The organism is Streptomyces sp. NPDC057099, assembly GCF_042671245.1.
Lineage (GTDB): Bacteria > Actinomycetota > Actinomycetes > Streptomycetales > Streptomycetaceae > Streptomyces > Streptomyces purpurascens.
This window is the reverse complement of record NZ_JBHUTX010000017.1, coordinates 1-56,888: the sequence shown is the minus strand read 5'-3', so window position 1 is coordinate 56,888 and position 56,888 is coordinate 1. Positions and strand designations below refer to the sequence as shown.

At 72.1% G+C, this 56,888-nt stretch carries 50 protein-coding genes and 2 pseudogenes (1 of these 52 running past the window's edge); 19 read left to right on the top strand and 33 right to left on the bottom strand.

Going from position 1 to position 56,888, the window contains the following annotated elements; translation table 11 throughout:
• Both ACFT4A_RS22080 and ACFT4A_RS22075 read left to right on the top strand, forming a co-directional pair.
• Window positions 1–1,538 carry the 3' portion of an ATP-binding cassette domain-containing protein gene (locus ACFT4A_RS22080; protein ID WP_382832610.1) on the top strand. 1,144 nt of this gene lie to the left of the window's left edge, so 1,538 of the gene's 2,682 nt are visible here — the last part of the coding sequence; its start codon lies beyond the left edge, outside the window; its stop codon occupies window positions 1,536–1,538.
• Window positions 1,535–2,176 (top strand): ATP-binding cassette domain-containing protein, encoded by a 642-nt coding sequence (locus tag ACFT4A_RS22075; RefSeq protein WP_382832608.1) that lies wholly within the window; start codon window positions 1,535–1,537, stop codon window positions 2,174–2,176. The genes ACFT4A_RS22080 and ACFT4A_RS22075 overlap by 4 nt, the downstream gene beginning before the upstream one ends.
• An 81-nt stretch (window positions 2,177–2,257) precedes the next feature.
• Here the strand turns inward: ACFT4A_RS22075 and ACFT4A_RS22070 are convergent, their stop codons facing one another.
• Window positions 2,258–2,896, bottom strand: a complete 639-nt coding sequence (locus ACFT4A_RS22070) for a transglycosylase family protein (RefSeq protein WP_382832607.1) — start codon at window positions 2,894–2,896, stop codon at window positions 2,258–2,260.
• A 543-nt stretch (window positions 2,897–3,439) separates the two neighbouring features.
• Between ACFT4A_RS22070 and ACFT4A_RS22065 the strand changes: the two genes are divergently transcribed.
• The gene (locus tag ACFT4A_RS22065; RefSeq protein WP_382832605.1) at window positions 3,440–4,222 is read left to right on the top strand and encodes a hypothetical protein; all 783 of its coding nucleotides are present in this window, start codon (window positions 3,440–3,442) and stop codon (window positions 4,220–4,222) included.
• Window positions 4,223–4,308: 86 nt separating this feature from the next.
• Entirely contained in the window at window positions 4,309–4,698 is a 390-nt protein-coding gene (locus ACFT4A_RS22060; RefSeq protein ID WP_382832604.1) for a hypothetical protein, read from the top strand.
• 60 nt (window positions 4,699–4,758) lie between these two features.
• Here the strand turns inward: ACFT4A_RS22060 and der are convergent, their stop codons facing one another.
• The 5 genes from der to aroH all read right to left on the bottom strand — a co-directional run bounded on the left by der (window position 4,759) and on the right by aroH (window position 9,219).
• A complete protein-coding gene (gene der / locus ACFT4A_RS22055) occupies window positions 4,759–6,252 on the bottom strand; it encodes a ribosome biogenesis GTPase Der (RefSeq protein WP_215122382.1) in 1,494 nt (497 codons plus the stop codon).
• Between the two features lie 80 nt (window positions 6,253–6,332).
• Window positions 6,333–6,980 (bottom strand): lysophospholipid acyltransferase family protein, encoded by a 648-nt coding sequence (locus ACFT4A_RS22050; protein WP_382832601.1) that lies wholly within the window; start codon window positions 6,978–6,980, stop codon window positions 6,333–6,335.
• A complete protein-coding gene (gene cmk, locus ACFT4A_RS22045; protein ID WP_382832599.1) occupies window positions 6,977–7,639 on the bottom strand; it encodes a (d)CMP kinase in 663 nt (220 codons plus the stop codon). Before cmk ends, ACFT4A_RS22050 begins: the two co-directional genes overlap by 4 nt.
• Window positions 7,640–7,774: 135 nt before the next feature.
• Complete coding sequence (locus ACFT4A_RS22040; protein WP_382832597.1) at window positions 7,775–8,860, bottom strand: prephenate dehydrogenase; 1,086 nt, start codon at window positions 8,858–8,860, stop codon at window positions 7,775–7,777.
• A complete protein-coding gene (aroH, locus tag ACFT4A_RS22035) occupies window positions 8,857–9,219 on the bottom strand; it encodes a chorismate mutase (RefSeq protein ID WP_382832595.1) in 363 nt (120 codons plus the stop codon). Before aroH ends, ACFT4A_RS22040 begins: the two co-directional genes overlap by 4 nt.
• 180 nt (window positions 9,220–9,399) lie before the next feature.
• On the opposite strand from aroH, the gene ACFT4A_RS22030 reads away from it, so the two are divergent.
• Entirely contained in the window at window positions 9,400–9,840 is a 441-nt protein-coding gene (locus ACFT4A_RS22030; protein ID WP_382832594.1) for a Rieske (2Fe-2S) protein, read from the top strand.
• A 22-nt stretch (window positions 9,841–9,862) separates the two neighbouring features.
• Window positions 9,863–10,561 (top strand): DNA polymerase beta superfamily protein, encoded by a 699-nt coding sequence (locus ACFT4A_RS22025; RefSeq protein ID WP_382832593.1) that lies wholly within the window; start codon window positions 9,863–9,865, stop codon window positions 10,559–10,561.
• A gap of 3 nt (window positions 10,562–10,564) precedes the next feature.
• On the opposite strand, the gene ACFT4A_RS22020 is transcribed toward ACFT4A_RS22025, so the two are convergent.
• The 10 genes from ACFT4A_RS22020 to ACFT4A_RS21975 form a co-directional block, all read right to left on the bottom strand.
• Window positions 10,565–11,584, bottom strand: coding sequence for an ADP-ribosylglycohydrolase family protein (locus ACFT4A_RS22020; RefSeq protein WP_382832591.1), 1,020 nt, complete (start codon window positions 11,582–11,584; stop codon window positions 10,565–10,567).
• Between the two features lie 74 nt (window positions 11,585–11,658).
• On the bottom strand, window positions 11,659–12,723 hold the full coding sequence (locus tag ACFT4A_RS22015) for a pseudouridine synthase (protein WP_382832589.1): 1,065 nt from the start codon (window positions 12,721–12,723) through the stop codon (window positions 11,659–11,661).
• Window positions 12,723–13,409 (bottom strand): SMC-Scp complex subunit ScpB, encoded by a 687-nt coding sequence (scpB, locus tag ACFT4A_RS22010; RefSeq protein ID WP_382832587.1) that lies wholly within the window; start codon window positions 13,407–13,409, stop codon window positions 12,723–12,725. The genes ACFT4A_RS22015 and scpB overlap by 1 nt, the downstream gene beginning before the upstream one ends.
• Window positions 13,406–14,542, bottom strand: coding sequence for a segregation/condensation protein A (locus ACFT4A_RS22005; protein ID WP_382832585.1), 1,137 nt, complete (start codon window positions 14,540–14,542; stop codon window positions 13,406–13,408). Before ACFT4A_RS22005 ends, scpB begins: the two co-directional genes overlap by 4 nt.
• An 18-nt stretch (window positions 14,543–14,560) precedes the next feature.
• On the bottom strand, window positions 14,561–15,145 hold the full coding sequence (locus ACFT4A_RS22000) for a hypothetical protein (RefSeq protein WP_382832584.1): 585 nt from the start codon (window positions 15,143–15,145) through the stop codon (window positions 14,561–14,563).
• Window positions 15,130–16,257 (bottom strand): ParA family protein, encoded by a 1,128-nt coding sequence (locus tag ACFT4A_RS21995; protein ID WP_215122371.1) that lies wholly within the window; start codon window positions 16,255–16,257, stop codon window positions 15,130–15,132. Before ACFT4A_RS21995 ends, ACFT4A_RS22000 begins: the two co-directional genes overlap by 16 nt.
• A gap of 412 nt (window positions 16,258–16,669) precedes the next feature.
• Window positions 16,670–17,794, bottom strand: coding sequence for an alanine dehydrogenase (ald, locus tag ACFT4A_RS21990; RefSeq protein ID WP_382832581.1), 1,125 nt, complete (start codon window positions 17,792–17,794; stop codon window positions 16,670–16,672).
• A gap of 136 nt (window positions 17,795–17,930) precedes the next feature.
• Complete coding sequence (locus ACFT4A_RS21985) at window positions 17,931–19,970, bottom strand: tetratricopeptide repeat protein (RefSeq protein WP_382832580.1); 2,040 nt, start codon at window positions 19,968–19,970, stop codon at window positions 17,931–17,933.
• Window positions 19,971–20,222: 252 nt separating this feature from the next.
• Complete coding sequence (locus tag ACFT4A_RS21980) at window positions 20,223–20,849, bottom strand: NUDIX domain-containing protein (RefSeq protein ID WP_382832579.1); 627 nt, start codon at window positions 20,847–20,849, stop codon at window positions 20,223–20,225.
• Window positions 20,850–20,945: 96 nt separating this feature from the next.
• Entirely contained in the window at window positions 20,946–22,604 is a 1,659-nt protein-coding gene (locus tag ACFT4A_RS21975) for a CTP synthase (RefSeq protein WP_382832741.1), read from the bottom strand.
• A gap of 521 nt (window positions 22,605–23,125) precedes the next feature.
• Here ACFT4A_RS21975 and ACFT4A_RS21970 point away from each other — a divergent pair.
• Complete coding sequence (locus ACFT4A_RS21970; protein WP_382832577.1) at window positions 23,126–24,928, top strand: glycoside hydrolase family 15 protein; 1,803 nt, start codon at window positions 23,126–23,128, stop codon at window positions 24,926–24,928.
• Between the two features lie 91 nt (window positions 24,929–25,019).
• On the opposite strand, the pseudogene ACFT4A_RS21965 reads toward ACFT4A_RS21970, so the two are convergent.
• Window positions 25,020–25,618: pseudogene (locus ACFT4A_RS21965) on the bottom strand (NAD(P)-dependent oxidoreductase); the annotation flags it as partial.
• Between the two features lie 166 nt (window positions 25,619–25,784).
• On the opposite strand from ACFT4A_RS21965, the gene ACFT4A_RS21960 reads away from it, so the two are divergent.
• On the top strand, window positions 25,785–27,515 hold the full coding sequence (locus tag ACFT4A_RS21960; protein ID WP_382832576.1) for a GAF domain-containing protein: 1,731 nt from the start codon (window positions 25,785–25,787) through the stop codon (window positions 27,513–27,515).
• Window positions 27,516–27,538: 23 nt separating this feature from the next.
• Here ACFT4A_RS21960 and ACFT4A_RS21955 read toward each other — a convergent pair whose 3' ends face one another.
• A complete protein-coding gene (locus tag ACFT4A_RS21955; protein WP_382832574.1) occupies window positions 27,539–28,240 on the bottom strand; it encodes a response regulator in 702 nt (233 codons plus the stop codon).
• Window positions 28,241–28,552: 312 nt separating this feature from the next.
• Between ACFT4A_RS21955 and ACFT4A_RS21950 the strand changes: the two genes are divergently transcribed.
• The 6 genes from ACFT4A_RS21950 (at window position 28,553) to ACFT4A_RS21925 (ending at window position 36,059) form a co-directional block, all read left to right on the top strand.
• Window positions 28,553–29,461: a universal stress protein gene (locus ACFT4A_RS21950; protein ID WP_382832572.1), complete on the top strand. Its 909-nt coding sequence runs from the start codon at window positions 28,553–28,555 to the stop codon at window positions 29,459–29,461.
• 75 nt (window positions 29,462–29,536) lie between these two features.
• Window positions 29,537–30,418, top strand: a complete 882-nt coding sequence (locus tag ACFT4A_RS21945; RefSeq protein WP_382832570.1) for a universal stress protein — start codon at window positions 29,537–29,539, stop codon at window positions 30,416–30,418.
• A 202-nt stretch (window positions 30,419–30,620) separates the two neighbouring features.
• Window positions 30,621–33,314 carry a GNAT family N-acetyltransferase gene (locus tag ACFT4A_RS21940; RefSeq protein WP_382832568.1) on the top strand — a complete coding sequence of 898 codons (2,694 nt, stop codon included), beginning with the start codon at window positions 30,621–30,623 and terminating at the stop codon, window positions 33,312–33,314.
• Window positions 33,315–33,554: 240 nt separating this feature from the next.
• Entirely contained in the window at window positions 33,555–34,049 is a 495-nt protein-coding gene (locus tag ACFT4A_RS21935) for a flavodoxin domain-containing protein (RefSeq protein WP_382832566.1), read from the top strand.
• A gap of 239 nt (window positions 34,050–34,288) precedes the next feature.
• A complete protein-coding gene (locus tag ACFT4A_RS21930) occupies window positions 34,289–35,362 on the top strand; it encodes a zinc-dependent alcohol dehydrogenase family protein (protein WP_382832564.1) in 1,074 nt (357 codons plus the stop codon).
• Window positions 35,363–35,384: 22 nt separating this feature from the next.
• Window positions 35,385–36,059 (top strand): helix-turn-helix domain-containing protein, encoded by a 675-nt coding sequence (locus ACFT4A_RS21925; protein WP_382832563.1) that lies wholly within the window; start codon window positions 35,385–35,387, stop codon window positions 36,057–36,059.
• Window positions 36,060–36,094: 35 nt separating this feature from the next.
• Here ACFT4A_RS21925 and ACFT4A_RS21920 read toward each other — a convergent pair whose 3' ends face one another.
• The 3 genes and pseudogenes from ACFT4A_RS21920 to ACFT4A_RS21910 all read right to left on the bottom strand — a co-directional run bounded on the left by ACFT4A_RS21920 (window position 36,095) and on the right by ACFT4A_RS21910 (window position 37,274).
• Window positions 36,095–36,271 carry a hypothetical protein gene (locus ACFT4A_RS21920; RefSeq protein ID WP_382832751.1) on the bottom strand — a complete coding sequence of 59 codons (177 nt, stop codon included), beginning with the start codon at window positions 36,269–36,271 and terminating at the stop codon, window positions 36,095–36,097.
• 215 nt (window positions 36,272–36,486) lie between these two features.
• Window positions 36,487–36,762: pseudogene (locus tag ACFT4A_RS21915) on the bottom strand (CBS domain-containing protein); the annotation flags it as partial.
• Window positions 36,763–36,815: 53 nt separating this feature from the next.
• Window positions 36,816–37,274, bottom strand: a complete 459-nt coding sequence (locus tag ACFT4A_RS21910) for a cyclic nucleotide-binding domain-containing protein (RefSeq protein ID WP_382832561.1) — start codon at window positions 37,272–37,274, stop codon at window positions 36,816–36,818.
• A gap of 348 nt (window positions 37,275–37,622) precedes the next feature.
• On the opposite strand from ACFT4A_RS21910, the gene ACFT4A_RS21905 reads away from it, so the two are divergent.
• Together ACFT4A_RS21905 and ACFT4A_RS21900 are read left to right on the top strand one after the other, a co-directional pair.
• On the top strand, window positions 37,623–38,498 hold the full coding sequence (locus ACFT4A_RS21905) for a universal stress protein (protein ID WP_382832740.1): 876 nt from the start codon (window positions 37,623–37,625) through the stop codon (window positions 38,496–38,498).
• A gap of 90 nt (window positions 38,499–38,588) precedes the next feature.
• Window positions 38,589–40,976 carry a glycoside hydrolase family 65 protein gene (locus ACFT4A_RS21900; protein WP_382832559.1) on the top strand — a complete coding sequence of 796 codons (2,388 nt, stop codon included), beginning with the start codon at window positions 38,589–38,591 and terminating at the stop codon, window positions 40,974–40,976.
• Window positions 40,977–41,047: 71 nt separating this feature from the next.
• Here the strand turns inward: ACFT4A_RS21900 and ACFT4A_RS21895 are convergent, their stop codons facing one another.
• Complete coding sequence (locus ACFT4A_RS21895; RefSeq protein ID WP_382832557.1) at window positions 41,048–42,004, bottom strand: LLM class F420-dependent oxidoreductase; 957 nt, start codon at window positions 42,002–42,004, stop codon at window positions 41,048–41,050.
• Between the two features lie 104 nt (window positions 42,005–42,108).
• Here ACFT4A_RS21895 and ACFT4A_RS21890 point away from each other — a divergent pair, with 104 nt between their 5' ends.
• On the top strand, window positions 42,109–43,755 hold the full coding sequence (locus ACFT4A_RS21890; RefSeq protein WP_382832555.1) for a PucR family transcriptional regulator: 1,647 nt from the start codon (window positions 42,109–42,111) through the stop codon (window positions 43,753–43,755).
• 21 nt (window positions 43,756–43,776) lie between these two features.
• Here ACFT4A_RS21890 and ACFT4A_RS21885 read toward each other — a convergent pair whose 3' ends face one another.
• The 5 genes from ACFT4A_RS21885 to ACFT4A_RS21865 form a co-directional block, all read right to left on the bottom strand.
• Window positions 43,777–44,922: a glycosyltransferase family 4 protein gene (locus ACFT4A_RS21885; RefSeq protein WP_382832553.1), complete on the bottom strand. Its 1,146-nt coding sequence runs from the start codon at window positions 44,920–44,922 to the stop codon at window positions 43,777–43,779.
• Between the two features lie 261 nt (window positions 44,923–45,183).
• Window positions 45,184–46,902 (bottom strand): DNA repair protein RecN, encoded by a 1,719-nt coding sequence (gene recN / locus ACFT4A_RS21880; protein ID WP_382832551.1) that lies wholly within the window; start codon window positions 46,900–46,902, stop codon window positions 45,184–45,186.
• Window positions 46,903–46,995: 93 nt separating this feature from the next.
• The gene (locus ACFT4A_RS21875) at window positions 46,996–47,901 is read right to left on the bottom strand and encodes an NAD kinase (RefSeq protein WP_215122364.1); all 906 of its coding nucleotides are present in this window, start codon (window positions 47,899–47,901) and stop codon (window positions 46,996–46,998) included.
• Window positions 47,898–48,713, bottom strand: coding sequence for a TlyA family RNA methyltransferase (locus ACFT4A_RS21870; protein WP_382832550.1), 816 nt, complete (start codon window positions 48,711–48,713; stop codon window positions 47,898–47,900). The genes ACFT4A_RS21875 and ACFT4A_RS21870 overlap by 4 nt, the downstream gene beginning before the upstream one ends.
• Window positions 48,714–48,720: 7 nt before the next feature.
• Window positions 48,721–49,005 (bottom strand): hypothetical protein, encoded by a 285-nt coding sequence (locus ACFT4A_RS21865; RefSeq protein WP_382832549.1) that lies wholly within the window; start codon window positions 49,003–49,005, stop codon window positions 48,721–48,723.
• Window positions 49,006–49,047: 42 nt separating this feature from the next.
• Here ACFT4A_RS21865 and ACFT4A_RS21860 point away from each other — a divergent pair, with 42 nt between their 5' ends.
• Window positions 49,048–49,395, top strand: a complete 348-nt coding sequence (locus ACFT4A_RS21860) for a sterol-binding protein (RefSeq protein WP_382832547.1) — start codon at window positions 49,048–49,050, stop codon at window positions 49,393–49,395.
• On the opposite strand, the gene ACFT4A_RS21855 is transcribed toward ACFT4A_RS21860, so the two are convergent.
• From ACFT4A_RS21855 to ACFT4A_RS21840, 4 genes are all read right to left on the bottom strand, one after another.
• Entirely contained in the window at window positions 49,379–50,239 is an 861-nt protein-coding gene (locus ACFT4A_RS21855; protein ID WP_382832545.1) for an ABC transporter ATP-binding protein, read from the bottom strand. The two genes, ACFT4A_RS21860 and ACFT4A_RS21855, sit on opposite strands and share 17 nt — an antisense overlap.
• Window positions 50,236–51,276: a FecCD family ABC transporter permease gene (locus tag ACFT4A_RS21850; RefSeq protein ID WP_382832543.1), complete on the bottom strand. Its 1,041-nt coding sequence runs from the start codon at window positions 51,274–51,276 to the stop codon at window positions 50,236–50,238. Before ACFT4A_RS21850 ends, ACFT4A_RS21855 begins: the two co-directional genes overlap by 4 nt.
• Window positions 51,273–52,316: a FecCD family ABC transporter permease gene (locus ACFT4A_RS21845; RefSeq protein WP_382832541.1), complete on the bottom strand. Its 1,044-nt coding sequence runs from the start codon at window positions 52,314–52,316 to the stop codon at window positions 51,273–51,275. The genes ACFT4A_RS21850 and ACFT4A_RS21845 overlap by 4 nt, the downstream gene beginning before the upstream one ends.
• Before the next feature lie 113 nt (window positions 52,317–52,429).
• Window positions 52,430–53,461, bottom strand: coding sequence for an HAD hydrolase-like protein (locus ACFT4A_RS21840; protein WP_382832540.1), 1,032 nt, complete (start codon window positions 53,459–53,461; stop codon window positions 52,430–52,432).
• Between the two features lie 73 nt (window positions 53,462–53,534).
• Between ACFT4A_RS21840 and ACFT4A_RS21835 the strand changes: the two genes are divergently transcribed.
• Window positions 53,535–54,827: a DUF1015 family protein gene (locus tag ACFT4A_RS21835; protein WP_382832538.1), complete on the top strand. Its 1,293-nt coding sequence runs from the start codon at window positions 53,535–53,537 to the stop codon at window positions 54,825–54,827.
• Between the two features lie 52 nt (window positions 54,828–54,879).
• Here the strand turns inward: ACFT4A_RS21835 and ACFT4A_RS21830 are convergent, their stop codons facing one another.
• Together ACFT4A_RS21830 and ACFT4A_RS21825 are read right to left on the bottom strand one after the other, a co-directional pair.
• Complete coding sequence (locus ACFT4A_RS21830; RefSeq protein ID WP_382832738.1) at window positions 54,880–55,626, bottom strand: hypothetical protein; 747 nt, start codon at window positions 55,624–55,626, stop codon at window positions 54,880–54,882.
• Entirely contained in the window at window positions 55,518–56,726 is a 1,209-nt protein-coding gene (locus ACFT4A_RS21825; protein ID WP_382832749.1) for a hypothetical protein, read from the bottom strand. Before ACFT4A_RS21825 ends, ACFT4A_RS21830 begins: the two co-directional genes overlap by 109 nt.
• Window positions 56,727–56,888 lie beyond the last annotated feature (162 nt).

Sequence of the window (56,888 nt, the reverse complement as noted above, 5' to 3'; positions counted from 1 at the left end):
TCGCGGTGGCGGTGGTCCTGGTGGCGCCGCTCGGCCTGCTGACCGGCTGGCCGGCGATCGGCCGCCGGGGCCTGGCGCTGGCGCTCGCGACCTTCGCGGTCGGGGTGGGGGTGAGCCGCTTCGTCTTCGCCCAGCCGTACGCCACGTCGGGCCTGTCGCTGGGCCGCCCGGCGGGCTTCGACGGGGACCGTGCCTACTACGTCCTGGAGCTGCTCCTGCTGGCGGTCGCGCTGCTGGCGACGCACGCCCTGCGCCGGGGGCGGACGGGCCGGGCCCTCGCGGCCATGCGGGACCACGAGCGGGGCGCGCAGGCGGCGGGCGTCCGGGTGCCGTCCCTCAAACTGCTGGCCTTCGTCGCGGGCGCCGCGCTCGCCGCGCTGGGCGGCGGCATGCTCGGCATGGGCCTGCGCGCCTTCGACGCCGCCGCGTACGACCCGGTGCGCGGTCTGCTGTGGTTCGCGGCGGTCGTGGTGCTGGGCGCCGACAGCACCCTCGGCGCCCTCGCCGCCGCCGCCCTGCTGGTCGGCCTGGACGCGGGCACCCGGGGCGGTGTCGCCGCGGCGCTGATCGGCGTCCTCGCGATCCTCGTGGGCCGCTTCCCCGGCGGCCCCTACGAGGCCCTGCGCACGGCGGCGGAACGCCTGCGGTTGCGGCGGACCCCGGCCCTGACACCGCTGGGTGCCCGGGCCCGCGCGCTGCTGCGCCCGGCGGAACCACGGGCGGCCCGGCCGGCGCCGGTGCCCACGGGGGCGACGGCGACGGGTGCGGCCGGTACGGCACCCCACGACAGCGGCAGCCGGCCATCGGTGCCCCCGGACACCCCCACATCCCCCACCCCCGCCGCTCCCCTCCTCACCGCCCGCCGTCTCCACGCCCGCTACGGCGGCTTCACCGCGCTCGACGGAGTCGACCTGGACCTCTCCCCCGGCCGGATCACCGCCGTCGTGGGCCCCAACGGGGCCGGGAAGAGCACCCTGTTCCACTGTCTGGCCGGGACGCTGCGCCCCGCGCACGGAACCGTGGAGCTCGGCGGGCGGGACATCACCGCGCTGCCCGCCCACGCCCGGACCCGGCTCGGTGTCGCACGGACGTTCCAGCAACTGGCCGTCTTCCCGTCGCTGACCGTGGCCGAGAACGTCCGGGTGGGCGCCGAGCAGGGCCGGGTGACCGACCCGGGCGCGGTCGAGCGGACACTCAGGCTGCTCGGGCTGGACGGGCCGGTGCGTGCCCTGCCCGCCGCCGGGCTGCCCACCGGGACACTGCGCCGCGTGGAGCTGGCCCGGGTCCTCGCGGGCGGCCCCCGCGTCCTGCTGCTCGACGAGCCCGCCGCCGGCCTCGACAGCGCCGAAGTGGCCGCCCTGGCCCGGGTCCTGACGGCCCTGGCCGCCGACGGCACGGCCCTGCTCGTCGTCGAGCACGACCTGGACCTGGTCGCGGGACTCGCCGATGTCGTGCACGTGATGAACGCGGGCCGGATCGTCGCCTCCGGTCCGCCCGAGCGCGTCCTGGACGCCCTGGGAACGGCGGCCGGCCGATGACGACGATCTCCCTGCGCCACGCGCGCGTGCGCTACGGCCCCCTGGAGGCCCTGCACGGCGTCACCCTCGCGGCGCCCGGCCCCGGCCTCACCGTCCTGCTGGGCCGCAACGGCTCCGGCCGCACCACCGCCCTGCGCGCGCTGGCCGGCACCGTGCCCCTGTCGGGCGGGGCGGTGGTGTGGGACGGCGCCGACGTGACCCGCGTACCGGCCTACGAGCGGGCCCGGCGCGGGCTGTGCCTGGTGCCGGAGCGGCAGGCCGTGTTCGGCTCGCTCAGCGTGCGCGAGAACCTCGGACTCGCCGCCCCGGACCACGCCCCGGCCCTCGACGCCTATCCGCAGCTGCGTCCCCTGCTGGAGCGGCGCGCCGGCACCCTCTCCGGCGGGGAGCAGCGCATGCTCGCCCTGTCCCGGGCCCTGCTGGCACGCGCGCGCGTGGTGCTCGTCGACGAGCCCGCCCAGGGCATGTCGCCCGCGGTCGCGGCCCGGACGTACGAGCTGCTGAGCGCGCTCGACGCGTGCGTGGTGCTCGCCGAGCAGCGGCTGCCGCCCGATCTGCGGGACCGGCCGGCCATCGTCTACGAACTGCGCCGCGGGTCGGTCGTGTTCGCCGGGGAGGCGGGCGAGCTCAGGCGATGACCTGAGGCCTCGAACGCCCGGGGTCCCGCCCGGTCGAGCGACCGGACGGGACCCCGTGTCCCGGCGAGCGGGAGCAGCGGCTCAGATGTCGAGGCGCAGGCCGGGCACGATCATGTGCGGATCACCGCCGATGGCTGACTTGTTGGCGGCGTAGAGGCGCTGCCAGGTGGTCCCGTGCCGGGCGGCGACGCCGCTCAGCGTGTCGCCCTCGCGGACGGTGTAGTCGCCGCGGGACGTGCTGCGGTTCGGGTGCGGTGCGGAACGCTCCGGCGCCTTCCACTGCTTCTCCGGAGCGGGCTGGGAGGTGACCGGGTCGGCGGCGGAAGCCGCGGGTGCGCTTCCGCTCGCCCCGGCGCGAGCCGAGCAGGTCGGCCAGGCGCCCCAGCCCTGGGCGCGCTGGACCTTGGTGGCGACGGCGATCTGCTGGGACTTGCTCGCCTGGTCGGCGGTGGCCGCGTAGGCCGTGCCGCCGTAGGCGCTCCAGGTCGAGGGGGCGAACTGGAGTCCGCCGTGGTAGCCGTTGCCGGTGTTGATGTGCCAGTTGCCGCCGCTCTCGCACTGGGCGATGCGGTCCCACACTCCGCTGTCAGCCGCCGCGGCGTTGCCGGTCGCGGCCAGCAGTCCGAGGGGGGCGAGCAACGCCGCCCCGGCGAGGACCGCCGTCGTACGAACCGGGCTCTTCCGAGCGCTGTCGCGGGTGATATCGGCACATTCGGACATGTAGTTCCCTCTCGAAACACCCGGGGTCCCCCAAGGCGGAACGCCACTCCCCGCGCCATGGGGCACGTGGGTCGCGCTCGCCCCGCCCGCCGGTGGTGGTGCTGCGCGGTTCCGGAGAACCGTGCGGCCGGCGGACGTACCCGAGCGGTGCTCGCTGCACACGGCGGAGGAATCTAAGGAGTTGACGGCCTGTCATCAACCAGCGGCCCGTCACTCCAGGCCAGTTCACCGATACCTCGGGTAACGGCAATTTCCGGACACCCACTTCATTCCTGGATTTCATGATTTGTCGACCAACCGGCTTGGTGACGTGTGACCCACTTCACCACTTCAACGCCCTTTACAAACAAGGGACTTGACCGTGAGTGCGCGATTCCGTGCCGAACGTGACCCTGCGCGGCGGTTGGTTCGATTCCGTTCCCCCTGGGGCGTGACTCCCGCCACAGATCGCCCGTTGTCTTCTTCATGAGCCGGGGCCTACCCGGACCACGGGCCGGGAGCCACCCGGCTTTGCCACGCACCGCATCCCCGAGGGAGCCCCCCGTGCCGCGCATGCTCGACGTCAGCGACGAGGTACGCGCCGAGATCGGCGACGAAGAAGCAGACCGACTGCTCGCCGGAGAGACCGCCCCGGGCAGTTACGACTGCACGTCCTGCCGCACTCCGGGCGACTCCGAGCAGGAGCGCACCAGCACCGTCCTCTTCATCGGGGACGAGACCGCCGTCCTCGCCTTCGCCCACTCCGGCTGCCTGCCCTCACAGGTCGTCCAGGTGACCGAGGAGCAGCTCCGGGGCGCCGTGAAGTCCATCGCCGGCGACACCGGCGGCATGGTGTCCGACCAGACGGCTCCCGAGCCGGCGGTGCTCGGCGTGACCAGCGGGCTCGTCCTGATCGCCGGGGAACTGCACCCGGCCCTGGTGGTGGAGCCGACCGCGCCCGTCGCCCGGCCCGGCGCCACCGGCTCCGGCGACGACTTCCTGCCGCTGCTCACCGAGCAGGGCTTCATGCCGCTGGCCGACCTGTCCGCCGTACCGCCGGTGCTGCACGGCTGGTCGGTGCTGCTCGCCGTGGGCCAGCTGCACGCGGTGCTCCAGCCCGGCACCAACGGCGGACAGCCGGTGGCCTGGTGGCAGGCGCACCAGCCGCTCCAGGTGACCGACCCCTGGCGCGCGGCCGCCAACAAGCACCAGCAGGTGCTGATGTTCGCCGCGCCCGTCGGCTCGATCGGCCATCAGCCGCGCGAGGACCTGATGCGGGACGCCCTGGACAAGGCGGCGGCGACCGGAAAGCTGGTCGGCGCGGCCTTGCCGCTGGCCGGCATCTGAGCCCTCGGGTCACCCGCACGGCCCGCACCACCGCGAAAGCCGTACGCGGGCCGCATCCCTTGCCCCGCGGGGTCGTTTGGACATACGTGCACGCATACGACGTTTCACGCCGCCAGTCCTACTCGTCGATCCCCTCCGCGCGGTCGGCTCAGGACTCCCAGTGCGGCCCATCGGCCACGCCGATCTACGACGCGCTCTACGCCGAGTACGTCAAGTCCTTCCGCGCACTGCCCGGCGACCGCAGCGGCGAGGAAAAGCTGGGGTTCACCGCCTTCGGGACCATCCCGCACAGTACGAGCTCGTACAGCCATTCGTACGGCAGCTCGTACAGCGCGTACAGCGCGGGGGCCCAGAGCGCCCGGCATGCCGCGGGGCAGCAGCCGCACTGGCAGCGCGTCGGGACCGTCAGCGCACACGGCACGGCGATGCACTATGTGCCGGCCGCCCTGCCGCCGGTGCCACGAAGCGGCGTCTGAGCGCGCACCGAAACGGTGGAAGGGCGGCCCCCGCGGGGGCCGCCCTTCCACCGTTTCGCGCTACTTCTTCTTCGCGCCGCGCTTCTCGCGCACCCGCACCGAGATGTGGATCGGCGTGCCCTCGAAGCCGAACTCCTCGCGCAGACGGCGCTCGATGAAGCGCCGGTAGCCCGCCTCGATGAAGCCGGAGGCGAACAGCACGAACCGCGGCGGCTTGGTGCCCGCCTGTGTGCCGAACAGGATGCGCGGCTGCTTGCCGCCCCGGACCGGGTGCGGGTGGGCGGCGACCAGCTCACCGAGGAAGGCGTTCAGCCGGCCCGTCGGGACCCGGGTCTCCCAGCCCGCCAGGGCCGTCTCGATCGCCGGGACCAGCTTCTCCATGTGCCGCCCGGTGCGCGCCGAGACGTTCACCCGCGGGGCCCACGCCACCTGGCCGAGCTCGGTCTCGATCTCCCGCTCCAGGTAGTAGCGGCGCTCCTCGTCGAGGGTGTCCCACTTGTTGAAGGCGACGACGATCGCTCGGCCCGCCTCCACGGCCATGGTGACGATCCGCTGGTCCTGCACCGAGATCGACTCGGCGGCGTCGATGAGGATGACGGCCACCTCCGCCTTCTCGACGGCGGCGGCGGTGCGCAGCGAAGCGTAGTAGTCGGCGCCCTGCTGGAGGTGGACGCGCTTGCGGATGCCCGCCGTGTCGACGAACTTCCAGGTGACGCCGCCGAGTTCGATCAGCTCGTCGACCGGGTCACGGGTGGTGCCCGCCAGCTCGTTGACGACGACGCGCTCCTCGTTCGCCACCTTGTTGAGGAGCGAGGACTTGCCGACGTTCGGGCGGCCGATCAGCGCGATCCGGCGCGGGCCGCCGACGGCGGTGCCGAAGCTCTGCTCGGGCGCCTCCGGCAGGGCCTCCAGGACGGCGTCCAGCATGTCGCCGGTGCCGCGGCCGTGCAGCGAGGAGACCGGGTGCGGCTCGCCGATGCCGAGGGACCACAGCGCGGTCGCGTCGGCCTCGCCGCTCGGGCCGTCGACCTTGTTGGCGCAGAGCACCACCGGCTTGTTGGCCTTGCGGAGCAGCCGTACGACGGCCTCGTCGGTGTCGGTGACGCCGACCTTGGCGTCGACGACGAAGACGACCGCGTCGGCGGCCTCGATGGCGTACTCGGCCTGGGCGGCCACGGAGGCGTCGATGCCGAGGACGTCCTGCTCCCAGCCGCCGGTGTCGACGACCTTGAAGCGGCGGCCCGCCCACTCGGCCTCGTACGTCACGCGGTCGCGGGTGACGCCCGGCTTGTCCTCGACGACGGCCTCGCGGCGTCCGATGATGCGGTTCACCAGAGTCGACTTGCCGACATTGGGCCGGCCGACCACGGCGAGCACCGGCAACGGGCCGTGCCCGGCCTCCTCGATCGCGCCCTCGACGTCCTCGGGGTCGAAGCCCTCCTCCGCGGCGAGCTCCATGAACTCCGCGAACTCGGCGTCGCCGAGCGCCCCGTGGTCGTGCTCGTGCGCGCCCTCGGAGGCGGCCGAGCCGTCGGGCTGGATGTGGTCGTTCATGAAGTCCGTACCTCGTCGTTCATCTTGGTGGTCGGTGGAGTACCCGCTGTCTTCCGGGCTGATCCACTACTCAGTGTTGCCTAGCGCCTGGTGAGGCGCCTGGCGTTTTCCAGGTGGGCGGCGAGCTGCTTCTGGATGCGGCCGGTGGCCTCGTCCAGCGCCTTGCGCGTACGGCGCCCGCTGCCGTCGCCCGCGTCGAAGGGCTCGCCGAAGACGACGTCGACGCGCGAGCGCAGCGGAGGCAGCCCCTTTATCAACCGTCCGCGCTTGTCGGTGCTTCCCAGCACGGCGACCGGCACGATCGGGGCACCGCTGCGCACCGCGAAGTACGCCAGCCCGGCGCGCAGCGAGGCGAAGTCGCCCTCGCCCCGGGTGCCCTCGGGGAAGATGCCGAGCACGCCGCCGCTGTCCAGGATGCCGAGCGCGTGGGTGATCGCCGTGCGGTCGGTGGTGTCGCGGTCCACCTTCACCTGCCCGATGCCGAGCAGGAAGGGGTCCAGCGGCCCGATGAACGCCTCCTTCTTGATCAGAAAGTGCGTCGGCCGGGGCGCCACGCCCATGACCATCGGGCCGTCGATGTTGTGGGAGTGGTTGACCGCGAGGATCACCGGGCCGTTCGTCGGCACCCGCCAGGCGCCGAGCACGCGCGGCTTCCAGAACCCGTACATCAGGCCGACGCCGATGCGCCGCCCGACCTCGGCACCCCGTACCGAAGGCAGCTCGGTCACTTCCCTGCCCGCTTCTCCTCGACGAGGGTGACGACGCACTCGATGACCTGGGCCAGCGTGAGCTCGGTGGTGTCCACCTCGACCGCGTCGCCCGCCTTGGCGAGCGGCGAGGTCTTGCGGCTGGAGTCGGCCGCGTCCCGCTTGATCAGGGCCTCGCGGGTGGAGTGGACGTCGGAGCCCTTCACCTCGCCGCTGCGGCGGGCGGCACGCGCCTCCGGGGAGGCGGTGAGGAAGATCTTCAGGTCGGCGTCGGGCAGCACGGTCGTGCCGATGTCACGGCCCTCGACCACGATGCCGTCCTCCGCTGAGGCCGCGATCGTGCGCTGCAGCTCGGTGATCCGGGCCCGCACGTCGGACACCGCGCTGACCGCGCTGACCTTGGAGGTGACCTCCTGGGTGCGGATCGGGCCGGCCACGTCGACGCCGTCGACGGTGATGGTCGGGCCCTGCGGGTCGGTGCCCGAGACGATCTCCGGCTTGCCGGCCGCGGCGGCGATGGCGGCGGGGTCGTCGATGTCGATGCCGTTGCTCACCATCCACCAGGTGATCGCCCGGTACTGGGCGCCGGTGTCCAGGTAGCTCAGCCCGAGCTGCGCCGCCACGGCCTTCGAGGTGCTCGACTTGCCCGTGCCGGAGGGGCCGTCGATGGCGACAATCACGGGCGTGGGGCTTTCCACAGTGGAGACCTTCCTGGACCGGGCTGGCGGGGGTGAGGGCGCGACTGCCCCGCACAAGGTTACTGGGTGCGGGTCACTCGTCCGGCCGCGCGTCGGACGGCCCTGTTCCAGGATGCCCTACTGCCGGATCGCCCAGCCCCGCTCGCGCAGCGCGGCGCTCAGCACGGGGGCCGCCTTCGGTTCGACCATCAGCTGCACCAGACCGGCCTGCTGCCCGGTCGCGTGCTCGATCCGTACGTCCTCGATGTTGACGCCGGCCATGCCCGCGTCCGCGAAGATCCGGGCCAGCTGTCCGGGCTGGTCGTCGATGAGCACCGCCACGACCTCGTAGACCCGGGGGGCGGAGCCGTGCTTGCCGGGGACGCGGATCTGCCCCGCGTTGCCGCGCCGCAGGACGTCCTCGATGCCGGTGCCGCCCTCGCGGCGCTTGTGGTCGTCGGTGGACTGCAGGGCGCGCAGGGCCCGCACCGTCTCCTCCAGGTCGCCGGCGACGTCCGTGAGCAGGTCGGCGACCGGCCCGGGGTTGGCGGAGAGGATGTCGATCCACATCCGGGGGTCGGAGGCGGCGATCCGCGTCACATCCCGGATGCCCTGCCCGCACAGCCGTACGGCCGCCTCCTCGGCGTTCTCCAGACGCGCGGCGACCAGGCTGGAGACCAGGTGCGGCATGTGGGAGACCAGGGCGACGGCACGGTCGTGGGCGTCGGCGTCCATCACCACCGGCACGGCACGGCAGTGCGAGACCAGTTCCAGGGCGAGGTTCAGCACCTCGGTGTCGGTGTCCCGGGTCGGGGTCAGCACCCAGGGCCGGCCCTCGAAGAGATCCCCGGTCGCGGCCAGCGGGCCGGACTTCTCCCGGCCCGACATGGGGTGCGTGCCGATGTAGGCGCTCAGGTCGAGGCCGCGCGCCTCCAGCTCGCGGCGGGGCCCGCCCTTGACGCTGGCGACGTCCAGGTAGCCGCGCGCCGCTCCGCGGAGCATGGTGTCGGCGAGCACGTCCGCCACATGGGCGGGCGGGGCGGCGACGATCGCGAGGTCGACGGGCCCGTCGGGCGCCTCGTCGGTGCCGGCGCCGAGCGCGGCCGCCGTACGGGCCTGCTCCGGGTTCGGGTCGGCGAGGTGCACGACGACGCCCCGCTGGGACAGGGCCAGGCCGGCGGAGGTGCCGATGAGGCCGGTGCCGATGACGAGTGCGGTTCTCACTGGGCGATGTCCTTGCGCAGGGCGGCCGCGGCGCCGAGGTAGACGTGGGCGACGCCGGCCCGGGGCCGGTCGGACTCGATGTGCGCGAGAACCCGGACGACCCGGGGCATGGCGCCCTCGATGTCGAGTTCCTGGGCGCAGATCAGCGGTACGTCGACGATGCCGAGCTTGCGGGCGGCGGCCGCCGGGAAATCGCTGTGCAGGTCGGGCGTGGCCGTGAACCAGATGCTGATCAGGTCGTCGGCCACGAGTTCGTTGCGCTCGAGGATGGCCGTGAGCAGGGCTCCAACCTGCTCGTCCATGTGCCCGGCTTCGTCCCGCTCGAGTTGGACGGCCCCCCGGACCGCTCGTACCGCCACGGCGCTGCTCCTTGCTGACGTGCGTGTCGCTCTACGTCCGTCCAGCCTAGTCAGCCCGCGCGAACGGGATGCGCGGCGCCCGCCCGATGAGACACCCGAATTACTATTCCTTAGGTATTTTCAGTGCCAAGATTCAGAAAAGTCCTTTTTCTTCCGTTTTGGCACTTTCGGAGCGACGACATGACATACGACACCACGCGCCGGACGGTTCTCCTCGCGACGGGCGCGACCGGCGCGGTCGCACTGGTCGCGGCCTGCGGCGGGGGCGGCGACGGCAACGGCTCCACGTCGACGGTCTCCCCCACCGGCAAGGAGACCACGGACGCCCCCGCCGGTCAGGAGCTGGCCTCCACCGACGAGATCCCGGTCGGCGGCGGCAAGATCTTCAAGAACGAGGAGGTCGTGGTGACCCAGCCGGAGCAGGGCCGGTTCAAGGCGTTCTCGGCGATCTGCACCCACCAGCGCTGCCTGGTGACGACGGTCTCCGACGGCACGATCAACTGCCCCTGCCACGGCAGCAAGTTCCGCATCGCGGACGGCGCGGTCGCCCACGGCCCGGCGACCCGCGCCCTGCCCGCCGAGCAGATCACCGTGGAGGGAAACTCGGTCCGCCTCACGTGAGAGTCCGCGTACTCTCCCGGGCATGCGGCCCGATCACCTGATACGCGACCATACGATCTACGCCTGCGTGATGGGCTCCCGCGCCTTCGGTCTGGCGACGGACGGCAGCGACACCGACCGCCGTGGCGTGTTCCTGGCCCCCACACCTCTGTTCTGGCGCCTCGACAAGCCTCCGACACACGTCGAGGGCCCGGCCGAGGAGCAGTTCAGCTGGGAGCTGGAGCGCTTCTGCGAGCTGGCCCTGCGCGCCAATCCGAACATCCTGGAGTGCCTGCACTCCCCGCTCGTGGAGTACGCCGACGACACGGGCCGCGAGCTCCTGGCCCTGCGGGAGGCGTTCCTCTCCCGGCGGGTCCACGAGACGTTCACGCGGTACGCGGAGGGCCAGCGCCGCAAGCTGGAGGCGGATGTCCGTACCCACGGCGCCCCGCGCTGGAAGCACGCGATGCATCTGCTGCGCCTGCTCATCAGCGCCCGGGACGTGCTGCGCACGGGCACGCTCACGATCGATGTCGGCGACCGGCGTGAGCCGCTGCTCGCGGTGAAGCGCGGCGAGGTGCCCTGGTCCGGCGTCGAGTCCTGGATGACCCGCCTGGCCGCGGAGACCGCCGAGGCCGCCACGCGCAGCCCGCTCCCGGCCGAACCGGACCGGGAGCGCGTGGAGGACTTCCTCGTCCGCGCCCGCAGGACCTCGGCCCTGCGGGCGGACCCGGGCCGCTAGGACTCACGCGTCCCAGAGCGCCCCGAGGGTCAGCAGGTCGCTGCGGTACTCGATACGGTCGGCCCATTCGGCGGGCCAGACCTCGGCTCCCAGGTGCGCGCCGGCGAAGGCGCCCGCCAGGCAGGCGATCGAGTCGGAGTCGCCGGCGGTGCAGGCGGCGCGACGCAGGGCCGTCACCGGCTCGTCGGGGAAGAGCAGGAAGCACAGCATCCCGGTCGCCAGGGCCTCCTCGGCGATCCAGCCCTCGCCGGTGGCCAGGCACGGGTCGTCCTCGGGTGAGACGGTGCGCACGGCGTGCCGCAGCCGGTCGAGGATCTCCAGGCACTCGTCCCAGCCGCGCGCGATGAACTGCTCGGGCGTCGGAGCCTTGGCCCGGGTCCACAGGTCGCCGAGCCAGCGCTCGTGGTAGTGGCTGCGGTTCTCCAGCGCGTACGTGTGCAGCAGCCCGACCAGGTCGGCGGGCTCGGCGCCCTGCGCGAGCAGTCGTACGGCGTGCGCGGTGAGGTCGGACGCGGCGAGCGCGGTGGGGTGCCCGTGGGTGAGGGCGGACTGCAACTGGGCGGCGCCCGCGCGCTGTTCGTCGCTCAGGCCCCGGATCACGCCCAGGGGCGCGACGCGCATGTTGGCGCCGCAGCCCTTGGACTGGATCTGGCTGGCGTCCTGCCAGGGGCGGGCCTCGTGCTCCAGCAGACGGCAGGCCCGCAGGCAGGTGTTGCCGGGGGCGCGGTTGTTCTCGGGCGAGCGGTTCCAGGCGATGAACTCCTGCCGCACGGCCTCGGCCATCCCCTCGGGCTCCAGCACGCCCCGGTCCATCGCCGTCCGTACGCCCCTGCCGAGCGCCAGTGTCATCTGCGTGTCGTCGGTGACCAGCGCCGGCGTCGGCAGCTCCAGCTGCCGCCACGGACCGAATCTGGCGACGATCCTGTCCACCAGGCTGAACTCGGTCGGACAGCCGAGCGCGTCCCCCAGCGCGAGGCCGGTGAGCGTTCCGGTGGCGGCTTGCTTGTGGACGAGCGTGGCCATCTGCGGGAGTCCTTCCGTTCCCCGCGCCCTGCTGGGCGTGGGGAACTCACGGCGTGCGGAGTGTCCGCACCAGCCTAGAGATCGACTTCCTGCATCAGCATGCCGACCTCCGTGTTGGACAACCGCCGCAGCCAGCCCGACTTCTGGTCGCCCAGGGTGATCGGCCCGAAGGCGACCCGCACCAGCTTGTCGACCGGGAAACCGGCCTCCGCGAGCATCCGGCGCACGATGTGCTTGCGGCCCTCGTGGAGGGTGACCTCGACGAGGTAGTTCTTGCCGGTCTGCTGGACGACCCGGAAGTGGTCCGCGCGCGCGTAGCCGTCCTCCAGCTGGATGCCGTCCTTGAGCTGCTTGCCCAGGTCGCGCGGGATGGGGCCGACGATGTGCGCGAGGTAGGTCTTCTTCACGCCGTACTTCGGGTGGGTCAGCCGGTGCGCCAGCTCGCCGTGGTTGGTGAGCAGGATGACACCCTCGGTCTCGGTGTCGAGCCGGCCGACGTGGAAGAGCCGGGTCTCGCGGTTGGTGACGTAGTCACCGAGGCACTGCCGGCCCTCCGGGTCCTCCATCGTCGACACGACACCGGCGGGCTTGTTCAGCGAGAAGAACTGGAAGCGCTGGGTGGCGACGGTCAGCCCGTCGACCTTGATCTCGTCCTTCTCCGGGTCGACGCGCCGACCCTGCTCCAGGACGATCTCGCCGTTGATCTCGACCCGGGCTTCCTCGATCAGCTCCTCACAGGCGCGCCGGGAGCCGAAGCCCGCGCGCGCGAGGACCTTCTGGAGCCGCTCGCCCTCCTGCTCGGCGCCCGGGAAGGTCTTGGGGATCTTGACGTCCTTCTTCCCGGCGTACCGGTCGCGGTTGCGCTCCTCGATCTGCGCGTCGTACTCACGAGGGCGCGCCGGAGCCGTACGCCCACGCTGCTGGGGCTGCTTGGGACCGCCCTTGGCACCGCCGCGCGCCGCACCGCCGCGCCCGGACTTGGGCCCGTCCTTCGTCGCCCCGGGGCCCACGTCGTAGCGGCGCTCCTCGGGGCGGGGCTTGCTGGGGCGGCTCTGCCCCTGCTTGTCATCCCTGTTGTTGCCGGCGCCGCGGTGATTGCCGCGTCCGCCGTTTCCGCCGTTCCTGCCGCTGCTTCGCATCAAAGTTCCGTCTGGTCGTCTTCGTCGTCGGTACCCGGGTTCACCGGGCGGCCCGGCACGTCGTCATCAGGCGCGTCCGGGTCGAACGACGGTACGCCCTCCTGGGTCTCGGCCTCGATCGCCTCCGCCTCCGGGAGGAAGGGCGCGAGCTCCGGGAGCTCGTCCAGACCGCGCAGGCCCATCCGCTCCAGGAAGTAGTTCGTCGTCGTGTACAGGATCGCACCTGTTTCGGGTTCCGTGCCCGCCTCCTCGACCAGACCCCGTTGCAGGAGGGTCCGCATGACGCCGTCGCAGTTGACTCCGCGCACGGCCGAGACCCGGCTGCGGCTGACCGGCTGCCGGTACGCGACGACGGCCAGGGTCTCCAGGGCGGCCTGGGTGAGGCGGGCCTGCTGGCCGTCCAGGACGAAGCGCTCGACGGCGGGCGCGTACTCGGCACGGGTGTAGAAACGCCAGCCGTTCGCGACGAACCGCAGCTCGAAGCCGCGCCCCTGGACCGTGTACTCGTCGGCCAGCGCGCGCAGCGCGTCCGTGATCTGGCGGCGCGGCCGGTCGAGGATCTTCGCGAGATGCTCCTCGGTCGCGGGCTCGTCCACGACCATCAGGACGGCCTCCAGAGCGGGCTTGAGGTCGAGGTCGGCGACGGTACGCAGCCCGGCCGGGATCTCGCTGATTTCTTCGCTCACGCCGGTTTCTCCTCCTTCGGCGGCTCGGGCGGCCGGTCGAACTCGTCGGTGACGGTCGGTGTCTCGTCCCCGTCCCCGCCGGTCCACCGCACGAGCAGCTCGCCCAGCGCGGTCTCCTGCTCCAGCTCCACGGCCTTCTCGCGGTACAGCTCCAGCAGTGCGAGGAAGCGGGCCACGACGGTGAGGGTGTCGTCGGTGTCCTCGATGAGCGCCCGGAAGCCGACCTCGCCCAGCTCCCTGAGCCGGGCCACGACGATCCGGGCCTGCTCCTGCACGCTGACCAGAGGGGCGTGGATGTGGTCGACGTACACCTGCGGCCTGGGCTTGGGCTGCATCGCCTTCACGGCGAGCTTGGCGAACCCTTCGGCCCCGATGCTGATGACGACCTCGGGCAGCAGCTCGGCGTGCTGCGGTTCGAGCCCGACGGTACGCGGATAGCGCCGGGCCTCGTCGTCGAGCCGTCCGCTGAAGATGTCCGCGATCCGCTTGTACGCGCGGTACTGGAGCAGCCGGGCGAACAGCAGGTCCCGGGCTTCCAGCAGCGCCAGATCGCCCTCGTCCTCCACCTCGGCGGCGGGCAGCAGCCGGGCCGCCTTCAGATCGAGCAGGGTGGCCGCGACGACGAGGAACTCGGTCGTCTCGTCCAGATCCCAGTCCGGCCCCAGCGCCCGGATGTACGCCATGAACTCGTCGGTCACCTTCGACAGCGCGACCTCGGTGACGTCCAGCTTGTGCCGGGAGATCAACTGCAGCAGCAGATCGAAGGGACCTTCGAAGTTGGCGAGCCGAACCTTGAAGACTCCGTCGGCGACGTCGCCCGGGGCCTCGGCCCCCACAGCGGCCTCGACGGGCGCCACCGGCTCGACGGACGGCGTCGGCGCCACAGCCTCCGTCGGGCCAACGGGCCTCTTCGGCTCAACGGGCTCCACCCGCTCGGCCACCGGCCCCAAGGCCTCCGCCGCTGTCGGCTCAGCCGGTGCCACCGGCTCGAGCGGCGCGACCTCGGGCCACACCTCCGCAGCAGACGGCGGAGGCGACTCCTGCTCCACCCGCGGAGCACCCGGCCCCCGCCCCAACGCGCGCCGACGGCCGTTCGGGCCGTCGGCGGGTGGAGGGGAAGCGTTCGAGGTCATAGCCCCCGCAGGCTACCGTTACCGCCCGCGCAGGCGTCGTACGAGGATGCTGGCGTCTCCGCGGGTCTCCAGGTCGGCGAGGACCACGGCGACCGCCTCGCGGACGATGCGGCCGCGGTCGACCGCGAGGCCGTGCTCGCCCCGGAGCACGAGACGGGCGTGCTCCAGATCCATGAGTTCCTCGGCGGACACGTACACGGTGATCTTCTCGTCGTGCCGCTCACGGCCGCTGGGGCGGCGCGCGGCCGCCCGTCCGCGCTTGCGTGGCGCCGCGCCCGCGGCAGCGGCGGCAGAACCTTCCTGCGCCGCCTGGCGCCGCCCGGTGCCGGAGCGCTCCGCGGCCGCGGAGCGGCTGCGGGACTCCCCGGCGTCGGCCGACTCCGCGTCCGCCGCCACATGCTCGGCGCCCTCGCCGTCGCCGCCCTGCGCGGGCACCGACTGCGGCGCGTCCTCCGCGCCCGCCGCCGCGTCGCCCTCACCCGCCGGAGCGGGCACCCGGGCGTCGCCGTTGACCTGGCGCCTGGGCGAGGACGACTGCAGCCCCATCCCCCCTGTCGTACGGAAGAGTTCGTCGGCCCCCGGCAGACTCACTCGGCGTGACACCGGGCGAGCACCTCCCTGGCGAGCTGGCGATAGGCGGCGGCACCGACGGAGTTGGAGGCGTAGGTGGTGATCGGCTCACCGGCGACCGTGGTCTCCGGGAAGCGGACCGTGCGCCCGATGACCGTGTGGTAGACGTGGTCGTCGAACGCCTCGACGACACGCGCGAGCACCTCACGGCTGTGCACGGTGCGCGAGTCGTACATCGTGGCGAGGATTCCGTCGAGCTCCAGCTCCGGGTTGAGGCGTTCCTGGACCTTCTCGATGGTCTCCGTCAGCAGCGCCACACCGCGCAGCGCGAAGAACTCGCACTCCAGCGGCACTATCACCTTGTGCGCGGCCGTCAGGGCGTTGACCGTGAGCAGGCCGAGCGAGGGCTGGCAGTCGATGACGATGAAGTCGTAGTCGGGCAGCAGCGGCTTCAGGGCGCGCTGCAGTGTCGACTCGCGGGCGACCTCGGAGACCAGCTGGACCTCGGCCGCCGACAGGTCGATGTTGCTGGGCAGCAGGTCCATGTTGGGGACCGCCGTCTTCAGCAGCACCTCGTCGGCCGCCATGCCCCGCTCCATGAGCAGGTTGTAGACGGTGAGGTCGAGTTCCATCGGGTTGACGCCGAGACCGACCGACAGCGCGCCCTGCGGGTCGAAGTCCACGAGCAGGACCCGGCGTCCGTACTCCGCGAGCGCGGCACCCAGGTTGATGGTCGACGTCGTCTTGCCGACGCCGCCCTTCTGGTTGCACATCGCGATGATCTTCGCGGGACCGTGGTCGCCCAGCGGGCCCGGGATCGGGAAGTACGGCAGCGGACGCCCGGTCGGACCGATGCGCTCCCGGCGCTGTCTGGCCGCGTCGGGCGCGAGAGTGGCTGCGTACTCGGGGTCGGGCTCGTACTCCGCGTCGGGGTCGTAGAAGTGCCCCTCGGGCAGTTCGTCGTAGTCGGCGAGTTGGTTGTGGGGCGCGCCACTTCCGCCGCCGGCCATGGCGTTCACGTGATGGCCATCCATCTTCTGGTGTGCTGTGTGAGTCGCCTGCTGACTCTGGTGGGCTGCGAAGGTGCGCACAGCGACGGAGCCGACAGCCGCGAATCCCGCGGGCTCCTGGTCCCGTGCAGGCATTCCTGGTTGGCCACCCCCGGGAGTAAATGTCGACTCATTCACAAGTCGTCTTACCTCCTTGGTGACCAGGAAACTTCTAGACAGGTCAGCGTGGCACCATGCCGACGGTTGGCGACTCTATGGCGTGTCGGGCGTCCGCAGCAACACAATCCGCCGGACCCGGCCCGATGTGTCGGCAATGAAACATCCCGCTGTCAAGGGCGTACGGCCGTCGCACGGCAGGTTTCACCGGTGTGCGAATCGGTTGAAGGGTTACGTTCGAGGCGAGTTGCTCGAGAAGCGCGAAGTGACCATACACACATCCGGCCGGACCTTGTCGGGCAAGGTCCGGCCGGGTGCGCGGCGTTGACGGCCTGTGTTGACGTATCGCCTTTACGGGTTGATGACTTAGCCGATTTACCGGCCGTCGGACTCAGACCAGCAGCGAGGCCAGCTCCACGTGCTCGACGCCGTGGGCCTCGGCGACCTCGCGGTAAACGACCTTGCCGTCATGCGTGTTGAGACCCCGGGCCAGCGCCGGGTCGCGGCGCAGCGCCTGGGCCCAGCCGTGGTTCGCGAGCTCCACGATGTACGGCAGCGTGGCGTTGGTCAGCGCGTAGGTGGAGGTGTTGGGCACCGCGCCGGGCATGTTGGCGACGCAGTAGAAGACCGACTCGTGGACCGGGAAGGTCGGCTCGGCGTGGGTGGTCGGGCGGGAGTCCTCGAAGCAGCCGCCCTGGTCGATCGCGATGTCGACAAGGACACTTCCGGGCTTCATCCGCGAGACGAGCTCGTTGGTGACCAGCTTCGGGGCCTTGGCGCCGGGGATCAGCACGGCACCGATGACGAGGTCGGCCTCCAGGCAGGCCTTCTCCAGCTCGAAGGTGTTCGAGACGACGGTCTGGATCTTCGTGCCGAAGATCTTGTCCGCCTCGCGGAGCTTGTTGACGTCCTTGTCGAGCAGGGTCACGTGGAAGCCCAGGCCGATGGCGATCTGGGCGGCCTGCCAGCCCGAGACACCGCCGCCGATGACGACGGCCCGGCCGGCCAGCACGCCGGGGACGCCGCCGGGCAGCACGCCCCGGCCGCCGTTGGCGCGCATCAGGTGGTAGGCGCCGACCTGCGGGGCCAGCCGGCCCGCGACCTCGGACATCGGGGCGAGCAGCGGGAGCGCGCGGCTGGGCAGCTCGACCGTCTCGTACGCGATCGCCGTGGTGCCGGACTCCAGGAGGGCGTCCGTGCACTCCTTGGAGGCGGCCAGGTGCAGGTAGGTGAAGAGCGTCTGGTCCTTGCGGAGGCGGTGGTACTCCTCGGCGATGGGCTCCTTGACCTTCAGCAGCAGGTCGGCGGCGGCCCACACCTCGTCGGCGGTGCCCAGGATCTGGGCACCGGCGAGGACGTACTCCTCGTCCAGGATGGAGGAGCCGGCGCCGGCGCCGCGCTCGATGACGACCTGGTGGCCATGGCGCACCAGCTCGTGCACGCCGGCGGGGGTGATGGCCACCCGGAACTCGTTGTTCTTGACCTCGCGGGGGATGCCGACCTTCACGTCGATCACGGTCCTTGGCTCAGAGGGTATGGGGGCATTACTAGGCATACCCGGCCGCGCTCGGGCACACCGGGAGAGACCGCAGGAGAACGTGCGGCAGAGCCAGTCTAATGAAGGTGTTCCCGCTGTCTAGCCTTTCATTGCATCAATCTTCAGCGGATGCGGTACGGATTTCGCAGGCGTCAGCGTCATCTTCCTGGTTTACCTCTCCGAGGAGCCGCTCGGCCGCGCCCCGGTGCAGCCCGGCCGACGCGGGGTCACCGAGGTGTTCGAGGGTGTCGGCGACCCGCAGATGCAGCGCGGCCTGCAACCGTGTGTCCTCGGCCCGCCGCGCCCATTCCACGGCCTCCCGGCAGGTGCGCAGCGACTCGTCGGGGCGGCCCGCGTACTCCTGGACCCGCGCCAGTTCGCTCAGGGCCCGCGCCTGGGCGGCCACGTCACCGAGCTTGCGGTGCCCGGAGATCGCCGCGCGCCAGTTCCGCAGGGCCTCGCCGTAGCGGCCCGCGAAGGTGTGGGCGGCGGCGATCCGCCCGTACAGCCGGGCGGCGTCGGCGCGCTCGTCCCGGGCGAGCCGCTCGACCAGGGCCCGGCCGAACCAGTCGGCGGCCCGGTCGTAGTCGCCGAGCTCCAGGTGCGCGCCGCCTACGGATTCCATGGCACGTCCGGCCGCGTACGGGTCGTCGATCTCGCGTCCGGCGTCCAGCGCGGCCCGGTAGCGCACCAGCGCGTCGGCCGTACGGCCGCTCCGGGCGTCGAGATCGCCGAGGTTGAGCAGGGCGGCGGCCCGCTCGCGGGGCAGCTCGCGGCGCTCGGCCACCTCGAGGACCAGGCTGTGGATCTCGTAGAGGTCGGGAGCGGCCGCCCGGGTCCCGACATGCGCCACCATCGCCCGCACCAGCTGGGCCATCAGCCGCCGGGCCAGGGTGTCCAGCTCCCCGTCGCCGACCGCGAGCCGGGCCGAGGCCAGCAGGGCGGGCCGGGTCAGGCGCAGCCAGTCGGCGGCCGCCCTGGGAGTGGGAAAGCGCAGGGCACGCGGCAGGTCGAGGAGCTTCTGGCGTGCCTGGGGGCTGTCGGTCTCGGTGATGGCACGGCAGACCTGGAGCAGCCGTACGGTCCGCTCCAGCATCCGGGCACGGGCCACCTGGAGGTCGGCCGGGCGCTCGTGGTGCCGGGCGAGGACACGGAGCAGCGGGTGGAGGCAGCCGGGGACCTCGTACTGCGGCAGCGGCGAGTCCACCGCGTGCAGGAAGCCGAGGGCGACGCAGTCGTCCAGGGTGGTGCGGGCGCTGTCGACCGAGCAGCCGACGAGCGCGGAGGCGGCCTGCGGGTCGACCAGTCCGGCCGGGGCGAGGGCGAGCAGGCGCAGCATCCTCGCGGCGGAGGCGGGCAGGGCGTCGTAGGCGAGGCGGAAGACCCGGCTCAGGGCGGTTCCCTCGGCGGGGTCGGTCCGCAGTTGCTTCGCCAGGTCCAGGACGGCCGCCTTGGGGCGGGCCGCGAGCCAGCCGCCCGCGAGCATCAGCGCGGCGGGCTGCCCCTGGCACTCCTCGGCGAGTCCCTCGGCGGCCCGGGGGTCGACGGTGATGCGGACCGAGCCGGTGTGCCGGGACAGCAGCTCCACCCCGGACTTGGCGTCCAGGCCGCCCAGGGTGCAGGGGCGGACGTCCGAGATGCCGGTCAGCGGACCCTCGGAGACCGCGACCACCAGGCAGTCCGGGGTGTCGGGCAGCAGCGCGTCGACCTGCTCGGCGTCGGCCGCGTCGTCCAGCAGGAGCAGGGCGCGGCGGTCGGCCAGGGCGCCGCGCAGCGAGTCGGTGAGGTCGTCGCCGCAGGCCCCGGCCGGGGCTTCCCGGTCCAGGGCGGCGAGCAGGTCGCGGGCCGCGCGCTCGACGGGTACGGGGGTGCCGTCGGGGTCGGTCAGACGGGCGCGCAGCACCCCGTCCGGGTAACGGTCCGCGACCTGCTGTGCGAGTTCCTCGGCGAGTGCGGTGCGTCCCGAGCCGGGCCGGCCGGCGATGAGCAGCACCCGCGCGCGTGGGGGTTTGCGGCCGGCGAGGGTGTCCAGTCCGGCGCGCTCGATGTCGGCGCGCAGTTCCTTCAACTCCCGTGTGCGGCCCAGGAACCGACTCTCGCCGGCCGCGTGTCCGGTCAGCCGCACGTCGCTTGTCTCCACGACCTGATCCGTCACGGGCCACACTCCCGTCCCACGCACGCAAGCCCGCCGGGAATCCGGTTCGGGCGTGCCTCAGAGCCTAGTTCACGCTCTGCAACGTTCCGGGTGGAGCGCGACGGGCACGGCAGTCACATCCCCCGATCGGATCAGCCGATCTTCACACCTTGGAGGGGCTTGCGGGGGCTCGGAGGGGCAGGGCGGAGGGGGACAGAGCGGCGGAGGAGGGCGATTTCAAGCCCCTTCACGCCCCCGCCCGGCCCCTTGCGCTCACGCCTCGAACGGCCGTGCCGGCCACGGCGCCTGGGCGGGGCGCAGCGCGTCCAGGCCGCTGCCCGCGCGGGCGGCGACCAGGGACAGGACGCCCACCACGAGGCAGTTGTTGTGCAGTTCGCCGGCAAGCACGCCCCGCACGAGGTCCTCGACCGGGACCCGGTCGAGTTCCATGTCGGCCTCTTCCTCCTCGACCGCGAAGCGCTCGCCCTCGGCCTCGGACAGATCACGGGCGAGGAAGATCCGTACGGCCTCGTCGCAGCCGCCGGGGGTGGTGTAGACGTCGGTCAGCACCCGCCAGTCCTCGGCCTTGACGTGCGCCTCCTCGTACAGCTCCCGCTGCGCGGCGTGCAGCGGGTTCTCGCCGGGGACGTCGAGCAGACCGGCCGGGATCTCCCACAGCTTGTGGCGCACGGGGTGGCGGTACTGGCGCAGGACCAGGACGCGGTCGGCCTCGTCGAGGGCGAGGACGGCCACGGAGCCGGGGTGGACCTGGTAGTCACGGCCGACCACGGTGCCGTCGGGCATGACCACGTCGTCGGTGCGGACGGAGGTCTTGTTGCCGACGAAGGGGGTGTCCGTCGCCCGGACCTCCCACTCCTCCGGGGTGTCCTTGATCGTCATGCCTGTCCTTCCACGTACCCGACCCGACCTGCTGAAAAGAAACCGGGGTGCACACCCTTTGAAGGGATGCACCCCGGCCACCGTACAACTGGTGTGTTACTTCGAAGTCTTCCGCTCGACCGAGGCCTTGACGAGCCCGGCGAACAGCGGATGCGGACGCGTCGGGCGCGAGCGCAGCTCCGGGTGTGCCTGGGTGGCGACCAGGTACGGATGGACGTCGCGCGGGTACTCGACGTACTCGACGAGCTTGCCGTCCGGGGAGGTGCCGGAGAACTGGATACCCGCCTTCTTCTCCAGCTCGGCCCGGTAGGAGTTGTTCACCTCGTACCGGTGACGGTGCCGCTCCTCGACGTACTCCTTGCCGTCGTACACCTCGCGCACGATCGAGCCCTCGGCCAGCTTGGCCGGGTACATGCCCAGTCGCATGGTGCCGCCCATGTCGCCGTCACCGGCGACGATGTCGAGCTGCTCGGCCATGGTGGAGATGACGGGGTGGCCGGTGGCCGGGTCGAACTCGGTGGAGTTGGCGTCCGGGATGTCGACCAGGTTGCGCGCGGCCTCGATCACGATGCACTGCAGGCCGAGACAGAGGCCGAGCAGCGGGATCTTGTTCTCGCGGGCGTACTTGATCGCGCCGACCTTGCCGAGCACACCGCGGTCGCCGAAGCCGCCGGGGATGCAGACACCGTCGACGTCGCCGAGCTGCTGGGCCGCACCGGCCGGGGTCTTGCAGTCGTCGGAGGTGACCCACTTGATCTTCACGCGGGCACGGTTGGCGAAGCCGCCGGCCCGCAGCGCCTCGGTGACCGACAGATAGGCGTCGGGCAGGTCGATGTACTTGCCGACCAGGGCGAGGGTGATCTCGTGGTCGGGCTTGTGGACGCGGTCGAGCAGGTCGTCCCAGGTGGTCCAGTCGACGTCCCGGAACGGCAGGTCCAGCTTGCGGACGACGTAGGCGTCCAGGCCCTCGCCGTGCACGGTCTTCGGGATGTCGTAGATCGAGCGGGCGTCGGGGCAGGCGACGACGGCGGCCTCGTCGACGTCGCACATCAGCGAGATCTTCCGCTTGATCGCGGTGGGCACCTCGCGGTCGCAGCGCAGCACGATCGCGTCCGGCTGGATACCGATGTTGCGCAGGGCCGCAACCGAGTGCTGGGTGGGCTTCGTCTTCAACTCACCCGAGGGGCCGATGTAGGGCAGGAGCGAGATATGGACGACGAAGACGTTGTCACGGCCGACCTCGTGCCGGACCTGGCGGACGGTCTCCAGGAACGGCAGCGACTCGATGTCGCCGACCGTGCCGCCGACCTCGGTGATCACGACATCGACCTCGTCCGTCGCCATGCGGCGGATGCGGTGCTTGATCTCGTTGGTGATGTGCGGGATGACCTGCACGGTGTCACCCAGGTACTCGCCGCGCCGCTCCTTGGCGATCACGGTGTTGTACACCTGACCGGTGGTGACGTTGGCGGAGCCGTCGAGGTCGCGGTCGAGGAAGCGCTCGTAGTGGCCGATGTCCAGGTCGGTCTCGGCGCCGTCGTTGGTGACGAACACCTCACCGTGCTGGAAGGGGTTCATCGTGCCCGGGTCCACGTTCAGGTACGGGTCGAGCTTCTGCATCACGACGCGCAGACCGCGGGCCTTGAGCAGCATGCCGAGGCTGGAGGCCGTCAGGCCCTTGCCGAGCGAGGAGGCGACACCCCCGGTGACGAAGATGTGCTTGGTCGTCGAATTACGAAAAGCGGCGGGCGGCATGGCCAAGACGGGGCTCCCGTGGTCGCGGTCTGGGGGTGCGGTGCGGCTGCCTGCCGGAGGCTTCTCCGGGGGTGGCCGTCGCTGCGGTTCGGGGGTTTACTGGCCCACCGGTCCACGGGCTACCAGCGTATCAGCGCCTCGGGGCGATGGCTTCCGGCCACGCTCCGCGCACACGCCGACACGGAGGCGATCGCCGTTACCGGTCTCTCACCCGCTGCTCACTCGTTCGGCGTACCTGGCTTGCCCGGAGCGGCACACAGATCATCAGCGTGCGTCGTATCCTGCTCGGACACTCGCTGCCGAGCCCGCCCGGCCCAACGGCACCACCCACCGCCTGTGAGCGCCGGAACAACGTGAGCTCGTCAGTTCGTTGAGCAACAATGGGCGCTTTGCGTCACGGCTGAGTGACCTGTTTTGCTTCATCGCTCAACGACGCATTGCAAGACTTGCTGAAACCCCCCTTGACCGCACTAGCGACAGCCCCCTCGTGGGGTGACGTGGCCGTTCGACTGGAGTTGCACGTGGCCGGGCGCATCGAAGACTACGCACTCATCGGAGACATGCAGACCGCTGCCCTGGTCTGCCGGGACGGGACGGTCGACTGGCTGTGCCTGCCCCGCTTCGACTCGCACGCCATCTTCGCCGGCCTGCTGGGCACCGAGGAGCACGGCTTCTGGCGGCTCGGCCCCGCGTACGCCTCCGACCAGCAGCCACCCACCGCCGCCCGGCGCAGCTACCGCGGTGACTCGCTGGTCCTGGAGTCCGAGTGGGACACCCAGCGGGGCACGGTCCGGGTGACCGACTTCATGCCGCCGCGTGACGGCGCCCCGCAGCTCATCCGGATCGTGGAGGGCGTCTCCGGCCGTGTGCCGATGCGCTCGGAGCTCCGGATGCGGTTCTCCTACGGCCGGGTGGTGCCGTGGGTGCACAAGCACGACGGGCGCACGGTGGCCGTGGCGGGCCCCGACTCCGTGTGGTTCGACACATCCGCCGAGACCTACGGCAAGTCTCTGACGACCTACGCGGATTTCACGGTCGCCCCCGGTGACCGGATCGCGTTCACGATCTCCTGGCAGCCCTCGCACAAGGAGCCGCCGCCGCTGCCCGAGCCGGAGCAGTCGCTGGAGGCGACGGAGGACTTCTGGCGCGACTGGGTCGATCACTGTACGTACCACGGTCCCTACCGCGAGGCCGTGATCCGCTCGCTGATCACGCTGAAGGCCCTGACGTACGCCCCGACCGGCGGCATCGTCGCCGCGCCCACCACCTCCCTGCCGGAGGACATCGGCGGTGTCCGCAACTGGGACTACCGCTACACCTGGCTGCGCGACGCGGCGATCACCCTGTCCTCGCTGCTGCGCACCGGCTACCGCGAGGAGGCCCGCGCCTGGCGCGAGTGGCTGCTGCGGGCGGTGGCGGGCGACCCGGAGAACCTGCAGATCATGTACGGCATCGCGGGCGAGCGCGAGCTGGGCGAGGCGGAGCTGGACTGGCTGCCGGGCTACGAGAACTCCGGCCCGGTCCGGGTCGGCAACGGCGCCGCCCACCAGCTCCAGCTGGACGTGTACGGCGAGGTCACCGAGGCCCTGCACCTGGCCCATATGACGGGCCTCGCACGCAACGACTACGCCTCGCTGCTCCAGCTCAAGCTGATCCGCTACCTGGAAGGCCACTGGCAGGAGCCGGACGAGGGCATCTGGGAGGTGCGCGGCCCGCGCCGCCACTTCGTGCACTCCAAGGTGATGGCCTGGGTCGCGGTCGACCGCACGATCAAGCTCATCGAGTCCGGCGACGCCGACGGCCCGCTGGAGCGGTGGCGGGAACTGCGCGACGACATCCACCGGGACGTGTGCGAGAAGGGGTACGACAAGGAGCGCAACACCTTCACGCAGTCGTACGGCTCGAAGGAGCTGGACGCCTCGCTGCTGCTGATCCCGCAGATGGGCTTCCTGCCGCCGGACGACAAGCGCGTCATCGGCACCATCGAGGCGATCCAGCGGGAGCTGTCCACGCCGGACGGCTTCATCCTGCGCTACCCGACGGAGGGCGACAACGCGGGCGTCGACGGTCTGCCCGGCGACGAGGGCGCGTTCCTCGCCTGCTCGTTCTGGATGGCCGACGACCTGGCGATGATCGGCCGCGTGGACGAGGCCCGCAAGCTGTTCGAGAAGCTCCTGGCCCTGCGCAACGACCTCGGCCTGCTGGCCGAGGAGTGGGACCCGCACCTCCAGCGCCAGGTGGGCAACTTCCCGCAGGCGTTCAGCCACGTGCCGCTGATCGACACGGCGCTGCGTCTGACGGCCTCGGGCGCGTACGGCGGCTGACCGTTTGTAGGTTTCCAGATCCCGTGTCCTTTTCCCACTGGCGATGTCCACCGCGTGGCCAAGAGGACACGGCGATGGGAGTCCGCAGGTGAAGCGTCGTGAGGAAGGTCATCAGCCGGGCCAGACGTTCGTCGGTCATCACTTCCAGGGACTTGACCAGGAAGAACATTCCGGCTTCCTCCTCGTACACGTCCAGGCCCACCCCGCTGAGTCGGCCGGCGCGCAGGGTGGCCGGCAGGGCGTCCGTGTCGACCAGGCCGCCTCGGCTCGAGTCGGCGAACAGCCGCTCCTTGGGGACGTACTCCATGCCGAGGGCCACGCAGTCGGGGTTCTCGGCGAACACCGTGCCGATCTCGCCCGTGCCCACGACGCCCGCGGTGCGGCCATTCAGGTCGCGGCCCATGAGGCCGTCGAGGCGGAAATCGAACTCGCGGGTGCGGTGCGCGGCACGGACGATGCGCCGGTTGACTGTGAGAGCCAGGGCCCGTGTTCGCGGGCTGCGGCCAGGGCGATGTTGTTGTAGCCGGTGGCCCGCTGGCACGACCTCGTGGCCGACTGCTGGGGAGCGGTGTCCCGGTTGAGGAACAGCTTCAGGCAGCGCAGCTCATGGTGGCCGCCGAAGGCCTGGTCGAAAGCTTCCCGCAGGAGCGGTCTCTCGTCGGCGAGAGCTCCGTACGCGATGATCTCCACGTCGTTTCTCCTGCTCCTGCCCTGGGCTGGTCGGCCCCAGCGCAGGGGACCTTCGGGCCCGTGGCGCAGGGGAGGCGGAAGCCGTCCAACAGGGCACCACGCACTATCGTGAGGGAAGGAAGGCGCCTGATCCGGGTGCGTCCGCGTGAGCCGGTCGGAGGCGACGATGAGCGGGGAACGGCCCGGTCGATCCGAGCAGCACCTGCCCAAGCTGCGGCTGGACGAACTGCTGGACGAGCTGCAGGCGCGGATCGACGCGGCGCGGGGCACCCAGGATCGTGTGCACAGCCTGCTGGAGGCAGTGCTTTCCGTCGGCCGGGAGCTGGATCTGCCGCAGGTGCTCAGGCGTATCGTCGAGGCGGCCGTGGTGCTCGTGGACGCCGAGTACGGGGCCCTGGGAGTCATCGCCGACGACCGCACGCTCTCCGAGTTCCACACCGTCGGTATCAGCGACGAGCAGCGGGCCAGGATCGGCGACCTGCCCAGCGGGCACGGCATCCTGGGCGAGCTGATCCGGCACCCCGAGCCGCTGCGTCTGACGGAGATCTCCGAGCACCCGGCCTCGTACGGCTTCCCGTCGCACCACCCTCCGATGCACTCCTTCCTGGGCGTGCCCATCCGGGTGCGTGACCAGGTGTTCGGCAACCTCTACCTCACGGAGAAGCGCAGCGCGGAGAAATTCGACGCCGAGGACGAGTCGGTGCTCGCCACCCTCGCGGTGGCAGCCGGCGTGGCCATCGAGAACGCCCGCCTGTACGAGGAGACGCGGCTGCGCGAGCGGTGGCTGGGAGCGAGCTCCGAGGTCACGCGTGCCCTGCTGTCGGGTGCGCCGAGCACGGATGTCCTCGAACTGATCGTGGAGCAGGCGCGTCAGATCGCCGACGCCGATGCCGGGATGATCGCCGAGCGCGTGCCCGAGGAGAACGCATTGCGGCCGCTGCTCGCCGTCGGGCTGGACGCGGAGCGGCGCAGCGGCCTGGTGATCTCCGGCACGGACGGATTCGTGGCCGCCGTCCTCACCACGGCGGAGCCGGCGGTGAGCGCCGACATCCAACGGGACTCGCGGAGCAGCGGAGACGCTGCGCAGTGGGCCGGGCTCGGTCCCGTGGTCGGTGTGCCGCTGGAGGCCGGAGGCAAAGCCGGCGGTGTGTTGCTGCTGGGGCGCGCGGCGGGACGTACGCCGTTCACGGACGCCGACACGCTCCCCCTGCTCGGCTTCGCCGGGCAGGCGGCGCTGGCACTGGAACTGGCCGAGCGGCGCCGGGACGCCGAGCAGATCGCGCTACTGCGGGACCGTGACCGCATCGCCCGCGACCTGCACGATCTCGCCATCCAGCGACTGTTCGCGGCCGGGATGACGCTGCAGAGCACCCAGCGTTTCATCGACCATCCGGAGGCTGTGGAGCGGTTGTCGCGGACCGTGGACGATCTGGACGAGACCATCAAGATCATCCGGTCCACGATTTTCGGGCTGCGGCCCCACGGCGGGGCGAGGGAAGGCAGCGGCCTGCGTGGCCGGGTCTCGGACGCGGTGACGGCGGCGGCCTCGGCTCTGGGCTTCGCTCCGGCGGTGCGCATCGAGGGGCTGGTCGACACGGATGTACCGGGCGACGTCGCTGATCACACGCTCGCGGTACTCGGCGAGGCGCTGAGCAACGTGGCCCGGCACTCCGGGGCCCGCTCCGTGGACGTGCGCCTGAGATGCGCCCAGGGCGAGTTGACGCTCACGGTGACCGATGACGGCCGCGGGATACCGGAAGGTGCCGTCCGCAGCGGCCTGCGGAACATGGAGGAGCGGGCCGTCGCCCTCGGCGGCGACCTCCGGCTCGGTGAGCGCCCGGAGGGAGGCGGCACCCGGGTGGTGTGGCGGGTGCCGGTGCGGTCGGCCCGAGGATGACTGTGGCTGTCAGCGGCCCCGGCTCATTTTGACGGGTGCTCGCTCGTCCCGGGGTGCTCCAAATGCGACGCGAGGACCGCGGCCTGAACCCGTCGCTGGACGCCGAGCTTGGCCAGGAGCCGGGAGATGTGGTTCTTGACGGTCTTCTCGGACAGGTAGAGCTTCATGCCGATCTCGCGGTTGGTGAGCCCCTCCCCGATCAGGGCGAGAATCTCCCGCTCGCGCGGCGACAGGCTCGCCAGCTCGGGAGCGATGGCTGGTTCCTCGGACGGGTCGGCACGCAGCGAGCGCATCAGCCGGGCCGTGGTCTCCGGGTCGAGCATGGACCGCCCGGAGGCGACCGTGCGTACCGCCGAGATCAGGTCGGAGCCCTTGATCTGCTTGAGGACATAGCCGGAGGCCCCGGCCATGATCGCGTCGAGCAGGGCCTCCTCGTCGTCGAACGAGGTCAGCATCAGACAGGCCAGCTCGGGCATACGGCTGCGCAGTTCGCGGCAGACGGTGATGCCGTCGCCGTCCGGCAGGCGTACGTCGAGGACGGCGACGTCGGGGCGGAGGGCCGGGCCTCGGGCGAGCGCGTGCTCGACGTTCTCGGCGTCCCCGACCACCGAGATGTCGGGTTCGGCGTCCAGCAGGTCGGCCAGGCCGCGGCGCACGACCTCGTGGTCGTCGAGCAGGAAGACCCGGATCGGGTGCTCCTCGCTGAAGGTGCGCGGCTCGGTCATCTCGACCCCTCGTCGGCCGGAAGGGCGGACTGCAGACCGCCCGTGACCACGATCATTACGTGCGAGGGCCGGATGCACTAGGGCCGATCGGCCCAGTCGTGCCGGTGGGTGCCCCTGAACCGCCCGGATCGAGTCGGGTGCCTCAGGCGTGGTACGCCGAGGATCGTGAAGCGGGCAGGGCACCGCCGTGTTCGTCGTTTCAGCCGGGCGGTAGGGCCGGTCGGTCCCGGCACGGGACCTGTGGCCCCTCCACTGCGACGGCCGGAGGAGGCGATGCTCGAATCGTGAGCTTCTACTCCGGAGGTGAAGACCATGTCCCGCACGATCACCGTGGGTCTCGACGGCTCGCCCGAGAGCCGCGCCGCCGCCGAGTGGGCGGCCCGTGAGGCGGCGCTGCGCCGCCTGCCACTGAAGCTCCTGCACGTGTGGGAGCCGGCGCCGGAGCCCATGGCGCAGGCCCCACAGCTGGGTGCCGAGACCTCTCAGCAATGGAGCGAGAAGATCCCCCGTGACACCGCGGAAGGGGTCCGGCTGCGTCACCCCGACGTCGAAGTGACGGCCGAGCACCTGGCCGGCCGTCCCAGCGAGGTGCTGGGCGAGGCCACCGAGGCCGCCGAACTGCTCGTCCTGGGATCACGCGGTCTGGGCGGCATCAGCGGGTTCCTGGTGGGTTCGGTCGGCCTGGCCGTGGTGGCGCGTGCCGAGCGGCCCGTGGTCCTGGTCCGGGCCGGTGAGCAGGCGGCCGACGAGCACGAGATGGACCCGACGGGCATCCCGTCGGCCGCCACGCGTTACCGGCCGGTCGTGCTCGGCATCGACACCGACCACCTCGACCCGTCGGTGATCGACTTCGCCTTCGACGCGGCCGCCCGGCGCGGAACCGCCCTACGGGCCGTGCACGGATGGCATCTGCCCTCGTGGTTCGTCTACGGCAGGGGCGCCGGCGACGTGTACCGGTATGACCAGGTCGTCCGTTCGCAAGCCCGTGCGCTCACCGACGCACTGCGCCTGTGGAGGGACAAGTACCCCTCCGTCGAGGTGGTCGAGGTGTCCCACTCGGGCAGCGCGGCGGCTCACCTGATCGACGCCTCGCGCGAGGCATCGCTGGTCGTCGTGGGACGGCGGGTCCGTCGCAATCCGTTGGGGGCGCACATCGGTCCCGTTACGCATGCCGTGCTGCACCACGCTGCCGCCCCGGTCGTCGTCGTTCCGCACGACTGACGCGTCACCGCCTCAGCAGTACGCCGACGGGAGTCGCTGTCCGTTCCGAACAGCTCGAGAGGAGGAATCGGACCGATGAATCTGCCCGTCGTCGTTGGCGTGGACGGCTCCGAGTCCAGCCTGCGGGCTGTGGACTGGGCGACCGACGAGGCCGCGCTGCGCGGGGTACCGCTGCGTGTGGTGTACGCGTCTTTGTGGGAGCGCTATGAACATGCCGTTTTCGCCGCGGGGCCGGGAAAGACGGAGCAGATCCTCACCGATGTGCTCGTGGTGGCCGCCGCCAAGCGCGCTCGGTCGCGGGTCCCGGACATGGAGGTCGCCACCGAGGTCGTGCCCGAGGGTCCGGTGCCCGTACTCCGTCGCGCGGCGCGCGGTGCCTCCGCGCTGGTCGTGGGCTCTCGCGGCCGCGGGGGCGCCGCCGAACTGCTGCTGGGCTCGGTCGGTTTCGCCGTGGCCGGGCACGCCGACGGTCCGGTGATCGTGGTACGCGGTGACCACGACGACCGAGCCGGGTCCCCGGCGCAGGGCCGCCGCATCGTCGTAGGAGTGCCGGACCATGCCGCGGAATCGGCGGCAGTGCGTTTCGCTTTCCGGGAGGCGGCCCAGCGCGCGGTACCGCTTGAGGCCGTGCGGGCCTGGCACTGCACCGCGCACGAGACCGCCGACCACCTGTTGCTCGCCGGTGAACCTGCCCACGGAGACAAGCAGAGCGCCGCCGATGCCCTGGAAACCGGGCTCCGTGCGCCGGCCGAGGATTACCCGGCTGTCGAGGTGCGCCGCCGGACCGTCGAGGGCCCCGCCCGCACCGTACTGCTCGACGCCTCAGCCGATGCCGCCCTCCTCGTGGTCGGCGCCAGACGCCCCCACGGCCGCATCGGACTCGGGATCGGCCGCGTCACGCATGCCGTTCTGCACCACGCGGCCTGCCCCGTCGCGGTCGTCCCCGAACGGGTCTGACCGCATCGCGGATGCGGGCCTTCCGCCCAGCGGGTCACCCATGCCCGGAAAAGGCACGACCACGTCGCCCACTCCTACGGCAACGCACTCGACACAGCGGGCCACAGGGCCGATCGGCCCCCGGCCTACCCCGGACAGCCCATGCGACGACTCCTCGATCCGCCTGATGCTCGAAGCACCGAATGGCTCGGAGGAGACTGCCATGACGCACGATGTGCTCGACCGCCCGCCGATCCACGCCCTGCTCACGGACGGCACGACCGTGTGCATACGCGCCGTGCAGCAGGGGGACCACGAGCGGTTGCGGGGTCTCTACGAGAAGATGTCCCCCGAGAACTTGCGCCTGCGGTTCTTCGCCGCGAGCCGCCGATCCGCCGTCATGGCCGCCGACCGGGCCTGCGCCCCGGCCCGCCCGGGCTACCAGGCCCTGCTCGCCGAGGCGCAGGGCCTGGTGATCGGTCTCGCCGAGTACGACACCGGTGGCGGGGCCGACACGGCCGAGATCTCCGTCGCGGTCGCGGATGGCCTGCACCACCGCGGTGTGGGCACCCTGCTCGTCGAGCACCTGGTCTCGGCCGCCCGCGCGAACGGCGTCACCACCTTCACGGCCGATGCCCTGGGCGAGAACCACAAGGTGCTCCGGCTCTTCGCCGACCTCGGTCTGCGCACCGCCCGGCACTTCGACGGGCCCGAGGTGCGCTGCACCATCAGGCTGGACCAGGACGACGCCTACCTGTCGGCTGTGGAGGAGCGGGGCCGAGCCGCCGACGTTGCCAGCCTCCAGCCGCTTCTCCGGCCGGACGCGGTGGCCGTCGTCGGGGCCGGGCGCAGGCCCGGGTCCGTGGGCCGGGCGATCCTGCACCACCTGAAGGCGGGAGGTTTCACCCGTCGCCTGTTCGCCGTGAACCCCGCCGCGACCGCGATCCTCGGCGTGCCGTCCCATCCGTCCGTCGCAGCCCTGCCCAGGATCCCGGATCTCGTGGTCCTGGCCGTGCCCGCGGGCGCGGTTCCGGCGACCGCGGAGGAGTGCGGCAAGACGGGCGTTCGGGCCCTCCTCGTCGTCACCGTCGGTCTCAGCGCCGACCAGGCGCGGACGCTGATCTCGGTCTGCCGCGCCTACGGCATGCGGCTCGTCGGCCCGAACTGCCTGGGCATCTCCAACACCGACCCGGAGCTGCGGATGGACGCGACCTTCGCCGCGGAGCATCCGCGTCCCGGCACCGCCGGAGTCGCCGTGCAGTCCGGCGGCATCGGCATCGCGCTCCTGGACGGGCTGTCACGCCTCGGCATCGGGGTGTCGACCTTCGCCTCCCTCGGCGACAAGTACGACGTCAGCGGCAACGACCTGCTCCAATGGTGGGAGAGCGACGGCCGTACCGACCTCGCCCTGCTGCACCTGGAGTCGTTCGGCAACCCGCGTGCCTTCTCCCGCACCGCCCGGCGCGTGACCCGCCGCATGCCCGTACTCACCGTGGACGCGGGCCGCACGGAGGCAGGCCGGCAGGCCGCCGCCTCGCACACCGCGGCCGCCGCCACCCGCACCATGACCCGGCTCGCGCTGTTCACCCAGGCCGGCATCACCGCCACCCGCTCGGTCGGCGAACTCCTGGAAACCGCCGCCCTGCTGCACGCTCAGCCCCTCCCGGCAGGCACACGGGTCGCAGTCGTCACCAACGCGGGCGGAGCGGGCGTACTGGCCGTCGACGCCTGCGCCGAGGCGGGGCTCGCGCTGCCGTCGCTGAGTGCCGGGATCATCGAGGAGCTGCATGCCCTGTTGCCCGTCGGTGCCGCCGTCGGCAACCCCGTGGACGCGACGGCTGTGGTGACGGAGGAGCAGCTCAGCGCGTGTGTCGACCGGCTTGTGGAGTACGACGGTGTCGACGTGGTGCTCGTGGCGCTGGTGCCCACGGCGGTCGCCGCCGCGACCGGCGACGACCTGGTGCGAGCTCTGACCGGCGCGCCGGGACGCCGGGCTCGAACGATCGCCGTCATCCGACTGGAGCAGGACGCCTCGGTGACCTTGCTGCCCGCGGCCGACGGCAGCACGATTCCCTCGTACGCCGAACCGCAGGCCGTGGCACGGGCGCTGGCCCATGCGGCACGACGCGCGGCCTGGCTCGCCCGGCCGGTCGGAACCGTCCCGGAGCCGGACCGCGTCGACACCGAACGCGCTCACGAGATCACCGGCACCTACCTCGCGGCAGAATCCGAGGGCGGCTGGCTCGACCCGCGCACCTGCGCCGAGCTCCTCGACTGCTATGGCATCCCGCAGATCTCCTGGGCCTGGGCCAAGACCGAGGACGAGGCCGTCCGCGCCGCCCGGCGACTGCGCGGCGCCGACGGACGGTTGGTCATGAAGGCGTACTGGCCGGGCCTCGTACACAAGACCGAGAAGCGTGCTGTCCACCTCGACATCCAGGGCGACGCCCAAGTACGGGCCGCCTTCCGGGACTTCGACTCACGCTTCGGCGACGTCCTGACCGGTGTGATCGTCCAGCCACTCGCTCCGCGCGGTATTGAGCTGTTCGCCGGTGTCGCCCAGGACGAGGTGTTCGGGCCGCTCGTCCTGTTCGGGCTCGGTGGCACGGCCACAGAGGTACTGGCCGACCACGCCGCCCGGCTCGCGCCGCTCACCGACCACGACGTGCACGACCTGATCACGTCCCCGCGCTGCGCACCGCTGTTGCTCGGCTCGCGCGGCAACCGGCCTGTCGACCTCCCGGCGCTGGAACAGTTGCTCCAGCGACTGTCGCGGATGGCGAGCGATCTGCCGCAGCTCGCGGAGGCCGACTTCAACCCGGTCCTCGCAACGCCTGGAACGGTCACCGTGCTCGACGCCCGAGTGCGCCTGCTGCCGCGCCGGGCCCAGGACCCCTATCTGCGCCGACTCCGCTGAGCCGGCCGCACCGGCCGAATCAGTCGAGGAGGGAACCTCATGCAACAAGGCAAGGTCGGCTCGGTGATGACCATGGATGTGGTCCGGGCCATGTAGGGAACCTCGATCAAGAAGGTGGCCCAGCTGCTTGCCGACCACCGGATCAGCGGACCACCTGCCAGTTGGAACACGAGAGCGAGGCGGCGCTGCACAGCGTGACCGCCGCCTCGCTGCACATACGGTGAAAGGAGGAGGACCCTCATGACGAAGAACGTCCTGGTCGCCTACGGAACGACGAACGGCTCTACGGCAGAGATCGCCGAGACCATCGCGGAGGTCCTGCGCAAGGACGGACTGACGGCCGAGGCGAGTCCCGCCAGGGCCGTGCCGAGTGCGGCAGCGTACGACGCCGTCGTGGTCGGTGGCGGGCTGTACGCAGGCCGCTGGCACAAGGACACCCGCCGCTTCGTCCGGCGTCACGGCAAGGCCCTGGCCGAACGCCCGCTGTGGTTCTTCAGCAGCGGCCCGCTCGACCCCTCGGCCTCGGAGCGGGACATCCCGCCGGTGCCCGGAGTGAAGAAGGCCATGGTCCGGCTCGACGCCAGGGAGCACGTCACCTTCGGAGGCTGTCTGGAGGAGGGCGCGAAGGGCTGGGTCGCGCGAATGATTCTCCGCAGCGGAAAGGGCGGGGACTTCCGCGACTTCGAGCGGATCGAGACGTGGGCGGCGCGGATCGGCCACGAGCTGACGAGCTGACTCCGGAGCCCGGCGCATCCTGCGGCACACAGGGCTGCCGGGCCTCTTCGAGGTGCTTCCGTACCTGCCCCTGGGTGTGGCCGGTGCCTCGGTCGCGGGCCCTGCCGAAGCTGCGGCGGGCTGACCGAGCGAGCCTGAGGTAGGGCCGACCGGCCCAAGCGCCTTCCACCAGCCCGCGCCAAGCTGGAACTGGCGGTGCAATCCCGGCATCGCGCCCACACCAGGAAGGTGGGAACGCCATGAAGGGCTACGTCTTCCACGGCCCCGGACAGTCCGCCTGGGAGGACGTCCCGGACCCCGCGATCAAGGAGGCGACCGACGCGATCGTGCGTGTCGACGCCGTCACCATCTGCGGAACGGACCTGCACATCCTCAGGGGCGACGTTCCCGAGGTGCGCCCCGGCACGGTGCTGGGGCACGAGGCGGTCGGTGAGATCGTCGACGTCGGCGGTGACGTGCGCACGGTGCGGCCGGGGGACCGGGTGCTGGTCTCCTGCATCACCGCCTGCGGCCGCTGCCGCTACTGCCGCGAGAACATGTACGGCCAGTGCCAAGGCGGCGGAGGCTGGATCCTGGGCCACCTGATCGACGGCACCCAGGCCGAGTACGTCCGCGTGCCGTACGCCGACCTGTCCGTGCACCCGCTGCCCAGTGCCCTGGACAGCAAGCACGCCGTACTGCTGGCCGACATCTTCCCGACCGGGTACGAGGTGGGCGTGCTCAACGGGCACGTACGGCCCGGTGACACCGTCGCCGTCGTGGGCGCCGGCCCCATCGGGCTCGCGGCCATCGCAACCGCCCGGCTGTTCGCACCGGAGCGGATCGTCGCCGTGGATCTCGCCGCCGCCCGGCTGGAAGCAGCCAGGCGCCTCGGCGCGGACGCGGTGGCGGACGCCCGGGAAGCCCCTGAGCAACTGGTCTCGGACCTCACCGACGGGCTGGGCGCGGATGTGGTTGTCGAGGCCGTCGGCGTCCCGGAGACGTTCGAGCTCTGCACGCGCATGGTGCGGCCGGGCGGGCACGTGGCCAACGTCGGCGTGCACGGCAAGCCCGCGACCCTGCACCTGGAAGACCTGTGGATCAAGAACGTGACCATCACCACGGGGCTGGTGGACACCTACTCCACCCCCACGCTGCTCCGGATGGCGGCCGCGGACCGGTTGCCCACCGGGCAGCTGGTCACGCACACCTTCCCGCTGGCCCACATGGAGGAGGCGTACGACGTCTTCGGCCGGGCCGGCGACACCGGTGCTCTCAAGGTCGTACTCGGTGGAGAGCAGCATCAGGAGGTCGTCCCAGTCGAGGCGGCCTGACGAAGGAGAGAGGTGACGGGCCATGACCGAACGAGCCTCGTCGCACGCCGTGGAGGGGCGCCCGGTGGGAGACCTCGGGCGCCGGATCACCCAACGGCGTACGGAACTCGGCCTGACTCGGCAGGAGACGGCCACTCAGGCGGGCATGGCTCCTGCCTACCTCCAGTACTTGGAGGAGCGGCCGACCGCGGACCCGGGCGCGGGCACCCTGCTCCGGCTGGCCGGAGTGTTGAAGACCACGGTGTGGCACCTGACCGGTGGCGACACCGAGTTGCCGCCCGGCCTCGGACGGGCCTCCCGCACCCCCCGCTTCACGGAGCTGACCGAAGCGGAGTGCCGCTCCCTGCTGTCGACGCACGGAGTGGGGCGTCTTGCCGTGCCCACGGACGCCGGGCCGGTCGTCATACCGGTCAACTACAGCGTCGTCGACGGCGCGATCGTCTTCCGTACCGACCCCGGCACGACGCCCGCAGAGGCGGTCGGCCAGCACGTCGCCTTCGAGGTCGACCGCATCGACGAGGCGTTCAGTGAAGGCTGGAGCGTGCTGGCGCGCGGCCCGGCGAGGGCTGTGACTGATCCGGACGAGGTGGCCCGACTCGCCGAGCAGGCGTACAGCACGCCGTGGGCGGGAGGCCGGCGCGAGCTGTGGCTGTGCATCGAGCCTGCCGCCGTCACCGGGCGCCGGATCACGGTCTGAACGCGGAAGGCCGGCGGTCCCTGCCCCGGTGGAGATCACCTCGTGTCGCCGCAGACGCAGATCTTCAGGCCGGGGCGGGTGGCGCCGCCCTCGGCGACGGCAATGCCGACCAGCCGGCCGACGCCCTCCCGGTCGATCGTCTCGTTGTCGAGGTAGGTCGGCGGTGCGCTTGCCCACCCGGGTGGCCAGCCCCGGGGAGAGGCTCGCGCCATTCGTCCAGCTGGTGGCCCTTCGCCGGAGAACGTCCGCAAGTGCCGCTGAGGCCGCCCTGCGCTGGATGAGCCGGCGCAGTGTGGGTCCGGGCATCTCGTCTTTCGGAAGCGCGGCGACGATGTCGTCGAATGTGGAGACCTCATCAGCGGTGTTTTCACCGGAGCTCACTCTCGGCAGACGCCCCGGCCAGGTGGCACTCGACGTCCACCACACCCTGGGCGAGCGTGGTGTCGGCGTGCACGGTGACGGCCGGTGAGTTCATCAGCTCCTCCGCGGTCACCCCGCCCGCCTTGGTCATGTCGGAGAGCCGGCGAAGCTGTGTGAGCAGGTCCGCTTCGGAGACAACCCCGATCACCCGACCCGCGCCCTCCAGGACCGGCAGCGCGCACTGCCCCATGACCTTCACGATCTCCTTGAACACGGTGCCACGGCCCACGGCCACGACGGTGTGCGTCATGACGTCGCAGACGATGTGCGGGCTGCCGTGCATGGTCGTTCCCTTCCGGCGGCCGGGCGCGGACTGGGACTGGGGGTCAGGGACGCTCAGAGTGGGCTCCCGCTGCCGTAGGGGGCGTACAGGTCGAGTAGCCGGATGCGGGAGGCGTGCAGCCTGTCGGCAACCACCCGGCCGACCCAGGCCGCGATAGCGCGGCCGAACTCGGCGTCCTGGGCGCACATCGCCCGCACGCCCTCAGCGTCGAACTCGTAGGCCCGCACCGGGCTCATCGCCTCCGCGCCCAGGTGCCACACGTACGGCGGGAAGTGCCACGACCAGCCGATCAGCTCGCCGTACCCCAGGGACTCGACGACAGCGGCTCGCCGGCCCGGGACCCGGAGATCGAGCGCGACAGTGCCGGTGCGCACGATCCAGAACCGATCGGCACGTCGGCCTTCCTCGAACAAGCGTGTGCCGGCGTCGAAGGACACCTCATGGGCGACGCGCATCAGCCGCTCGCGCTGCTCGGCTGTGAGGCCTGCGGACAGGTTGGTGGTGGAGGTCATCACTGGGGCTCCCTTCAGCCGGCCCTGCCGCAGCCGGGCGGTGCGTCCGGCGTGCGGGCCCACAGCTGCCTCGGTGCTGCTCTGGCGGCCTGCTGACTTCAGCGTGTGCCTGACCCGGGCAGGGCACCACGGGCCGCTCGGCCCCTGTACCGGGGCCGTTGGGCCCTGCCGCGGCCGTGCCCGCGGCAGCAATCCTCGTCTCCGCATCCCGCGGTTCCGCGAAGGCGGAAACATGGGCCGAATGGCCCCGACAGGAGCCCAACCGCCCCTCGCGTCGGGTCGCCGCGGGTGCGACGGTGAAAGCGGACCTGCAGAGTGCCCGAGCACGAGGCGGTGGGAACGATGACGATGGAGCTGCCCCTGGTCGTGGGTGTCGACGGATCGGACGGCTGTCTGCCTGCGGTCGACTGGGCCGTGGACGAGGCCGCCCGGTATGGGCTTCCGTTGCGGCTGGTGTACGGCTCCCTCTGGGAGCGGTACGAGGGCCACACCCCGTCGGTCGGTCCGGGCCGCCCTGCGAGGCAGCTGATGGCCGACCACATCGTTGCCTCCGCGGCGGAGCGCGCCGGGCGGCGCAACCCTGACGTGAAGGTGTCCACCGAGGTCCTCCTCTCCGATGCGACGGACGCGCTCCTTCAGGAGGGCAACAACGCCACCGCCCTGATCACCGGGTCGCGGGGCCGCAGCGAGCTGAAGGGACTGCTGCTCGGCTCGGTCGGGCTGGCCGTCGCAGCCCGCGCACACTGCCCGGTGGTCGTGGTGCGCGGCGACAAAGCGGGCCTGTCCGGTACCCATGAGCGCATCCTTCTCGGCGCCGGAGACCCCGGCACCAGCGAGGAAGCGACACGGTTCGCCTTCCGCGAGGCCGAGGCCCGCGGGTGCGTCCTGGACGTGGTCCGGGCCTGGCGCCGCCCCGCACACGAGACCGCCGATACGGCCGCAGCCGCCGAGGCCCCCGGCCGAGACCACGAGGAGCGGGCCAGCACGGAACTCGACGGACTGCTCCGCGATGCCATGGCCGATCACCCCGGTGTGCGAGTACAGCGCACGACGGTCGAGGGCCCGGCCCGCAAGGCGCTGGTGCACCGCTCGGCCGCGGCCGACCTGGTGATCGTGGGAGCACGGCGCAGGCAGGGCCACTTCGGGCTTCAGCTCGGCAGGGTGGCCCACAGACTGCTGCACCACGCCCAGTGCCCCGTGGCCGTCGTGCCCCAGCGCGTGTGAGCGCGGTCGAACCGGGAAACGCGGCGCGCAGACGAACAGGTCACGGACAACCGTCCGGGCCCGTGGATCCGCTCGACGAGGAGACCGCCCGTGACGGATCTGACCTCGGAGTACGGCGACGCCTGGAGGTACGAGGGATATCGCCCCGCGGAGGAACGGCTGCGGGAGTCGCTGTGCACCTTGGGCAACGGCTACTTCGCCACCCGCGGGGCGCTGCCCGAGTGCCCGGCGGACGACGTGCACTACCCGGGCACCTACGCGGCTGGCTGTTACAACCGCCTCACCTCCGAGGTCGCGGGACGCAGCGTCGAGAACGAGGACCTGGTCAACCTCCCCAATTGGCTCCTGCTGCGCTTCCGCCTTGCCGGTGGGAAGTGGCTCACGCCGGATTCGGCGACCGTCCTGGAGCACCGTCAGACCCTCCACCTGGACTCGGGACTGCTGGAGCGCCGCACCCGGTACGCCCTCGGCGAGGGGCGGGCTCTGTCGGTACTGCAACAGCGGGTGGTGCACATGGGCGACCCGCACCTCGCGGCGCTGCGCACCGAGTTCACCGCCGAGGACCTCACCGGTGAGCTGGAGGTCGAGGCAGCGCTCGACGGGGCGGTCACGAACGCCGGGGTACCGCGCTACCGCGACCTGGACGGCCACCACCTGACCCACGCGCACACCGGAACCGCCGCACCCGGCACGGTGTGGCTGCGCTGCCGTACCCGCACCTCGGACATCCGGATCGGCATGGCCGCCCGCCTGACGGCCCAGGAGCCGATCACGGACGCACACGAACCCTCACGCGCCGTCCAGCACCTCACGCTGCCCCTGGCCCCCGGCCGCACGGTTACCGTCGACAAGACCATCGCCCTGCACACCTCACGTGACCCCGCGATCAGCGACCCGTTGCAAGCAGCGGTGGACCGGGCGGGCGCGGCACCGGGCTTCGACGACCTGCTGGCCTCGCACCGGACCGCGTGGAACCAGCTGTGGCGCCGGGCCGAACTCGACGTCCCGGGGAAGGCGGGAGCCATTCTGCGCCTGCACCTGTTCCACGTGCTGCAGACGGTCTCCCCGCACAGCGCAGAGCTGGACGTGGGCGTGCCGGCCCGCGGACTCCACGGCGAGGCCTACCGCGGACACGTCTTCTGGGACGAACTCTTCGTCCTGCCGTATCTCAACCTGCACTTCCCCGAGGTGTCCCGCGCCCTGCTCCACTACCGCCACCGGCGCCTGGACCGGGCCCGCGCCGCCGCACGGGCCATTGACCGGGGCGGCGCGCTGTACCCGTGGCAGAGCGGCAGCGACGGCCGAGAGGAGACCCAACGGCTGCACCTCAACCCCCGCTCGGGCCGATGGCTGCCCGACCACACCCACCTCCAGCACCATGTCGGTTCGGCGATCGCGTACAACGTGTGGCAGTACTGCGAGGCCGGAGGTGACGCCGAGTTCCTGCACACCAGGGGCGCCGAGATGCTGCTGCAGATCGCGCGTTTCTGGGCTGACTCGGCCACCTGGGACGAGCATCTGGGACGGCATCGCATCCGTGGCGTGGTCGGCCCCGACGAGTACCACGAGGCCTACCCCGGCGCGGAGCGGCCCGGCCTGGACGACAACGCCTACACCAACGTCACGGCGGCCTGGGTGCTCGCCCGCGCCTTGGAGGTGCTGCGTACGCTGCCGGAGCCCCGCCGTCGCGAACTCGCCGAACGCATCGCTCTGGACGACGGGGAACTGGAGCAGTGGGAGAAGGTCTCCCGCACCCTCCACGTCCCTTTCCACGCCGGAGTCATCAGCCAGTTCGATGGCTACGACGACCTCGCCGAACTCGACTGGGACGCCTACCGCCAGCGCTACGGCGACATCCGGCGCCTGGACCGGATCCTGGAGGCCGAGGGCGACAGCGTCAACCAGTACAAGGCCTCCAAACAGGCCGATGTGCTGATGTTGGGCTACCTCTTCTCACCGGCTGAGCTGCAGGGACTCCTGCATAGGCTGGGGCACCGGCTGGACGAGGAGACCTGGCGTCGCACCGTCGACTACTACCTGGCCCGCACCAGCCACGGTTCGACCCTCAGCGGTCTGGTGCACGGCTGGATCCTGGCCCGGTGCCGGCGCGCCGAGGCTTGGACGTTCTGCCAGGAGGCCCTGAAGGGGGATGTCGCCGACGTGCAGGGCGGCACCACCGGCGAGGGCATTCACCTCGGCGCCATGGCCGGCACCCTCGACCTTGTCCAACGGGGACTGACCGGACTGGAGACCCGGGCCGGGGCGCTGTGGCTGGATCCGGTGCCACTGCCGGAGCTGTCGTCGTACGGCTTCTCCCTTCGGTACCAGGGCCATTGGGGCATACGGTTGCGGCTGGCCGGCGGTTGGGTGGAGATCGCCGTACCGCCGTCCGACCTCCCGCCGATCGACGTTCAGCTGCCCGACCGTGCGGTCAGCGTCCAGCCGGGTGAGACATGCCGGCTGCTGCTGCCCGACTGACGGCTACGCCCTTTCGGCTGCCCCGGACAGCGGATGGGCGCGCCGCCTCGTGTGACGGGCGGCGCGCCGCGTCATGCCGGCCTGAGCGCAGTGAGCGTGCGCTCCCCCGCCGGGTCGCCCGCCGTGGCCGGGACCAGGGCGATCTCGTCGAGGCCGGCCTCGGCGTAGGCCTCGATACGGGCGCGGACGGTTCCGGCGTCGCCGACGAGGGCGACCGTGCCCGCGGCCTCGGGCGGCAGGGCCCGCAGCAGGGTGTCCCGGTCGGCGCCCTTGGCGGCCAGTTCGACGACCTCGGCGAATCCCGCCTCGACGAACATGTCGCTGTAGCCCGGCACGGCGAGATAGCCGACGACGCTGCGCAGGACCTGCGTGAGCGTCTCAGGCTCCGGGTCCACGGCGGCGGGCAGCCAGGCGGCCAGCCGGGGCGGCGTACGGCCCGCGCGCTCGGCGGCGGCGAGCATGCGCGCCCGCAGGACGCGGACCTGCTCCGGCGAGACGACATCGAGCAGCATCCGGTCGGCGTACCCGACGGCGGTCTCGATCGCGCGCTCGCCGAACGCCGCGACGGTGACCTCGCCCCCGGGCGGCGGCAGCCGGCGCGGGAAGCCGCTGCCGGGCACGATCGGCTCGCCCGGCACGCTGTCCCACAGTCCGCGCACGGTCGCCGCCGACTCCTCGAGGGCAGCCGCCGGCCGGGTCCGCGGCCGGCCGTGGACGCCCTCGACGACCCGCTTGCTGGACGTGCCGAGGGCCACACCGACGGGCCGGCCGGTGACGGCCGCGGTGGAGGCGGCACCCCGGACGATGGTGAGCGGGTCGCGCACCGACACCGGCACGGGCCCGGCCGTCAGCACGGCCTGCTCGGTGGCCGCGCCGATCGCCGCCGCCAGCACGAACGAGTCCCACGTGGGTCCCTCGCCCGCCCACACCTCCCGGTACCCGAGCCGGTCGGCGAGCACCGCGACCCGCAACGGCTCCTCGACCGGACTGTCGTCCTCCCGGCCCACCGCCACCACGCTGAATTCCATGCCCGCGCAAGTACCCGGGCGATCACGCCGCAATCCGGGGCGTGATCGGCCCCGTGCCCCGCCGGAGATGTCCGTCAGGCACCCGCGCGGGTAGCGTCCGGCACATGGACAGCGGGACGGACAGTGGTCACGACACGCAGGGCGCCGGGATCACCGTGCAGCGGGCGCTGGAGCTGCCGGGGCTGCGCAGCGGGCTGCCCGAGGTGCTGGCGGGCGCCGACCGGCTCGGGCGGTCCGTGCGCTGGGTGCACGCCGGTGAGGTGCCGCACATCGCCTCGCTGCTCAAGGGCGGCGAACTGCTGCTGACCACGGGCTACGGCCTCGGCACCCGTCCGGCCGAACAGCGGGCGTTCGTGCGCACGCTGGCCGAGCGCGGTATCGCGGCCCTGGTGGTGGAGCTCGGTCCGCGCTTCTCACGGCTGCCCGCCGCCTTGGTCGACACGGCCCGCTCGGCCGGGCTGCCGCTGGTCCAGCTGCACCGCGAGGTGCCGTTCGTCACGGTCACGGAGGAGGTCCACACCGAGATCGTCAACGGCCACTACGCGCTGCTCCAGCGGGCCGAGGAGGTGCACCGGCGGTGTACCGAGGCCGTGCTGGGCGGCGGCGGTGTGCCCCAGGTGCTGGGCATTCTGGCGGACTTCGGCGGCAATCCCGTCTTCCTGGAGACGGCGGACGGGCAGTTGCTGTACGCCGCCGGGGCCGGTCCCGAGGGCGCGGACCCGCTCCAGGTGTGGGAGGGGCTGCGCGGCCAGCACAAGGACGAGCCGCCGCTTCCGGGCTCGGTCCTGGTGGACGTACCGGGCGGCGGGCCCGGCAGCGGTGGCGTCCGCGCGCGTCTCGTCCTGCTGCCCGTGCGGACCCCTCTGGCGCCCGTGCACCGGATGGCGGCAGAGCGGGCCGCGGGCATCCTGGCCGTGGTGCTGATGCAGGCACGGCAGGAGGAGGAACTGGCGGCGCGCGGACGCGGCGACTTCCTCACGGACCTCGCCGAGGGCCGGGTCACGGCGGAGGACGCCCCGGCGCAGGCGCGCGTACTGGGCTTCAGACCGGGCGAGGGCCCGCTGCTGCCGGTGGTCATGCGGCTCCTCGGGGACGCCCTGTCCCCCGGGGGAGGCTGGGCCGTGCTGGCCCGGGCGGTCGCCGAGGAGCTGGCGTCGGTGGGCGTGCCGGTGCTGCTCGGGGTGCGGCCGGTGGAGGGCCGGGTGCCGGTGCTGCTCGGGCTGCGTGCGGAGTCGGAACGGGCGACGGTCGCGGACCGGGTCGCGGCGGCGCTGCGGGCCGGGGTGGAGCGGGCCGGGATGCTGCGGCCGGGCGGGCAGCCGCCGGTGGTGGTCGTGGGGGTGGCCGGCGGCTGGACGGCGGCGGCGTCGGGCCTGCGACACGCGGCGGAGACGGCGACCGCCGCCCAGGGCCTGCCGGACCGGCCCTGGTACGACGCCCGCCGGCTGGACATCGACCTGCTGCTGTGGCGACTGCGCGACCATCCCGATCTGGCCGCCTTCGTCGACCGGGCCCTCGGCCCGCTCCTGGAGCACGACCGCCGCTCCCGGCCGCCGCTGCTGCCCACCCTGGCGACGTACCTCGCCCACGCGGGACGCAAGGCGGAGACCGCCCGGGAGCTCCACCTCAACCGGCAGACCCTCTACAACCGCCTGGCACGCATCGGGGAGTTGCTGGGAACGGACCTCGACGACCCGCAGACGGTACTGGCCCTGAGCCTGGCACTGCGGGCCCGCCGGCACGTCTCCTAGATCCTCAGGTGAGGTGGTTCCTCAGGTGAGGGGCCGGGGCTGGGTCAACTCGTCGTACACGCTGAGCACTTGGGCGACGGTCTCGTCCTCGCTCGGCCAGGTGGCGGCCTGCCGGGCGCCCTTCTCCCGCAGCGACTCCCGGCGCTCCGGGTCGCCGAGCAGGCGCACGACGGAGTCGGCGAGCGCCTCCGCGTTGCCGTGCGGGACGACTTCGGCCGCGTCGCCGACGAGTTCGGGGATGCCGCCGACGTCGGTCGCGACGAGCGGCACGCGCGCGTGGAGGGCCTCCTGGGCGAGGACCGAGCGTGCCTCCTCCCACCGGCTCGGCAGCAGGGCGAGGTCGGCGGCGGCGAGCAGGTCGGTGATGTCGTCGCGCCGCCCGATGAGCCGGACGGGCAGCCCCTCGCCCTCGATCCGCTCCTGGAGCTCGCCGCGCAGCGGCCCTTCCCCGGCGATCACGACCAAGGGGACGGGGTCGAGCCGGCGCCACGCGCGCGCGGCGTCCAGCAGCACGTCGTACCCACGATGCCGCTCCAGGGAGCCGACAGCCATCAGCAACGGCCGCCCGATGGCGCCGAGTTCGGCCCGCACCTTGGGGCGCAGCCCGTCGGGATCGTCGGGCTCCACGGGCCTGCGGGGGCCGGGCAGCGCGACGGCCGCGAGCCGCGCGTCCCGGGCGCCCGTCCACCGCGCCCGGTCCACGAGCGACGACGTCGTCCCCAGCACGACGCTGGCCGCCTTCGCGACCCGCCGCTCCAGCACCCGCAGCAGATGGGCACGCGCACCGTCGACGTGCGCCCGGTCGTGCCACGTCACGACCAGCGGGGTACCCACGCGCCGCCCGCTGAGCGCGAGGACCGCACGGAACGAGGCGTGCAGCCCGTGCGCGTGCACCAGATCGGCGTTGGCACAGGCCGCCCGCAGGGCCGCCACCGACACCGGGTCACTGCTGCGCGGCACGTGCACATGATCGGCCCCGACACCGCTGAAGTCATAGGCGCGATCCGCCTCATAGGGGGCGCACACCGTGACTTTCACGCCCCTCGCGACGAGCCCCGCGGCCAGTGAACGCACATGCGCACTGCTGGCGGCATTGCCTCCGCCGAGCACCTGCACGGTGCGCAGCGGCGACTGGCCAGGCGGTGAGTGGCTGCTCACGGGGGTCACGTGGGGCCGGGCTCCTGGTTCGGGTCGGGCGGTCACGACGAACGTACAGAACGAACGAGCGCGGGGAACGCACCGCGCGGTTTCCTACGCGTACTCCGCCAAGGATGCCAGGACATAGGGGGGTTCCGGGAACGCCGGAACCCCGGCGGCGCGACAGTGGGGCGCGGCATCGGGAGGAATGCGCCGGGCCGGGTCACCCACACGAGTGAAGATGGGGCACGCCTGCCCGACCCTGCGACCGAACGCCAGTGCGCCCTCCCGCTACCTGTCCGCCCGAGCCGTCGCCAGCAGCTCCTCCGCATGCGCCCGGGCCGTCTCGGAGTCCTCCTGGCCGGCGAGCATGCGGGACAGTTCCCTGACCCGGTCCTCCCCCTCCAGCACCTTCACACCGGAACGGGTGACCGAACCGTCGTTGGTCTTCTCGACCAGCAACTGCCGGTCGGCGAAGGCCGCCACCTGCGGGAGATGGGTCACGACCACGACCTGCGCGGTCTTGGCCAGACGGGCGAGCCGCCGGCCGATCTCGACCGCCGCCTTGCCGCCGACACCGGCGTCGACCTCGTCGAAGAGATACGTCGGCACGGGATCCGTCCCCGCGAACACGACCTCCACGGCCAGCATCACGCGCGACAGCTCACCACCGGACGCCCCCTTGGCGATCGGCCGCGGCGGCGCGCCCGGGTGCGGGGCCAGCAGCAGCTCGACCTCGTCGGCACCCGCGGGCCCGTACGCGACCGCACGTCCGCCGACTTCGACGCCCTCGGGGTCCTCGGTCTGGCGGATGTCGAAGGACACGCGCGCGTGCGGCATGGCGAGCGAGGCCAGCTCGGCGGTCACGGCGGCGGCGAACCGCTCGGCGGCCTCCGTCCGCGCGTCCGTCAACGCCTGTGCGAGCCCGCCCAGTTCGGACCGCAGCGCGTCCCGCTCGGCGGTCAGCTCCCCGATCCGCTCGTCGTCGCCGTCGAGTTCGGTCAGCCGGGCGGCACTCGTCTCGGCCCAGGCCAGCACGGTCGCGATGTCCTCGCCGTACTTCCGGGTCAGCCCGGTGAGCGCGGCCCGCCGCTCCTCGACGGCCGACAGCCGCAGCGGATCGGCGTCCAGATCGTCGGCGTACCCGGCCAGGTCCCCCGCCGCGTCCCGCAGCAGGATCCCGATCTCCCCGATGCGGTCGGCGAGCGCGGCCAGCGCCGGGTCGTACGACCGTACGGCGTCCAGGGCCCGCTGGCCGCCCGCGACGAGCGTGCCGGCGTCGACGCCCTCGGGGTCCTCCGGATTGCCCGCGAGCGCCGCGTGGGCGGCCGCCGCGGCGGCGGCCAGCGCCTCGGCGTGTCCCAGCCGTTCAGCCTCCTCGGCCAGTTCCACGTCCTCACCGGCCCGGGGCTCGACGGCGGCGACCTCGTCGAGCCCGTAGCGCAGCATGTCGGCCTCCTGGGCCCGTTCCCGCGCGCGTGTGGTGATCTCGTCGAGCTCGACGGAGGCGGCCCGCAGCCGCTTGTACGCCTCGCCGTACTTGGCCAGCGGCACGGCGACGGCGTCGCCCGCGTACCGGTCGAGCGCCTGCCGCTGCCGGGACAGCTTGAGCAGCCCCTGCTGGTCGGTCTGCCCGTGCACGGCCACCAGCTCGTCGGCGAGCTCGGCGAGCACCCCCACGGGCACGCTGCGCCCGCCCAGGTGCGCTCGCGAGCGCCCCTCGGCGGAAACGGTACGGCTGATCAGCAGGGCACCGTCGTCGAGCTCGGCCCCGGCCTCCTCGGCGCGTACCGCGGCCGTGGCGTCGTCCGGGACGGTGATCCGCCCCTCCACGACCGCCTTCCCGGCCCCGATCCGCACGAGCGCCGGGTCCGCGCGCCCGCCCAGCAGCAACCCCAGGCTGGTGACCACCATGGTCTTGCCCGCACCCGTCTCACCGGTGACAGCGGTGAACCCGGGCGACAGCTCGACCACGGCATCGTCGATCACACCCAGCGACCGTATCCGCATCTCCTCCAACACGGACACGACCTTACGAGGTCCGAGCCAAGGATTGCGACTGGCCCACTCCTGTCACCCACGCGAGTGGTAGCTCTTGTTCCGCTAGTGCGGCGCCCCCCGCCACCCGCTGACAGGCAGCGCGAACTTGGCCACCAGCCGGTCCGTGAAGGACGCGTGGTGCAGCCGGGCCAGCCGAACCGGCACGGCCCCCCGCCGCACCTCCACCCGCGCACCGGCGGGCAACTCCACGGTCCGCCGCCCGTCGCACCACAGCACACCCGGCGGAATGTGTGGCAGAACCTCCACAGCCAACACAGAATCCGGCGATGTCACCAACGGCTTCGCGAACAACGCGTGCGCGCTGATCGGCACCATCAGCAGCGCCTCGACCTCCGGCCACACCACCGGCCCGCCCGCCGAGAACGCGTAGGCGGTCGACCCCGTGGGCGTCGCGCACACGATCCCGTCGCAGCCGAACCCCGTGACGGGCCGCCCGTCGATCTCGAGGACGATCTCCAGCATCCGCTCGGCGGACACCTTCTGCACGGCCGCCTCGTTCAGCGCCCAGTCCGTGTGCACGATGTCGCCGTTGCGGTGCACCACGACGTCGACGGTCATCCGCTCCTCGACCTCGTACGCCTTGGTCACCACCCGGTCGACGACCTTGTCGAGGTCGTCCCGCTCGGCCTCCGCGAGGAACCCGACCCGTCCGAGGTTGACGCCGAGCATCGGCACGCCCGACGCCCGCGCGAACTCGGCGCCGCGCAGCAGCGTGCCGTCGCCGCCCAGCACTATGAGCAGCTCGCACCCGTCGAGGCACTGCGGAGTGGCTTCCTTGACCAGCTCCACTTCCTCCGGCAACGGCAGGTCACGCGCCTCGGCCTCCAGGACGCGCACGCCGAGGCCGGAGCGCAGCAGCCCCTTCACCACGAGCTCGGCGCTGCGCACGGCGGCGGGCCGCCCCGTGTGGGCGAGCAGGAAAACAGTACGAGCTCGGTTCTCGGTCAACGCGGCCCCTCCGCCACTGCACGGTCGACATCGGCCGGGTCCAGTTCCGGTGCCCCGGCCCGCAGCCACAGAAAGTATTCGACATTCCCCGACGGCCCGGGCAGCGGACTGGCCGTCACGCCCTTCACCCCGAGCCCCAGTCCCCAGGCCTTCTCGGCCACCCCCCGTACCGCTTCGGCCCGCAGCTGGACGCTGCGCACGACTCCCCCGCTGCCGAGGCGCTCCTTGCCCACCTCGAACTGCGGCTTGACCATCATCACCAGATCGGCGTCCGGTTTCACGCACCGCACCAGGGCGGGCAGGACCAGCCCGAGCGGGATGAAGGACAGATCCCCCACGACAAGATCCACAGGCTCCCCATCGATCACTTCAAGCGTCAACTCGCGTACGTTCGTACGGTCCTTGACGGTGACGCGTTCATCGTTCTGGAGGGCCCATGCGAGTTGTCCGTATCCGACGTCCACGGCGACGACATGGGCGGCGCCCGACCTCAGCAGAACGTCGGTGAATCCGCCGGTGGACGCGCCCGCGTCGAGCGCCCTGCGCCCCTCGACGTCCAGCCCCTGCGGCACGAACGCCGCCAGCGCGCCGGCGAGCTTGTGGCCGCCCCGGGACACGTAGTCGGGATCGCCGTCGTCCTGGGCCACCACGATCGCGGCCGCCGTCTCCACCTGCGTGGCGGACTTGGTCGCGACGGTCTTGCCGACGGAGACGCGCCCTGCGGCGATCAGCTGGCCGGCATGCTCACGCGAGCGCGCGAGCTTCCGGCGGACCAGCTCCGCGTCGAGACGGCGGCGTGCGACTCCTGCCACGTTCGGTTCAGCTCCTAGGTCCGTGCTGGTGCTGCGACGGGGGCGCCGGAGGTCCCGGGCGTGCGTCGAGCGCGGTGAGCGCGTCGCGCAGCCCCCGGTGTACATCCTCGTACACCTCGATGTGTCCGTCGGTGGCGAGGTGGTCGGCGTCGCCCAGCCGGTCCAGGGACGCGTCCACGTCGGCCACGCCCGTGGGGGTGCGGGGCACGTTCAGGGGCGCGGGGGCGGCGGGGTCGTGCTCGGGCCCGTTCTCTTCCCGCACCGGCGTCGCTTCGGGAACTGCGTCGTCCATGCCCCGACGCTACCGCGAACCGCTGCGGTACCGTCGTCGGCGATGGCCACGATCGAGGAGTGCCGCAGCGCACTCGACAAGCTCTCGGACAACATGCAGCGCGCCGAAGGGGACGTCCGCGACGCCGCGTCCCTGGACCGTTCGGTGAGCTGCCACATCACGGACCTGGACGTCACCTTCGTCGGCCGCATGCGCGGCGGGCGGATCCAGGTGCACGAGACCGTGCAGGGACCGCCGCCCGCCAAGGCCGAGATCAGACTCGCCATGGCCGGCGACGACCTGGTGGCCCTGGTCGACGGCGAGCTGAGCTTCGCCAAGGCCTGGGGCTCGGGCCGGGTGAAGCTGCACGCGGGCGTGCGGGACCTGCTCCAGCTCAGGAAGCTTCTGTAGCGGCCACCTTCTCGGCCCCGGCCGCAGCCTCGGCGCGTGCCCGCCGCGCCGCCGGCACCACCAGCGGCGTCCCCGTCTCCGGGTCGTCGATGACCTGGCAGCGCAGCCCGAAGACCTCCTCGACCAGCTCGGCCGTGACGATGTCCCTCGGCGCGCCCTCGGCGATGACCCTCCCCTCGCGCAGGGCGATGAGGTGCGTGGCGTAGCGGGCGGCGTGGTTCAGGTCGTGCAGCACGGCGACGAGCGTGCGCCCCTGCTCCTCGTGCAGCTCCGCGCACAGGTCCAGTACGTCGATCTGATGCTGGATGTCCAGGTACGTCGTCGGCTCGTCGAGCAGCAGCAGCGGGGTCTGCTGGGCGAGCGCCATGGCGATCCACACGCGCTGGCGCTGACCGCCCGAGAGTTCGTCGACATACCGCTCGGCGAGTTCGGCGACGCCCGTCTGCCGCATGGACTCCTGGACGACGCGCTCGTCGTCGGTCGACCACTGGCGCAGGATGCCCTGGTGCGGGTAGCGGCCCCGGCCCACCAGGTCGCCGACGGTGATGCCGTCGGGCGCGATGGACGACTGGGGCAGCAGACCGAGGGTCCGGGCGACCTTCTTCGCGGGCATCGACTGGATGACCTGACCGTCGAGCAGCACCCGGCCCTCGCTGGGCTTGAGCATCCGCGACAGGGCCCGCAGGAGCGTCGACTTGCCGCATGCGTTGGGGCCGACGATCACGGTGAAGGAGTTGTCGGGTATCTCCACCGACAGCTGCTCGGCGATCACCCGCTGGTCGTAGGCGAGGGTGACGTTCTCGGCGGACAGACGGTTCACAGTGCTCCTTTGGTTCTTGCTCATATCCGGCCCGCCCTGCGTTCGGTGACCAGCAGCCACAGCAGGTAGACACCGCCGAGCACGCCGGTGACCACGCCCACGGGCAGCTGCTCGGCGCCGAACGCCCGCTGCGAGAGCCAGTCGGCGGTGACCAGCAGGGCCGCGCCCATGCACAGGGAGGGCAGCAGGTTCGGGCCGGGCGAACAGGTCAGACGCCGGGCCAGCTGCGGCGCGGTGAGCGCGACGAAGCTGACGGGACCTGCGGCGGCGGTCGCGGACGCGGTGAGCAGCACGGCCGCCACCATCAGCAGCAGCCGCACCCGCTCCACCCGGACCCCGAGGGCGTACGACACGTCGTCGCCCATCTCCATCATCCGCAGCCCGCGCGCGTTGCAGAGGGCGAGCGGCACGAGCACGGCGCACAGCCCGAGCAGCGGCCACACCTGGTCCCAGTCACGGCCGTCGAGCGATCCGGTCATCCACACGACCGCGCGGGCCGCGTCCACGATGTCGGACTTGGTGAGCAGATAGCCGTTGACCGCCGTGACGATCGCGGAGACGCCGATGCCGACCAGCACCAGCCGGTAGCCGTGCACGCCCCGCTTCCAGGCGAGCACATAGATCGCGAGCCCGGTCACCAGGCCGCCCACGAGCGCGCCCAGGGCGATCTGGTTGGCGTCGCCGGAGAACAGCACGATCATCGTGAGCGCGCCGGCCGTCGCTCCCTGTCCGAGGCCGAGTACGTCCGGACTGCCCAGCGGATTGCGGGAGATGGACTGGAACAGCGCGCCGCCGAGTCCGAGCGAGGCGCCGACCAGCAGTCCGACCAGGACCCGCGGCAGCCGCAGCTCGTTGACGATGAACTCCTGGCCCTCGTTGCCCTGGCCGAACAGCGTCCGCAGCACATCGGCGGCCGGGATCGGGAAGTCGCCGGTGCCGATGAGCACGACACTCGCCGTGAGCGCCGCGGCCAGCAGCAGGAGCACGACGACGAAGGCCCGCACGTCCAGGCGTATCGAGAGCCCGCCGGGGGACCTCACAGCACGGTTGGTGGTCTTCACAGCTGCGCCGTCCTCCGCCGTCGTACGAGATAGATGAACACCGGTCCGCCGAGGATCGCGGTCACGATGCCCACCTGGAGTTCCGCCGGCCGGGCCACGATCCGGCCGATGACATCGGCGCCGAGCAGCAGCACGGGCGACAGGATCGCCGCGTACGGCAGGATCCAGCGCAGGTCGGGCCCGGTGAAGGAACGCACCACGTGCGGCACCATCAGCCCGACGAACACGATCGGCCCGCAGGCGGCGGTCGCGGCCCCGCACAGCACGGTCGCGGCCAGCATGGACAGCGCCCGGGTCCGGTTCAGGTTGGCGCCGAGCGCCTTGGCGGTGTCGTCGCCCATGGCCATGGCGTTGAGCGGCCGGGCCAGGGCCAGCGCCAGGACCGTACCGGCCAGCAGGAACGGCAGGACCTGACTGATGGTCGAGTCGGTCGCCGCGGACAGCGAACCGACCGTCCAGAAGCGCATCTTGCCGAGCGCCGCGTCGTCCATGATCATCACGGCCTGGAGGTAGCCGTAGAGCGCGGCGCTGATCGCCGTACCGGCGAGCGCGAGCCGCACCGGTGTCGCGCCCCGGCTGCCGCCGAGGAACCAGACCAGCGCCCCTACCGCGGCCGCGCCGAAGAACGCGAACCAGACATACCCACTGAGGGAGGTGACCCCGAGAAACGTGATCGCCGTGACGACCGCGGCGGACGCCCCGGCGTTGATGCCGAGCAGTCCGGGGTCGGCGAGCGGGTTGCGCGTGAGCGCCTGCAGAACCGCGCCCGCCAGACCGAGGGCGGCCCCGGCGAGCAGCCCCAGCACGGTCCGTGACATCCGCTCGGCGACGACGACGTCGCCGTACGTCCCCGAGTCCTGGAACAGACCGTGCCAGACCTGTCCGAGGGACAGCTCTTTCGCTCCGATCGCGATACTCGCCAGCGCGACGAGCACCAGGATCGCGACGGCCGGGACCAGCCCAAAGGCTCGTACCACCCGTCGAGTCGGGGGCGCGGGGGCGGTCTCCGCGCGCTGTTCCGGGGGACTCTCGACCAACACGCAGGTTAGGTTAGCCTACCCTGCCATTCGATCACGATTCCGGATCCCGGCCGCGGTCCTCGGACCCACGCACAGCCGTAGCGTGCCCTCGCACCGCGCTTCCCAACCGGTGCTCAGAGGCCCAGCTTTGCCAGCGCCTTCCCCCCGTCCAGCTCGCACACACCCTCACCGGCGGCCGTCCACGCCACCGCACACAGCGCGCGCAGCCCGTCCAGCGCCTCGCCGTCCCCGTCGAGCTCCAGCACCTCCGCGCCGGCCCTCGCCGTCCAGCCTCCGCACCGGAATCCGCCGTCGCCCGCGGACTCGACGTCCGGCTGGCCGCTGAGCATCCCCCGCAGATCGGCGTCCACAAACGTCGGCCGATGCTGCGGCGGCGCGGCCAGCAGCTGCGCGCCGTCGGTGACCCCGGTCAGGACGAGCAACGAGTCGACGTCCCCGTTGAACGCGCCCTCGATGTCCGTGTCCAGCCGGTCCCCCACCACGAGCGGCCGCTCCGCCCCGGTCCGCAGGATGGTCTCCCGGTGCATCGGGGGCAGCGGCTTCCCCGCGACCTGCGGCTCGGCGCCCGTGGCGATCCGGACGACCTCCACCGCGGCACCGTTGCCCGGGGCGATCCCGCGCCCGCTCGGAATCGTCAGGTCGGTGTTGGAAGCGAACCACGGCACACCGCGCGCGACCGCGTAACCGGCCTCCGCGAACCGGCCCCACGGCAGGTCGGGCCCGCCGAACCCCTGCACCACCGCCGCCGGATCGTCGTCCGCCGACTCGACGGGCACGAGCCCGCGCTCGCGCAGCGCCACCCGCAGCCCTTCTCCGCCGATCACCAGCACCCGGGCGCCCTGCGGCACCTGCTCACTGATCAGCCGCGCGACCGCCTGCGCAGAGGTGATGACGTCGTCCGCGCCCGTCGGTATCCCCAGCTCGGTCAGATGCGCGGCCACGGTGTCCGGAGTCCGCAGCGCGTTGTTCGTGACGTACGCGAGCCGCATCCCGCCCGCCCGCGCCTCGGCCAGCGACTCGACGGCGTAGGCGATCGCACTCCCGCCCGCGTACACGACCCCGTCCAGATCGAGCAGCGCCGTGTCGTACGCCTCGCTCAGGGCCTGCCCACTGCCCTCGGGCCTCGTCCTGACGCTCCGGCTCATCCCGCATCGCTCCTCGTTCGACGGCTTTTCCCCCGATCATCCCCCATGCCACTGACACCCGTACGATGCCGGGATGAACACAGCAGGTCACTCGGAGGCAACGGAGCACCGAGGCCTGGAACTCACCCCGTTCCGAGGCCTTCGTTACGACCCCGACCGGGTCGGCAGCCTTGCCGCCGTGACATCTCCGCCGTACGACGTCGTGGTGCGTCCCGACGGTCTTCACCACCTCGAGTCCTCCGACCCGCACAACATCGTGCGCCTGATCCTGCCCCAGGCCGCCACGCCCAGCGCCCGCAACGAGCAGGCCGCCGAGACCCTGCACCGCTGGCTCTCCGAGGGCGTCCTGGCCGCCGATCCGGAACCCGGCCTGTACATCTACGAGCAGCGGGACGGCGACGGCATGCTGCAACGCGGCATCATCGGCGCCCTGCGCGTGTCGGACCCCGCCGAGCAAGTGGTGCTGCCGCACGAGGACGTCATGCCGCACGTCGTCGCCGACCGCGCGGCCCTGATGCGGGCCACTTCCGCGAACCTCGAGCCCCTCCTGCTGACGTACCGCGGCGACGGCCCGACGACCACCACGGCGGATCTGATCGAGCGCACCGCCGACCGGCCTCCCCTGCTCTCCACCACCACGGAGGACGGTTTCAGCCACCGCCTGTGGTCCGTGACCGAGCCCGCCGACCTGGCCGCGATCCAGACCGACCTGGCCCGTCATCAGGCCCTCATCGCCGACGGCCACCACCGCTGGGCGACCTACCGCAGGCTCCGCACGGAACACCCCTCCCCCAGCCCGTGGGACCACGGCCTGGTCCTCCTGGTCGACACGGCCCGCTACCCCCTCCGGGTCCGCGCCATCCACCGTCTCCTCCACGACCTGCCGGTCGACCGGGCCGTGGCGGCCCTGCACGGTCTGTTCCGGGTACGCCGCCTGGTGGCCCCCCTGCCCGAGGCCCTGGAGGCGCTGGCGGACGCGGCCTGCGAGGGCAACGCGTTCCTGCTGGCCGGCGACGGCTCCTTCCATCTCGTCGACCGCCCGGACCCGGATCTGCTGGCCCGTACGATCCCCGCCGACCGCCCCGCGGCCTGGCGCACCCTCGACGCGACGGTCCTGCACGCCACGCTCCTCGAGCATGTCTGGCACATCCCCGAGGACTCCCCCGCCCACATCGCCTACATCCACGACACGGCCGCCACGGTCGCCAAGGCGGAACGCGACGGCGGTACGGCCGTCCTGATGCACCCGGTCCGCGAGGAGGTCGTCCGCGACCTGGCCCGCCAGGGCGTGACGATGCCGCGCAAGTCGACGTCGTTCGGCCCGAAGCCGGCCTCGGGCCTGGTGCTGCGCACGCTGGACCTCTGAACGCAAAGAAGGGGGCGGATCCCCAGTGGGATCCGCCCCCTTCCATCGGACGTCAGTCCTTCTTCTCCTCCTCGGAGGAGTCCCCGCCGTCGCTCACGTCGTCGGTGTCGCTCTCGTCATCCGTCATGACGTCGACGAACTCCACACCGTCCAGCTCGGCGAGCCGGTCCGACGCGTCCGTGCTGCCGTCGCGGTCGGCCTCCACGGCCTTCGCGAACCACTCCCGCGCCTCGCTCTCCCGCCCGGCGGCGAGCAGCGCGTCGGCGTACGCGTACCGCAGCCGCGCGGTCCACGGCTGCACGGAGTTGGCGGCCAGCTCGGGGCTCTGCAGCGTCACGATGGCCGCGTCCAGCTGCTCCATGTCACGCCGCGCACCGGCGGCGACGAGCCGCATCTCGACCTGTCCGGCCTTGTCGAGCTTGTGCACCTCGGGGGCGCCGGCCATGTCCAGCGCCTTCTCCGGCCGCCCGAGCCCGCGCTCGCAGTCGGCCATGACGGGCCACAGATCGATGTTCCCGGTCATCCGCTTGGCGGCCCGGAACTCGGCCAGCGCCTCGTTGTACTTCTGGTTGGCGTACGCGGCGAACCCGGCGGCCTCGCGCACGGCGGCGACACGCGACGCCAGCCGCAATGCGACCCGCGAGTAGCCGTACGCGCCCTCGGGGTCCTCGTCGAGGAGCCGCGCGACCATCACCAGGTTCCTGGCGACGTCGTCCGCGAGCGTCTTCGGCAGGCTCTGCAGTTCCTGCCGTACGTCCTTGTCGATCTCTTCGCCCGTGACGTCCTCGGGGATCGGCAGCCGCTTGATCGGCTCCCTGTCCCGCTCCCGCTCCTCACGGAACCGGCCGCCGCCACGCCGGTCGTCGCGCCGGTCGTCGCGCCGGTCGTCGCGCCCACGGAAACCACCACGGTCGCCGCCCTCACGCCGGAAGCCGCGATCGCGATCGTCCCGCCGCGGTCCACGGTCGTCACGCCCACGGAAACCACCACGGTCGCCACGGTCCCCACCACGGTCGTCGCGACGGAAGCCACCACCACGCCCGCCTCGGCCGGCGTCGTCCCGACGGAAACCGCCACGCTCCCCGCGGTCGTCCCCACGGCGCTCGTCACGACGGTCGTCGCGCCTGTCGTCGCGCCTGTCGTCACGACGGTCGTCACGACGGAAGCCACCACGGTCCCGGTCGTCGCGGCGCTCGCCACGGTCGTCGCGCCGGAAGGCGGGACGGTCACCGCGGTCGTCACGCCGGAACCCGCCGCGGTCGCGGTCGTCCCTGCGCGGTCCCCGGTCCCGGTCGTCGCGCCGGCCGAAGCCGCCACCACGGTTGTCGTCACGACCACGGCTGTCGTCACGACCACGGCTGTCGTCACGACGCTCGTCACGCCGGTCATCGCGCCTGTCGTCCCGTCGGAAACCACCGCGCGGTCCACGGTCGTCTCCACGACGGACCTCGCCCCGGCGGTCGTCGCGCCGCCCGTAGCCACCGCCACGGTTGTCGTCACGACCACGGTTGTCGTCACGCCGGTCATCACGACGGTCGTCACGACGGAAGCCACCACGGTCCCGGTCGTCGCGGCGCTCGCCACGGTCGTCGCGCCGGAAGGCGGGACGGTCACCGCGGTCGTCGCGCCGGAACCCGCCGCGGTCGCGGTCGTCCCCGCGCGGTCCCCGGTCCCGGTCGTCGCGCCGGCCGTAGCCGCCACCACGGTTGTCGTCACGACCACGGCTGTCGTCACGACGCTCGTCACGCCGGAAGCCACCGCGCTCACCGCGGTCGGCACGATCGCCTCGGTCGCCTCGGTCGCCTTCACGACGCCCGAAGCCACCACGGTCGTTGTCGCGACGGTTGGTGTCGCGGCGGAAGCCCCCACGGTCTCCACGGTCCCCGCGCTGACCGCCACGGTCGCTCCGGTCCCCCTCCCGTCGCCGCTGGTCGCGCTCCGGTCGGTCGTCGGGAGAGTTGGTGGACATGGTGACTCCTGTCTTCGGTACCGCAAGTCATTCTCGCGCAGCCGGCTACCCGGTGCGCACCGCAAAAACAAAAAAGGACCCCTGGTCCCAGC

Excerpts from the sequence above, each read along its gene's own strand:
- ACFT4A_RS22075 (WP_382832608.1), top strand. The coding sequence starts at position 1,535 with ATGACGACGATCTCCCTGCGCCACGCGCGCGTGCGCTACGGCCCCCTG.
- ACFT4A_RS22070 (WP_382832607.1), bottom strand. The coding sequence starts at position 2,896 with ATGTCCGAATGTGCCGATATCACCCGCGACAGCGCTCGGAAGAGCCCG.
- der (WP_215122382.1), bottom strand. The coding sequence starts at position 6,252 with ATGAACGACCACATCCAGCCCGACGGCTCGGCCGCCTCCGAGGGCGCG.
- ACFT4A_RS22030 (WP_382832594.1), top strand. The coding sequence starts at position 9,400 with ATGACATACGACACCACGCGCCGGACGGTTCTCCTCGCGACGGGCGCG.
- ACFT4A_RS22025 (WP_382832593.1), top strand. The coding sequence starts at position 9,863 with ATGCGGCCCGATCACCTGATACGCGACCATACGATCTACGCCTGCGTG.
- ACFT4A_RS22020 (WP_382832591.1), bottom strand. The coding sequence starts at position 11,584 with ATGGCCACGCTCGTCCACAAGCAAGCCGCCACCGGAACGCTCACCGGC.
- ACFT4A_RS22015 (WP_382832589.1), bottom strand. The coding sequence starts at position 12,723 with ATGCGAAGCAGCGGCAGGAACGGCGGAAACGGCGGACGCGGCAATCAC.
- ACFT4A_RS22005 (WP_382832585.1), bottom strand. The coding sequence starts at position 14,542 with ATGACCTCGAACGCTTCCCCTCCACCCGCCGACGGCCCGAACGGCCGT.
- ACFT4A_RS21995 (WP_215122371.1), bottom strand. The coding sequence starts at position 16,257 with ATGCCTGCACGGGACCAGGAGCCCGCGGGATTCGCGGCTGTCGGCTCC.
- ACFT4A_RS21980 (WP_382832579.1), bottom strand. The coding sequence starts at position 20,849 with ATGACGATCAAGGACACCCCGGAGGAGTGGGAGGTCCGGGCGACGGAC.
- ACFT4A_RS21975 (WP_382832741.1), bottom strand. The coding sequence starts at position 22,604 with ATGCCGCCCGCCGCTTTTCGTAATTCGACGACCAAGCACATCTTCGTC.
- ACFT4A_RS21960 (WP_382832576.1), top strand. The coding sequence starts at position 25,785 with ATGAGCGGGGAACGGCCCGGTCGATCCGAGCAGCACCTGCCCAAGCTG.
- ACFT4A_RS21955 (WP_382832574.1), bottom strand. The coding sequence starts at position 28,240 with ATGACCGAGCCGCGCACCTTCAGCGAGGAGCACCCGATCCGGGTCTTC.
- ACFT4A_RS21950 (WP_382832572.1), top strand. The coding sequence starts at position 28,553 with ATGTCCCGCACGATCACCGTGGGTCTCGACGGCTCGCCCGAGAGCCGC.
- ACFT4A_RS21945 (WP_382832570.1), top strand. The coding sequence starts at position 29,537 with ATGAATCTGCCCGTCGTCGTTGGCGTGGACGGCTCCGAGTCCAGCCTG.
- ACFT4A_RS21940 (WP_382832568.1), top strand. The coding sequence starts at position 30,621 with ATGACGCACGATGTGCTCGACCGCCCGCCGATCCACGCCCTGCTCACG.
- ACFT4A_RS21935 (WP_382832566.1), top strand. The coding sequence starts at position 33,555 with ATGACGAAGAACGTCCTGGTCGCCTACGGAACGACGAACGGCTCTACG.
- ACFT4A_RS21930 (WP_382832564.1), top strand. The coding sequence starts at position 34,289 with ATGAAGGGCTACGTCTTCCACGGCCCCGGACAGTCCGCCTGGGAGGAC.
- ACFT4A_RS21925 (WP_382832563.1), top strand. The coding sequence starts at position 35,385 with ATGACCGAACGAGCCTCGTCGCACGCCGTGGAGGGGCGCCCGGTGGGA.
- ACFT4A_RS21920 (WP_382832751.1), bottom strand. The coding sequence starts at position 36,271 with ATGGCGCGAGCCTCTCCCCGGGGCTGGCCACCCGGGTGGGCAAGCGCA.
- ACFT4A_RS21910 (WP_382832561.1), bottom strand. The coding sequence starts at position 37,274 with ATGACCTCCACCACCAACCTGTCCGCAGGCCTCACAGCCGAGCAGCGC.
- ACFT4A_RS21905 (WP_382832740.1), top strand. The coding sequence starts at position 37,623 with ATGGAGCTGCCCCTGGTCGTGGGTGTCGACGGATCGGACGGCTGTCTG.
- ACFT4A_RS21895 (WP_382832557.1), bottom strand. The coding sequence starts at position 42,004 with ATGGAATTCAGCGTGGTGGCGGTGGGCCGGGAGGACGACAGTCCGGTC.
- ACFT4A_RS21890 (WP_382832555.1), top strand. The coding sequence starts at position 42,109 with ATGGACAGCGGGACGGACAGTGGTCACGACACGCAGGGCGCCGGGATC.
- recN (WP_382832551.1), bottom strand. The coding sequence starts at position 46,902 with ATGCGGATACGGTCGCTGGGTGTGATCGACGATGCCGTGGTCGAGCTG.
- ACFT4A_RS21865 (WP_382832549.1), bottom strand. The coding sequence starts at position 49,005 with ATGGACGACGCAGTTCCCGAAGCGACGCCGGTGCGGGAAGAGAACGGG.
- ACFT4A_RS21860 (WP_382832547.1), top strand. The coding sequence starts at position 49,048 with ATGGCCACGATCGAGGAGTGCCGCAGCGCACTCGACAAGCTCTCGGAC.
- ACFT4A_RS21855 (WP_382832545.1), bottom strand. The coding sequence starts at position 50,239 with ATGAGCAAGAACCAAAGGAGCACTGTGAACCGTCTGTCCGCCGAGAAC.
- ACFT4A_RS21840 (WP_382832540.1), bottom strand. The coding sequence starts at position 53,461 with ATGAGCCGGAGCGTCAGGACGAGGCCCGAGGGCAGTGGGCAGGCCCTG.
- ACFT4A_RS21835 (WP_382832538.1), top strand. The coding sequence starts at position 53,535 with ATGAACACAGCAGGTCACTCGGAGGCAACGGAGCACCGAGGCCTGGAA.